The following is a 57,671-nucleotide window of genomic DNA, read 5'->3' as shown; positions in this document are numbered from 1 at the left end:
GAATAATTATGATAAATGTAGTATACTTAATAGGTAAAACATTTTAAACATAATAGAAATGGGGGGAATTATAATGGATTCATACATTAGAATGTTTAAGAATTATGTGAATTTTAATAACAGAACATCAAGAAAAGACTATTGGCTTGCAATCTTATTTAATTGGATTATTGCTTTTGTAATTGGTATTATTGGTAATGCAACTGATATGAGTATATTTACAGTATTAGGTTATTTATATTCTTTGGCAACTTTAGTTCCAGGAATAGCATTATCTATAAGAAGAATGCATGATATTGGAAAAGCAGGAACTTGGATATTAGTATCTCTTATACCTATTGCAGGACAAATATGGTTTTTAGTATTAGCATGTACTGCTTCTAAACCAGTTGGAGAACAATATGGACCACAAGTTTAATTTTTTATAACTAGTCATAAATGGCTAGTTATTTTTTTGTAATAATTTTGCAGCATAAGCATATTATTTATAGAAGTTATTATAATAATTCCTATGGGAGGAAAATATGGAACCATATATTTCTATGTGGAAAAAGTATGTTAAATTTGAAGGAAGGACATCAAGAAAAGATTATTGGATTGCTACTATAATCAATGGGGTAATTTTAAGTGTATTACAATCATTATCCCAAGGTACTGAACTTTTTGTTTTTGCATTAATTGAGTTTATTTATGTATTAGCAATTCTTTTGCCTACTATTTCTATAGCTGTTAGAAGGATGCATGATATTAATAAAAGTGGATGCTGGATTTTAATTTCTCTAATTCCTCTTGTTGGATGGATATGGTTTCTTGTATTAACATTAAAATCTGGTACAGAAGAAGAAAATGAATATGGTATTTAAAACTAAACATATAAAAATACAGCCTTCTGGCTGTATTTTTACTATTTTCGCTTATTTGCAATTTCAATATTTATTTTTCTTTTATTTATTTTTGAACCAATACATTTTTCCATTACTTTATTAGCAATATCATTATCCACTGACACAAAAGAAAAATTTTCTAATATATCTATTTTGTTAACCTTTCTTCCAGGTACATTTGCCTTTTCTGTAATGAATTTTACTAATGTTTTTACTGTTAATTTATCTCTTTTTCCTATAGAAAAGAATAATCTTGTGTCATTTTTCTTAGATTCATAATCTGAAGCTTTTGGAGTTTCTATAACATTTGATTTATAATCAAAACTCATTTCTTTATCAAATTGCATTTTAATAAGTGCTGAAACAACATCTACTGGATTAAAAGTGTTACATAAGTTAGTAGCTGTTTCTATGTAATTTTCGTAATTATTATCATTTATTGTTTCTTCTATAGAATTTATTTTATTTTTTAATTTAGAGGATAAAATATCCTTAACAGTAGGAACTTGAGCTTTTTGAATTTTTGATTTTGTTACATGTTTAATTTGTTTAAGCATAGAATTTTCTCTTGGAGTAATAAAAGAGTAAGCAGTTCCTTCTTTATTTGCTCTTCCTGTTCTTCCAATTCTATGAACATAGGATTCTACATCTTGAGTTAAATCATAATTAAATACATGTGTAACATCTTGAGCATCAATACCTCTTGCAGCAACATCAGTAGCTACAAGGTAATTTAGAGAACCTTCTTTAAATTTTTTTAATGTTTTAGTTCTATGAATTTGAGTCATATCACCATGCATACCTTCTACTACATAGTTTCTATCTTGCATAGCATCTACTAATTCATCAACACCTTTTTTTGTTTTACAGAATATTATTGCTGAATTAGGAGTATCATAATCAAGTACTCTACATAAGGCTTCAAATTTATTTCTTTGATTTACTTCAAAATATTTTTGAGTTATTTTAGATACTGTCATAGAAGCTTTTTTTATATTTACAGTTTTAGCATCTTTTTTCATATAATGTTTTGCAAGCTTTTCTATTTGAGGTGGCATAGTTGCAGAGAAAAGCAGCGTTTGTCTTTCTTTTGGAAGCTCTTTCATTACCTCTTTTATGTCATCTATAAAACCCATATTAAGCATTTCATCTGCTTCATCTAAAACAAATGATTGAATATTTGAGAGAGGTAGAATATTTCTTCTTATAAGATCTAAAACTCTTCCAGGGGTACCTACAACTATATCAGTTCCTTTTTTTAATGCTCTTATTTGTCTTTGGATTGGGTCTCCACCATATACAGCTAAAACTTTTGCTTTATCGTATTTTGATAATTTGTTAAGTTCTTCATATATTTGTATAGCTAATTCTCTTGTAGGAGTAAGTATAATAGATGATATATTTTCATTTTTTTGCATATTATTTAATATTGAGCAACCAAATGCTGCTGTTTTACCAGTTCCTGTTTGTGCCTGACCAATTAAATCATATCCTTTAATAGCTATTGGAATAGATTCAGCTTGAATTTGTGATGGTGTTTCATAACCTAAATCCTTAATAGCTTTCAAGATAGATTCTTTTAAATTTAAATCTTCAAATGTTTTTTTATCCATAAATGTTCCCTTCGCGTAAGCTTTTATTTTAAAAATATTGTACTAATAAAAAGTTAACAAAAAATTCATAAAATATTTTGTCAACTTTTTAATTATATACTATTATATCTGCTAATGCAAAATAAATATTTATTCCCAAGCCTTGGCATCAGAAGGCATACGCCAATCTCCACGTGGGGATAAAGATATACTTCCTACCTTTGGACCATCTGGAAGGGCGCTTCTTTTAAATTGTTGGGTAAAAAATCTATACATAAATTTATTAAGCCATTTTTTTATTGTATCTTCATCATAATCATTTTTGAAAGCTTCTTTAGCTAAAAATAAAATTCTTTCTTTAGATGATCCATGTTTAATAAAGTGGTATAAAAAGAAATCATGAAGTTCGTAGGGACCTACTATATCTTCTGTTTTTTGAGATATTTTGCCTGCACTATCTTTTGGAAGTAATTCTGGACTTACTGGTGTGTCTAATATGTCTAAAAGTGTTTCAGAAGTCTTTTTATTACATTCATTTTGAGCTACATATTTAACTAAATATCTAACAAGTGTTTTTGGAATAGAAGGATTTACAGAATACATAGACATATGATCACCATTATATGTACACCAACCTAAGGCAAGTTCTGATAAATCACCTGTACCTATTAAAAGTCCTCCTTCTTTATTTGCAATATCCATAAGTATTTGAGTTCTTTCTCTTGCTTGAACATTTTCATATGTAACATCATGAATATCTTTGTTATGATTAATATCTTTAAAATGAAGTAATGCTGCATTTACAATATTAATTTCTCTAAAACTGCAACCTAACTCTTTACATAAAGTAACTGCATTGTTGTATGTTCTATCAGTTGTTCCAAAGCCTGGCATTGTTATTGTAATTATGTTTTCCATTGGATAATCTAATAATTTAAAGGTTTTGTATATAACAAGTAATGCTAAGGTTGAATCAAGACCTCCAGAAATACCAACAACTGCCTTTTTGAGACCTGTATGTTCAAGACGTTTTGCAAGAGAAGCACTTTGTATATTAAAAATTTCTTTACATCTAATTTCACGTTCTTTATCATTTGATGGAACAAAAGGATGCTTATCTATAAATCTATCAAAAGATTTAATGTTTATATCATCAAATGTAAAGTTAATAATATTAGGTTCTTGTAATTCTGTGTATCTTGTTGCATCTCTAAAACTTATGTTTTTCATTCTTTCAGAATTTAATCTAAATACATCTATAGTTGAAGAAATAATTTCATTATCTCTACAAAATCTTTTATTCTCTTTAAGAAGTGTTCCATTTTCTGATATAAGAAGATGACCACTAAACAAGCAATCAGTAGTTGATTCATGAACACCAGCTGATGAATATATATAAGAACACATACATCTTGCACTTTGATTTTGAATAAGAGATTTTCTATATTCCATTTTACTAACTAGTTCGTTAGATGCAGAAAGATTTAAAATAATATTTGCTCCCATTAGTGAAAGTTTTGAACTTGGAGGAATAGTAACCCAAAGATCTTCACATATTTCTACTCCAAATTTAAAGTTATCACAAGAAAATATAAGATTTATACCAAAAGGAATATCTTTTTGAAATGGCATATCAATCTTTTTATTAATTAAATTATAACCTTCAGTAAACCATCTTTTTTCATAGAATTCATTATAATTAGGAATAAATGATTTTGGAACAATTCCAAGTATTTTGCCTTTAAAAGAAATACAAGCACAATTATATAGAGAATTATTATAAAGGATAGGTGCACCAAAGGCTAAAAGCATATCAATGTTTTTTGTTTTATTAAGAAAATCAAAAATTGCTTTATTAGATTTATCTAATAAAGTACTATTTAAAAAGAGATCACCACATGTATATGATGTAATTGAAAGCTCTGGAAATACAAGAACTTTTACATTTTCGTTTTTTGCTATATCTACACATTTAAGCATGTTAATAATATTTAAATCTGGATTAGCTACAGTTGTTTTAGGACAAGCAGAACCTACTTTTATAAAATCCATTAATTCTTCACTCCTTATATAATTATTTTTAATAATAATAAAATTATTATACATCAAATATTATATAAATCGAACTTTTTAAAAACGATATAAAATAACTCATAAAATAGTAATAAATAACTTGTAAAACTCTTTTGAAAAGTATATAATAAAAACAACAAGAATATATGCTTGTGTAATAAATTAACATTTTTAAGCATAATATGATATAATGTTCTTGAAACTTTTGAAAGGGGGATTTTTATGGCGGCTATAATTTTTTGGGTTGCTATTGCAGTAATAGCTATTATTGTTGATTTGTTTACAAGTACATTCCTTTTTTGCTGGATAGCTATGGGATCAGCTGGAGCTATAATAGCTAATATTTTAGGATTTAATATTATTACTCAAATAATTATTTTTTCTATTTTGACTGTAATTTGCGTAGTTATTGGTTACAAAGTTGTAAGAAAGAAAATAAAAAAAGGAGTAAAGAGGTTACCTCTTATGGAGGAAAATTTTATTGGGAAAACTTATACAGCACGGGAAGATATAATAGGCAGTACAAGATTAAAAATTGAAGGTTCATATTGGACTGGACAAAATGAGGGAGAAAAAATATTAAAAGGGGAAAAATTTACTATCTGCAAAATAAGTGGCAATAAGCTAATAATTAAAAAGTGTTAGGAGGTTTTTTTATGACAGTTATAATAATTTTAGGAATAGTTTTATTAGTATTTTTTATAGTGCTTATATCATCAATAAAAATTGTAAATACAGGTTATTTGTATATTGTAGAAAGATTTGGTCAATATTACAAAACATTAGAACCAGGATGGCATTTAATTATACCTTTTGTTGATTATGTTAGAAAAAAAGTTTCAACAAAGCAACAAATTTTAGATGTACCACCTCAAAATGTTATAACAAAAGATAATGTAAAAATTTCAGTAGACAATGTAATTTTTTATAAAATGTTAAATGCAAAGGATGCAGTTTATAATATTGAGGATTATAAAGCTGGTATTGTATATTCAGCAACAACAAATATGAGAAATATTTTAGGAAATATGACACTTGATGAAGTATTATCTGGAAGAGATACAATAAATCAAGATCTTTTAAGTATAATAGATGAAGTTACAGATGCATATGGAATAAAAATACTTTCAGTTGAAATAAAGAATATTGTACCACCTGCTGAAATTCAACAAGCTATGGAAAAGCAAATGAAGGCTGAAAGAGATAAAAGAGCAATGGTTCTTCAAGCAGAAGGTTTAAGACAATCACAAATAGAAAAGGCAAATGGTGAAAAACAAGCTAAAATATTGGAAGCAGAGGCTCAAAAGGAAGCACAAATAAGAAGAGCAGAAGGTCTTCGTGAATCACAACTTTTAGAGGCAGAAGGTAAAGCAAAGGCCATTGAAGCTATAGCAGATGCTGAAGCTGATGCAATACGTAAAGTAAATAAGGCAATAATTGAATCTGGAACTGATGAAAAAGTTATTGCTTTAAAACAGGTTGAAGCCCTTAAAGAAATGGCAAAAAATCCAGCTAACAAACTTATATTACCAAATGAAACTTTGTCATCTCTTGGAAGTATAGCTGCTATTGCAGATATGCTTAAGAAAACAGAAAAATAAATAATAAATTTATGCTTTAGACATTTTCCATGAGAAAGTGTCTTTTTTTATTTATTAATGAATTAATAAATAAAAATATTAATAAATAGTTAAAACTTTGATAATAAAAAGTAAAAAATGAACAAAAAAATGGAAATAAAATCATATAAAGTTATAATATAAATGTAATAGCCTATATTTTAATAATATAAGCTATTTTTATTAATAAATTGACAATATAAAAATAAAATGTCAATTTTTATAAATTAAAATGGAGGGGTTTTGATGAAGAGAAAGAAGCTAGCAATTATAGCAACAACAGCATTAACAGCAATTGCTATTTGCGCTGGTAGTACATTTGCATGGTTTACAGCAAGAGATGATGTAATGAACAAATTTACTACTGGGAAAGCAATTGATCCAGACAATCCTGATAACATTAATTATGGTGTTAAGATTGAAGAAAATTGGAAGCCTGAAGATGGTAAGGATATTGTGCCTGGAGTAGAGGTCAATAAAGATGTTAAAGCAAGAAACAAAGCATCTTACAAATCTTTCATTAGACTTAAATTTGAACCTAAATTTACTTCATGTAAAGAAGGGGTTGATTTAAGTTCTTTAGATCCAGAAAAATTGGATTTAAAAATGACTAATTTAACTACAAAAGATGAACTTAAAGAAGAAGAATGGGTACTTGGTGATGATGGATATTATTATTTCTTAAAAGTAGTAGATCCTGAAGAAGATACAAAATACCTATTAGATTCTGTAACACTTAAAAAAACAGTAAATGCACAGTATGGAAGTGCATCTTTTGATGTAGATGTACATGCTGAATCTGTACAAGCATCAAATGGGGCTGCATCATATGAATGGAAGGATGCTGGAGAAATCATTACAAATAAATTATCTGATATTGCAAAAAGTGCAGGATTAGAATAAAGGAGATGAGTATAGTGATAAAAAGAATAAAGAAGAAATTAGCCTTATCTCTTGGTATCTTATTGTCATCCTTTTTACTATTTGGGGGAGCAAGTAGCAAGATTGCAAATGCAGAAACTTTTAGAAACGATATAGTAATAGAAGGAAATGCATCTGGACTTGTAACAATACCAGATACAGATGATTTTTTAGTTAAGGATAATTTCTTGCCAGGAGATACTGCAGAAGGAACCATTAAGCTTACTAATAATTATGATTATCCATATGAAGTATTTTTAAAGGCAGATGATATAGAAAAAAAATCTGATGAAGATTTTGCAAAAAAACTTCACTTAAAAATTGATGAAGATTCTAAGGATGTATATGAAGGAGAACTTCAAGGAGAAGATAAAATGGCAAAGGAAATAAGCCTTGGAGTTATTAATCCTGGAGAAACCAGAGTACTTAATGCGAAGGTTACATTAGATGGAATAACAACAACTAATGAATATAAAAATAAATATGCAAGTATACAATGGATATTTACAGCTGAAAGAGCAGTAGAAGAAAAAGCACCAGCACAAGTTAAAAAGACATCTGATTTTAACAAATTTATAGCTTTAGGTGTTTTTGTAGCTGGAATAGCTTCATCATTTGTTGCCATTTCACTTGTTAAAAGGAGGGGTAATTGTGGAAGAGACTAAAGGAATAAGAAAAAGCAAAGGATTTAAAACTTTAAGTTCATTTGTAACATCTTTATTCTTGTTTACAACAGTTTTAAATTCAGTATCAGTTACAAATGCAGATACAGTTGGAGAATCTCAAACAAAAGCTGTTGTTTCTTCAAATAATTATAAAGAACTATCTGTTAATTGGACAAGAACAAAGGATGTTAGAGCTGGAAGTTCGTTTAACGTTCATAACTCAATAAATAAATTTGATAAGTATTGGACTAAATCTGGGTCAACATATACTATGAAATCATATGATGATATAGATTCAAATGGTACAGCAGGTATAGATGCTGCTCAAGGAGAAGAAGGAATCTTTTTAATGCAACAGTTATTTACAAAGGATAATAAAACTGTAGTATTTGATTACGATGCATTAACAAAAACAATAAGAGCAACAGATGATAATGCTTGGGATGGAAAAGGAAACAATCCTTATTCAAAATATAGACATAATGTTGTAAATGAATATTTAGCTACAGCGGCTGGTGATTATTATCATCTTAAAGATATTCAAAATTCTGAAAATCCAACTACAGATATTAAGAGAGCTGATGATTTAAATATTGATAGTTATCCAGAGTTTGCTACATGGCAATATATGGAATATGGAAAATCTAATAGCGGAACAGATCAAATGAGATTATTCCAAGGTAATTTTACTATTGAGGAAGGAGATATAAATAAGTATAATTATTACTTAACTGCAGGAAACAATAAGGATAATATTCTTGCAATAGATGATACAGTTATGGTTCTTGTAGATGGAGTGCCAACAGATATTAATTATACAACTGCTGATTATTCTAAAACTACTGTTAAATTAAAAAATGGTGATAAAACTTATGATATTAACTTTAATCAAACTAAAAATTGCAGAAGAGAAAATAATCTTCCTGTAACATGTGAAATAAGTGCTTCTGATGAAAATAATAGACATGCAGCTTTAAGTGTATTTACTGATACTCTTCATGTTCATTTAGGTGAAGAAATTCAAAATAGTATAGCTGGAGAAAAAGTTTTAGGTGATGTAACTAATATTATTAGTGATCAAGGTGGTACAAGCCATAAAATAGAAGTTATAGCTTCTGACTACAATTTAAGTGGTGGTATGACAAAACTTAATATTATAAGAGTACCTAAACCAACAACTGAACTTGTAAAAGAAGCATATGTTTCAGACAAATTAGTAGCTTCAAGCGCTAATGGTACATCTAGTGCAGTTAAAAATAATGATACTATTTCTTACAAATTTACTTATAAAAATACTGGAGATACACCAATATATAATATATTATTTGAAGATAATTTATTAAATGCAACAATAGGGGCTAAAGATGGTAATTGTACAGTTATTATAGATGGAAAAACTTATGCAAAAGAAGATGTTAAAGTAGAAAAATATGATGCTAGTGGCAATCTTATAAAAACTTCTGATGCATCTCTTTTAACAGATGAAAATGAAGCTTTAAATAAAGGGGAATATGTTGTTGTTTCATCTGATAAAATGGTTCACAAACCAACAAAAGGTGAAATTGATAATGGTAAGGTTGAAAATACTGTAACAACTACTGCAAATTATAGGGGATATTATAAAGAAGAAAAATTAACTAATAAAGCTGATGCAAAAGTAACTGTAAAAGTTCAAGAAGATTCTCCTAAAATTGAAGTTGTTAAAGAAGCCTATGGTGATAGTAATTATTCTAAACTAATAGCTTCATCTACTCAAGTAACAAATTCAGGCTCAATTGCAAAAGGACAAACTGCTTATTATAAGTTTAAAATAACTAATACTGGAGATTCTGAATTGAAAGATATTAAATTAAATGATAGTAATTTGGGAATATTAATTAATTCAGAAAATTATGAAAATGTAGATGGTGAAGAACTTGGAAAAGCTAATCTTGTTATAAAGAAATATGATAAGGATGGTAAAGAAGTATCAGGTGTATCTGGACTTGATTGCTTTAAAGCTTTAGGTGTAAATGAGTCAATTGTAATTTATGATAATTCAAATATAATAAAAACAAATATAAATAGTACATTTAAAAATACTGTTAATGTACAAGGTACATCTAAAGATACAGATAAAGTAGTTAAAGATAATGCTAATGTTTCAGTAAAACCAAAGAATCCAGAAATTGATGTTACAAAAACTGCATTTACAGATACTTCTACTGAAAATTCTGTTCAATATGTTTCTATAGGCCAAAAGGTATATTATAAATTTGCAGCAAAAAATATAGGTGATGTAGATTTAGAAAATATATATTTTGAGGATAACAATTTTAATGGAAAAGATTCAGTAAAAGTTTCTGAAGATGGTGTATATGTAAATGGTGCTAAGTCAAATAATTCTACTGTTAAGGTAAGTAAGTTTGATATAAATGGAATTGAAACAAAAGGTGGCCTTGAATTATTAAAATCATTAAAGGTTGGAGAAAAAGTTATAGTTACTGATATATCAAACATATATAGAGAAACTATAAATGATGATTTAAATAAATTATTAAAAAATACAGTAACTGGATATGGAACATATAAAGGCGCTGGTGATAATAAAAAAGTTAATGATTCAGATACAGTTGTAGTTAAGCCAACAATACAAAATATAAATGTTTCAAAATATGCAAAAATAAAAAATGATGACAATTCTGAAACTGTAGTTGCTTCATCAGAAAATGAAAATATGAATACTACAGTAATTGCTGGTACTAACGTTTATTATACATTGGGATTTGAAAATGTAGGACCATTTAAGATGAATAACATAACATTTAATGATACAACATTAAATGTAAAAATTAATAGTAATGGTATAACAGTTAATGGTAAGGCTGTGGATGCATCAAATGTTAAAGTTGTTAAGTATCAAGTTAAGAATGAAGCTGGAACTAAAACTGAAGGCAATTTAAGTCTTTTAAATGAAGATTTAATGCCAGGTTGGAAAATTGAAGTTTCTTGTGATAATTGCTTAAAGGACGTTAAAAATGAAGCTGGACAAATGCTAAATAATGTAGAAGGAACTGGCGATTATAAGACAAATACAGATGGAAAAACAGAAACTTTAAATGATACTGCAGATGTAAAAGTAGATATAGAAGATCCAACTATTAAGCCAGATGCTAGTTATAATAAAATTAAAGTTCAAAAACAAGCATTAGTAGATGGAAATATTGTAACTGATTCAGAAAATAAAGATATTAATGAAAAAGTTAATGTGGGAAAGAAGATTAATTATATTTTAACAGTAACAAACAATGGTAGATATACATTAAAAAATGTTACTATAACAGATAAAGATTTAGATGTTGTTATTACTCAAAATAATGTTATTAAATATGGATCTATTGTTAATGATTCAAAGAGCTTTAAAATTACAAAATATGCTTCTGATGGTTCTTTGAAAGTTGCAGGAACAATTGATACTTTGAAAGATATATTATCAGAACTTCAACCAAATGAAAAAATAGTTGTATCAGATGATTTATTATTATCATATACTTCAAATACTCCAGAAATAAAGGCAAATGAAGTTGTTACTCAAGGGGAAGGATATGAAAAAAATCCAACTGACAAGGCAAAAATAGAAACTCCTATAGTTGATAGTAATGTGTCAATTTCTAAGGATGTATATAAAATAACAAGAGATGGAAATGTTATATACGATAAAAATAAAGATTCAATTGATCCATTAAAGGTTAGAGTATATCCAGGAGATAAGGTACAATTTACTTACACAATTAAAAACAATACTGAAGTTAAAGTTGAAAATTTATTCATTAAAGATTTACTTCAAAATCCAGATATGAAAGACTTTAAGGATGTAACTGATTGGACATTTACAAAAGATGGCGCTGAGTTTAATCATACTAATTTTGCACTTGATGCTGGTGAGTCAATAGATATATTAAGCAATGAATGGATTGTGCCAGATAATTGCAAAAAGAATGTAATTAATACTGTTAAATTATATCAAAAAGAATCAGATGGAACTGAAAAATTCATAAATAAAGATGATGCAAAATTACGTGTATATCCTAGAGTATATATTAATATGGATTGCCCATCAGATACTTCTAAAGAATTCTATGTTACTGTAAAAGGTGATAATGGATTTGAAACTTCAATGTATATAAAAGACAAAGATAAAGTTGAAATTTCTGATGTTTTAGATTTTGATGTTAATTATACTGTAACTGAAACTATTCCTATGAATTTCACTTATAAAGGTATTGATATTGAAAAGGGTACTGATATAAATGGAAACAAGAAAGATAGTAAAAACTTGACATTTAATTTAATGACAGTAACACATCCTGAAAATATTACTCTTCATAATGAAAAGAGAGATTCAGATGAGTTCCAAGCAGATTCAGAAGTTACAAATACACTAAAGTATGTAGAGAAATAGTGGAGGTAGAGAAATATGAAAAATAAGAAAAAGATAGCAGTGATTTTAGCACTTTTAGCCTTAGTAACTCTTACCTGTGGTACACTTGCATTCTTTACTGCAAAAGATGATGTTAAAAACCAATTTACAATAGGTAATATTAATATAAGTGTTCAAGAACCTGAATGGAAAGATAAAGATAAATGGACAGGTGAGCAAGTTGATAAAATTGCAAATGTAAAAAATACAGATACTTTTCCAACACTTATAAGAGTTGCTGTTGAACCAAGATGGGAAGATGCTAATGGTAATTTTTATGGAGGAGATATTAGTCTTTTAAAATTTGAATATGTTAATGTGACTACTGATCCTACACAAGCAGATTCTTGGTATGATGGAAAAGACGGATATTATTACTATACATCTGTTGTTAATCCAGGTGAAAGCACAAAAAACATAATTGAAAGTGTTAAATTTAATGTTCCTGAAAATCAAAAAGATAAGTATAATAAGGAAACACTAAAAGCAGTTGTAAGAGCTGATGCAGTATTTTCTAAGGCAGGAACTTATGAACAATCTTGGAGTGGCTTATCAGATGATGTTAAAAAAATGCTTAATAATTTAAGTAAGTAATTAATTTTAGAAGGAAAATTGTATATGAAAAAAGTATTAAATATATTTTATTATATAGTTATACTATTTCTTATATTGATTGTAGGGTGTACCTTTATTAATAAGGGGCACCCTCCTTCAGTATTTGGATATAGTTTTTTAAATGTTTCAAGTGAAAGTATGGAACCTTATATAGAAAAAGGCTCCCTTGTTATAGTTAAAAACACCAATTTTGATAAACTAAATACAGGAGATGTAATAACATATTTTTTAGATAATAAAAATGTAACTGTTACACACAGAATTGTAAAAATTAATAATATAGACAATAAAAAAGTAATTACCACAAAAGGTGATGCAAATAATGTTGAAGATAACAGGCAAGTAACTGAAGATATGATTGTAGGAAAAGTTATTTTTCACATTAAGGTTGTAGGAAAAATATTTATATTTATTAAAAAGTATTTTGTATTTTTTCTAGCAGCTATAATAATATTATATGTTTTTTATTTAATATTCTTAAAAAAATTAAGAATTAATAAATAAGTGTTTTTTGCGCTTTGCTTAAAGCCAATTTCCTAAGGAAATAATTAACCAAAGCTAAAAGTTACAAAGGATAAAAAAGTTTAATGAAGAAACCAATTGAGATCATATTTAATGAAGTAAATAATTACAAATGTTAACAAATTAAAAACAATTGTTAAAGAGCTGTAAAAACTGTATTTATCCTATTGAAAAAGATTACTTAGTAAGATAAAATCAAAAATGTCGAAGGGTAATAATTACTTTTTGGGGTAAAAGTAATTTAATAATTTTAAGAATAAAATATTTTATTCTTTTCGCACGTGGGTATAATTTTGATTATGGTATAAATTTTAAGTAAATCCAAGAATTTCTTGGGTTTATTTTTTTATAAAAAATAAAAGAAAAATACGTAAGAAAAATAAAAAAAATATACATAATATTCGATACAGTACGAATGTTAAAATAAAATATTTATTGTATCATTGACACGTACTTCTTATAATGGTAAGCTAAATTTAGTAATAAATTTAATAAAAATAAAATAAGTTAGACTTTGTAAAACCAACATTTATGAAAAATTGGAGGTATTTAAATGATTAATGTCAGATGCATTTTCGTTGAAAAAAAAGATGGATTCAACGTTGAGGCAAAAAGCTTACTAGAAGACTTTAAAAGCAATTTGAGAATGGAAAATTTAGAGGGAGTAAGAGTAATAAATAAATATACTCTAGGGGATGTATCAGAAGAATACTATCAAAAAGCACTTCATACAATATTTTCCGAACTTACAGTAGATAAAGTTTATGAGGAGGAATTGCCACTAGATAGTGATAGTGTAGCATTTGGTGTTGAATTTTTACCAGGCCAATACGATCAAAGAGCTGATTCGGCAGAACAATGTTTTCAGCTTCTTACATCAGGTGAAAGAGTAGAAGTAAAATCTTCAAAAGTTATAGTATTAAAAGGAAAACTTTCAAAAGAAGATATAGATAAAATAAAACATTATTATATAAATTCAGTAGATTCTAGAGAGGCAGATATTAACTCTAGAAGTTTAAAAGTAGAATCTAAAGAACCTTCAGATGTTCAAATCTTAGATGGGTTTATATCTAGCAGTGAAGAAGAATTAAAGAAATTCCATAAAGAGCAAGGACTTGCTATGAGCATGGATGATTTACTTATGATTCAAGATTACTTTAAAAATGATGAAAAGAGAAATCCAAGCATAACAGAAATTAAAGTAATTGATACATATTGGTCAGATCACTGCAGACATACCACATTCTCTACAGCAATTCAAGAAGTAGAAATTCAAGATAATAAATATACAGTTCCAATAAAAAAATCTTATGAAGCATATATTAAATCAAGAGATTATGTATATGGCAAGGATACAACTAGAAATATTACATTAATGGATATTGCAGTAATAGTAGTTAAAGAAATGAGTAAAAAAGGCTTGTTAGATGATTTAGATGTATCTGATGAAATTAATGCATGTTCTGTAAATATTGATGTTGAAACTAATGACGGAATAGAAAAATATTTATTAATGTTCAAAAATGAAACACATAATCACCCAACAGAAATAGAACCATTTGGTGGAGCTGCTACATGTCTTGGTGGGGCTATAAGAGATCCATTATCAGGAAGAACTTTTGTATATCAAGCAATGAGAGTTACAGGAGCAGCAGATCCAACAGTGCCAGTTGAAGAAACATTAAAAGGAAAACTTCCACAAAGAAAAATAACAATAGGAGCTGCTCATGGTTATTCATCATATGGTAACCAAATAGGATTAGCTACTGGTCAAGTTAGCGAAGTTTATCATCCAGATTATGTTGCAAAAAGAATGGAAATTGGAGCAGTTATTGCAGCAGCGCCTAAAGAAAATGTTATTAGAATGGAACCAAAGGTTGGTGATATTGTAATACTTCTTGGAGGAAGAACAGGAAGAGATGGTGTAGGTGGTGCTACAGGTTCTTCAAAGGAACATACTACTGAATCTATAGAAACATGTGGTGCAGAAGTTCAAAAGGGAAATCCACCAACAGAAAGAAAAATTCAAAGATTATTTAGAAATCCTAAAGTTGCAAAAATGATTAAGAGATGTAATGATTTTGGTGCAGGTGGAGTTTCAGTTGCTATTGGTGAGTTATGTGATGGACTTGATATAAACTTAGATAAAGTACCTAAAAAATATGAAGGTTTAGATGGTACAGAACTTGCAGTATCTGAATCACAAGAAAGAATGGCTGTTGTAATTGATGGAAAATTAAAAGATGAATTTATTAAGTATTGTGCAGAAGAAAATTTAGAAGCTGTACATGTTGCAGATGTTACAGATAACGAAAGACTTAGACTATTCTGGAGAGGAAATGCAATAGTTGATCTTAAGAGAAGTTTCCTTGATACAAATGGAGCAACTCAAAAAACTGATGTTTTAGTAGAAGCACCAAAGGATTATCCATTTGAAGTTTCAGAAGATACTGATGTGGAAAAGACATGGCTTGATAATTTAAAGAATTTAAATATTGCTTCACAAAAAGGTTTAGTTGAAAGATTTGATTCAACTATAGGTGGTAGAACAGTGCTTATGCCATTTGGAGGTAAATATAATAAGACGCCAGCTGAAGGTATGGCAGGAAAAATACCAATGTTTGATGGTAAGGAATGCAAAAATGCATCTTTAATGACATTTGGATTTAACCCACTTCTTGGTACATGGAGTCCTTATCATATGGCATTTTATTCAGTAATAGAATCAGTAACAAAGCTTACTGCTATGGGTGGTGACTACAGAAAAGCAAGACTTACTTTCCAAGAATATTTTGAAAGATTAGGAGACAAGGCAGATAGATGGGGTAAGCCATTTGCAGCACTTCTTGGTGCATATAGAGCACAGGAAGAATTATCTATTCCAGCAATAGGTGGTAAAGATTCAATGAGCGGAACATTTGATGATATTGATGTGCCACCAAGTCTTGTAAGTTTTGCTGTGGGATATGAAAAAGCCGATAATGTTATATCACCTGAATTAAAAAATGATAATTCAAAACTTGTTTTTGTTAAATCTGAAAAACTTGAAGATGGAATAATAAACATGGACAAGTTTAGAAAATCAATGACAAAAGTTTATGAACTTATTTCATCAAAAAAAGTAATTTCTGCTTACTCATTAAAATTTGGAGGAGTTTCTGAAGCAATTACTAAAATGTCTTTAGGTAATAAGATAGGGGCTGAAATTGAAAACTTAACTAAAGATGATTTATTTGGATTAAATTATGGATCTTTAGTTCTTGAAATGGATAATGATATAGATTTAGATAATGCATTTGGTGATGTAGAATATAAGATTATTGGTAAAACTACAAAAGAACCTAAAATAGTATGCAAAGATTATAATGTAAACTTTAATATAGATGATTTAGATAAAACACTAGAAGAAAAATTAGATAATGTGTTTAAGATAAAAACTCCTGAAACTGGTAAAAAAGTAAAGGCTGTTTCTTATGATAAGAAAGTTGTGTCAGGACCAAAGGTTAAAATAGCAAAACCAAAAGTTGTTATTCCAGTATTCCCAGGAACTAACTGCGAAGATGACTGTACTAGAGCTTTTGAAAAGGCAGGAGCAGAAGTTAAACAAGTTTTACTTAGAAATTTAAATAAAGAAACTTTAAGAGAATCAATAGATAGATTAGAAAAGGAAATTAAATCATCTCAAATTATAATGCTTCCAGGAGGATTCTCTGCTGGTGATGAACCAGAAGGATCTGGTAAATTTATTGCTACAGCTTTTAGAAACGAAAAAATAAAAGAAGCTGTAATGGAACTCTTAAATAATAGAGATGGACTTATGCTTGGTATTTGTAACGGCTTCCAAGCCTTAATAAAACTTGGACTTGTTCCTTATGGAGAAATTTGCGATATAAAAGAAGATATGGCTACATTAACTTACAATAATATAAATAGACATATGTCTTCAATTATTAGAACAAGAATAGCTTCAACTAAATCTCCATGGTTTAATGAAGTTAAGGTGGGTGATATTCACAATGTAGCTATTTCACATGGTGAAGGTAGATTTGTTGCTCCTGAATCACTTCTTAAGAAATTAGAAGAAAATGGTCAAATAGCAACACAATATGTTGATTTTGATGGAAATGTATCTTTAGATATGCCATATAATCCTAATGGTTCTGTTTTAGGAATTGAAGGTATTACTAGTCCAGATGGTAGAATACTTGGTAAAATGGGACATTCAGAGAGAATTGGTAAAAATCTTTATAAAAATGTTCCAGGAAACTTTGATCAAAAGATATTTGAATCTGGAGTTAAATACTTTAAGTAATATTTTAAAATGCTTTAATAAATGTCTGAATGCATAAAATTTTATGTTTTATGCCATTCTCCATTTTTATATAATATATATAAATTATATTTGGAGGTTAAAAATGAAAGTTGCAATTATTTTCGGTAGTAAATCAGATACTGATGTTATGAAAGGCGCTGCTAATGCTCTTAAAGAATATGGAGTAAGCTATAAGGCTTTTGTACTTTCAGCTCATAGAGTACCTGAAAAACTTACAGAAACAATAAAAGAATGTGAAGCTGATGGATGTGAAGTTATAATAGCTGGGGCAGGTCTTGCTGCACATCTTCCAGGTGTTATTGCCTCTCAAACAGTACTTCCTGTAATAGGAATACCAGTTAAAGCAGCTCTTGAAGGAATGGATGCCCTTCTTTCAATAGTTCAAATGCCAAAATCAATTCCAGTTGCAACAGTTGGAATTAATAACAGCTACAATGCTGGAATGCTTGCAGTACAAATGTTATCATTAAAATATCCTGAAATTAAAGAAAAATTAATTGAAGGAAGAAAAAATATGAAAAAGAAATTTATTGAAGACAATGGGGAAGGAGTAGAACTATAATGGAAAAATTAGAAATGTTATATGAAGGAAAGGCTAAACAAATATATAAAACTGATAAGGAAGACGAAATAATAGTATACTATAAAGATGATGCAACTGCATTTAATGGAGTTAAGAAGGCTCAAATTGATAATAAAGGTGTATTAAATAATGCTATTACAACAATGATCTTTGAAATGCTTAATAAACATGGAATAAAGACTCACTTTATAAAAAAATTAAATGAAAGAGAACAACTTTGCAAAAAGGTTTCTATAGTTCCACTTGAAGTTATTGTTAGAAATACTGCTGCAGGTAGTATGGCAAAGAGACTTGGTCTTGAAGAAGGATATAAATTAAAAACAACTGTTTTTGAATTTTCATATAAAGATGATGAATTAGGAGATCCATTAATAAATAGATATCATGCTGTAGCTATTGGCGCCGCAACTTTCGAAGAAATTGATACTATATTAGATATGACTGCAAAAATAAATGATTTATTAAAGGAATTCTTTGCAAAATTAAACATAAATTTAATTGACTTTAAAATAGAATTCGGTAAACTTCCAAATGGAGAAATAGTATTAGCTGATGAAATTTCACCAGATACTTGCAGATTCTGGGATGCTACAACAGGTGAAAAACTTGATAAAGATAGATTTAGAAGAGACATGGGAAATGTTGAAGAAGCTTATGTTGAAATTTTAAATAGAATTAAAGGGGAGTAATTATGGTAACTGACTTTGATTTAATTTTAGATCCAAGTTTAGACAAATTTAAGGACGAATGTGGTGTATTTGGAGTTTATTCACCAAAGCCAATGGATACTGCTGGAATAACTTATTATGGTCTTTACGCTCTTCAACATAGAGGTCAAGAAAGTGCAGGTATTGCAGTATCAGATGGTGAAAAGATAGAAATGCATAAAGGCCTTGGGTTAATTACAGATGCATTTAAGGATAAAAATGATTTACATAAACTTAAAGGAAATGTTGCAATAGGTCATGTAAGATATTCAACAACTGGTGCAAATACAGTAGAAAACTCACAACCACTTGTTTCTAATTCTAAAATTGGTACAATTGCTATGGCTCATAATGGTAATCTTGTAAACGCTGATGTTATAAGAGAGCTTTTAGAAGAAGGTGGTCATATATTCCATACATCAATTGATACAGAAGTAATAGCAACACTTCTTGCAAGAAGTGCAGCAAAAGGTATGGAAAGAGCCGTAGTTGATGCAATGCAGGCAGTTAAGGGAAGCTTCGCTCTTGTTATAATGACAAAGGATAAATTAATAGGTGCAAGAGATCCTCATGGAATAAGACCTCTTTGTATTGGTAAAATTGATGATGCATATATATTATCATCTGAAAGTTGCGCTCTTGATGCAGTGGGAGCAGATTTTGTTCGTGATGTAAAGCCAGGGGAAATAGTTGTAATAGATGAAAATGGAATTAAATCAATTACATATGCTGAAAGTACAGGATGTCAAACTTGTTCTTTTGAATATATTTATTTTGCTAGACCTGATTCTACAATAGATGGTCTTGATGTATATACAACAAGAGTTAAATTTGGTGAACAGCTTTATAAAGAACATAAAATTGAAGCTGATCTTGTATGTCCTGTGCCAGATTCAGGAATACCAGCAGCTATAGGTTATTCAAAAGCATCAGGAATTCCTTTTGAAACTGGATTTATAAAAAATAGATATGTAGGAAGAACATTTATATCACCTTCACAAGAAGTGAGAGAAAGAGCTGTAGCTGTTAAGCTTAATCCGTTAAAAGTAAATGTTCAAGGAAAAAGAGTTATCCTTATAGATGATTCAATAGTAAGAGGAACTACATCTAAGCATTTAGTTGATGCAATGAGAAGAGCAGGAGCTAAGGAAGTACATTTACTTATTTCAGCTCCACCAGTAAAATTCCCTTGTTACTTTGGTATTGATACTGCATATAGAAGTGAACTTATTGCGGCAAATCATACTATAAAGGAAACTGAAGAAATACTTGGGGCAGATACATTAGGATATTTAAGTATGGATGGAATGTATAAATGTTTATCTGAAAAGAAAGGTTTCTGTGTTGGATGTTTTAATGGAGTATATCCTGTAGCGCCACCAATTGAAGCTGGAAATGGAAAAGAAGAATAATCTTGAAAGGTAGGGTAATAAATGATAACTTACAAAGATTCAGGTGTTAACATAGAAGAAGGATACAAAAGTGTAAAGTTAATTAAGGACCTAGTAAAACAAACATATAGCAAATATGTTTTAAATGGTCTTGGCAGTTTTGCTGGAATGATAGAACTTCCAGAAGGATATAAAAAACCAGTTTTAATATCAGGAACTGATGGTGTTGGAACTAAGCTTGATATAGCATGTAAAAAGAAAAAATATGACACTGTAGGTATAGATTGTGTTGCAATGTGCGTAAATGATATATTATGTCATGGTGCAAAACCATTATTTTTCTTAGATTATATTGCATGTGGAAAACTAGATTCAAATGTTTCTGCTGACCTTGTGAAAGGTGTTACAGATGGATGTCTTCAATCTGACTGTGCACTAATTGGTGGTGAAACTGCTGAGATGCCAGGATTCTACAAAGAAGGAGACTATGATATAGCAGGATTTGCTGTAGGTATAGCTGATAAAGATAAAATAATAGATGGAAGCAAAATTAAAGAAGGAAATAAACTTATAGGTATTGCTTCTTCAGGAATTCACTCAAATGGATTTTCTCTTGTAAGAAAATTATTTACAGATTTAGATATGGAATTTAATGGAGAAGAAGTATGGAAAACTCTTATAGTTCCTACTAAGATTTATGTGAAACCAGTATTAAAGCTTTTAGAAAAATATGATATTAAAGGTATGTCTCATATTACTGGTGGTGGATTTATAGAAAATGTTCCAAGAATGTTTAATGGAAATAATTTTACAGCAGTAATAAATAAAGACAGTTATCCAGTATTACCTATATTCGACAAAATGGTTGAAATGGGCGTAGATAGAGATCATATGTATAATACATTTAATATGGGAATTGGATTTGTAATGGCTGTTGATGAAAAAGATGCAGATAATATTATAAAAGACCTTCAAGATATGGGAGAAAAGGCTTATGAAATAGGTCATGTTATCTCTGGAGGTGAAGGTATTTGCTTAAAATAGCAGTTTTAGTTTCTGGTGGAGGAACAGATCTTCAATCAATAATAGATGCTGTTGAAAATAAAACACTTAAAAATTGTAAAATAGAAATGGTTATTGGCAGCAAGGAAGGAATATATTCTCTTGAAAGAGCTAAAAAGCATAATATACCTAGTTATGTTGTTAGCAGAAAAGAATATGGAAAAGAGCAATCTGATAAAATTCTTGAATTAGTTGAAGGTAAAGTCGATTTAATAGTACTTGCAGGCTATTTATCTATACTTGATGGGAAAATTTTAGATGTATACAAAAATAAGATAATTAACATTCACCCATCACTAATTCCTTCATTTTGTGGTCCTAATATGTATGGACTTAAAGTTCATGAGGCTGTAATAAAAAAAGGAGTTAAATTTTCAGGATGTACAGTGCATTTTGTAAATAATGAAGTAGATGGTGGAGCAATAATACTTCAAGAAGTTGTACCTGTTTATTTTGAAGACGATGCAGAAACACTTCAAAAGAGAATACTTGAAAAAGAACATATAATTCTTCCAAAGGCTATAGGTCTTATTGTTGATAATAAAATATCTATTATTGATGGAAGAGTTAAGATTAATTAAAAATAAAAATTAAGGAATTAAGTATATCTTATTTCCTTAATTTTATTTAATCATAAAAATATATGTATGGAGGAGAATATAATGAATTTATTATTAATAGGTTCAGGTGGAAGAGAACATGCAATAGCTTGGAAACTTGCAAAAAGTAATAAAGTATCAAAAATATATGTGGCACCAGGAAATGGTGGAACAGCTTTTGAAAATAAATGTGAAAATGTGAACATAACTGATATAGACGAACTTGTAAAATTTGCAAAGGAGAAAAATATATATTTAACTGTAGTAGGGCCAGAAGATCCTCTTACAAAAGGAATTACGGATAAATTTAAAGAAGCAGGACTTAGAATTTTTGGACCTGATAAAAATGGTGCACAATTAGAGGGAAGTAAAAGTTTTTCTAAAGAATTTATGAAAAAATATGGAGTCAAAACTGCTGAGTATGAAGTGTTTACAGAAGCGCCTAAAGCTCTTAAGTATTTAGAAAAATGCTCATACCCAGTAGTAATAAAAGCAGATGGTTTAGCTGCTGGTAAAGGCGTTTCAATATGTAGTACAAAAGAAGAAGCAAAAGATGCTATAAACGATTTTATGGTAAATGATATATTTAAAGGTGCAGGTCAAAAAGTTGTAGTAGAAGAATTTTTAGATGGAGTAGAAGCTTCAATTTTATCTATATGTGATGGACATACAATAATTCCATTTGTATCTGCTAAAGATCATAAGCAAATTTATGATGGTGGTAAAGGACCTAATACAGGAGGTATGGGTGTTTTAGCACCTAATCCATATGTTACAGATGAAGTTTTAAAGGATTTTGAAGAAAATATTATGAAAAATACTTTAAAAGGAATTCAGGAAGAAGGATTTGATTTTAAGGGAATTATTTTCTTTGGTCTTATGATAACAAAAAAAGGAACATATTTACTTGAATATAATGTAAGAATGGGAGATCCAGAAACTCAATCAGTTTTAAGTTTAATGAATAGTGATTTGTTTGAAGTTATAGAAGCTGCACTTAATGAAAAGCTTTCTGAAACTACAATTAAGTGGAAAAATGAAGTATGTATAAATGTTGTACTTGCTTCAAAAGGATATCCTAAGAAATTCAATAAAGGATATGAAATAAAAATAGATGATTCTATAAAAGACAAAGTATTTGTAGCTGGTGCTGTAGAAGAAAATGGAGTTTTAAAAACAAGTGGTGGAAGAGTTTTATCAGTTGTTGGACATGGAAAAACTTTAGAAGAAGCAAGAAAAGATGCATATAACAATGTAAAACTTGTTTCATTTAAAGATAGTTATTATAGAACTGATATAGGTATATATAAATAATTATAATAACTACTAAGGCTACTTAAGGCATTTTGGGCTTTTAAGTAGCTTTTTATATACAAAAATGTATTATTACAAATTATATTGTAAAATGTGTAATAAAGATGTATTATAAAGATGTATTATAAAAATGATAATAAACACAAAAAAGAATTGGGGGGAGATACCATGTTAAGGTTTACTAAAAAATTTATTTGTTTAATGTCAGTAGCAACTGTAGTTTCATCTACAGTAATTGTTCCAGTATCTTCTGCAGATGCTTCAGTATTAGATTCACAAATATCTCAGTTAGATCTTTCACATTATAATTCTATGTTATTACCTAATGTTGATAGTAAAGTTGAAAAAGCTCAAGGACCAACGGACAATGGACTTGCACAAAGTGTAGGGGATGGATGTATTTTACATGCATGGAATTGGTATTTTTCTTCCATTAAAAATTCAATGAAAGAAATAGCTGATGCTGGTTTTACTGCTGTACAAACTTCACCATTTCAACCTAATAAGGATGGTAAATTTGGTGATACAGCTGGATGGTGGAAATATTATCAACCTTATAGTTTTTCTGCATCAGGAAATAATCTAGGTTCACCTGAAGAATTTAGGGCAATGTGTGAAGAAGCCCATAAATATGGTGTAAAGGTCATTGTAGATGTAGTTGCAAATCATTTGGCTAATAATACTGGTAAAATGTTTAATCAAAAAGCTGATAGAAATGGAAATATTCCAGCTGAAATAAGAGATAATGATGCATTTTGGCATAATAATGATTTAACAGAGTCTAGTGATGGAAATAGATATGTTATGACAAATGCACCAATAGGTATGCCAGATCTTAATACAGGTAATGAGGATCTTCAAAAGATTATATTTAAATATCTTAATGATGTTCAAAATCTTGGAGCTGATGGATTTAGATTTGATGCAGCTAAGCATATTGAACTTCCAGAAGATCAAGGTAATTTTAAAAGTAACTTTTGGCCTAACCTTGTTTCTGCAACAAAGGCCGTAAATAAGGATGTATTTTTATATGGTGAAATATTAAATACTCCAGGACCTATAAGTATAGATTATTATACAAAGAGAATAAGAGTTACAAATAATAAGTATGGTCAAACTTTAAGAAACTGCGTTACAGGAAGGAATGCATCTGGACTTTGCAACATGTCTAATAATGAATTTGGTAAAGATGCAAAAACATGGATAACATGGGTTGAATCTCATGATACCTTTGCTGGTGAATATGGTGAACATACATCAGGTTTTAGTACAGATGATATACATTTTTCTTGGTATGCACTAGCTGCAAGAGCTGATGCGGTTCCTTTATATTTTGCAAGACCTAAAGTATTTCAAGGCAGTAATCAAAGAGGAGCTGGTTTCGCAGGTTCTGCACTTGGTGAAGATGATGGTCAATGGAAAGATAAGGGAGTAGCTGAAGTAAATAAGTTCCATAATTATTTTGCAGGAACTGGTGAATATGCATCATCTATGGCAGGCAATAAGGTATTTGCTGTTGAACGTGGTAGTACTGGTACAAGCAATTTTGAAGGTATAGTTTTAGTTAACCTTGACAGAGGTGCAAAAGATATAAGTGAAAGCTGTCATATGAAAGATGGTACATATACAGATCAAATGACAGGAAGTAACTTTACAGTATCAGGTGGTAAAATATCTGGTAAAATAGGAGATAGTGGTGTAGCTGTAGTTTATAATGTAAAGTCATCTACAGCACCAGCAGTTTCTGCATCAGTTGCTAATGGTTCTTCTTTTACTACTGATTCATTAAAGGTAACTTTAAACAGTAAAAATTGCACTAAAGCGACTTATTCAATTAATGGTGGAAAAGCAGAAACCTTTAATGATGGTGATACAATTGAAATTGGTAAAGATGCTGATTATGGAGATAAAATAACATTAAAGTTAAGTGGTACAGGCAGTGAAGGTGATGCAGAAGAAACATATACTTATACAAAGAAGGATCCAAGTGCAGCTAATATTGCTTATTTAAAATTACCTTCAGGATGGGATAATGCATATGCATATGTATATGATAAATCTACAAAGGGATCTGAAAATGCAACATGGCCAGGTGTAAAAATGACTAAAGTTTCAGATGGACTATATAAATATGAATACACTAGTACAGATGATTCTTATGTTACTCCTTTAATAATATTTAATAATGGTGCATCTGGCAGCGCAAATATTAAGTATCCAGCTGATACAGTTCAAGGGGTAGATGCTGATGGCGTTAAGTGTGAAGGATCAATGATTTGTGATGGTACATCATGGAAAGAATATGAAGATATAACTAAAAAGAAATTAGAAGCAAGCCTTACTTCTGATAAGGATTCAGTTGAAGAAAAAGAAAAAGTTAAACTTACAGCAAAAGCAACAGGTGGTTCTAAAAAGTATACTTACACATTTAAAGTAGATGGAGAAGAAATTTATTCAGGAGAAAAATCGACATTTGAATGGACACCTGAAAAAGAAGGAACTTATAAGTTAACAGTTGAAGCAAATGATGGTACTGATACAAAAGAAAGTGAAGCTTTAAGTATAAAAGTTACTAAAGCTGCAACTGATCCAGAGGACCCAAAAGAAGAATTAGAAGTTAGTCTTACTTCTGATGAAAAAAATATAAAACTAAATTCTAGTGTTACTTTTAAAGCAAAAGCAACAGGTGGTTTAAAAAAATACACTTATACATTTAAGGCAGATGGAAAAGAAATTTATTCAGGAAAAAAATCAACATTTGAATGGACACCTGAAAAAGAAGGAACTTACAAAGTAACAGTTGAAGTAAATGATGGTGAAGATACAGTAGAAAGTAATGAATTATCTATAAGCGTTACTAAGGATTCACCTGAAGTTGAAGATTTAAAGGTATCATTAAGTGCTAATAAATCAGCTGAACAAAAGGTTAATACAAAAATAAAATTTACAGCTAAAGCAACAGGTGGTCAAGGTGATTATACTTATAAATTTAAAGTAAATGATGAAGAAATTGATAATTCTGATAATTCAATTTATACATGGAAACCTAAAACAGTAGGAAAATATACTATATCTGTTATTGTAAGTGATGGAGAAAATACTGCAGAAAGTAATATAGAAACATTTAATATTATTGATGAAGGAGAAATAGAAGAACCTACAGATGAATTAAATATTACTTCATTTAAGGTTAATAAAACAAGTAATCTTAAAGTATCTGATAAAATTACAATTTCAGCTAAAGCAGAAGGTGGTCAAGGTGACCTTAAGTATTATTTCTTTGCAAAGAAAGATGGAAAAAAGATGGCTATAAGTGGATATTCTGATAAGAATTCAGTTGATTTTGAATTACCTTCTGAAGGAACATATGATATTTATGTATATGTTAAAGATTCTGATGATATAGAAGTAAAAATTGACGAGCCTATAGAAATAAAAGTTTCTGGTGAAAATACTGATGAACCTGATAGTCCAAGTTCAGGAGATAATAATGGTTTAATTGCATTTTTATTAACTGGTATTTTAGGAACATCACTATTAGGATTAAGTAAAAAGAAGAAAGGTAATAATTAACAAGTTTAAAATTTTATTAAACTAAAAAATGTTAAGTAATAAATTAGGTGCTGAAAAAAATGATTTTTCATTTTTTTCAGCACTTTTTATATATAATAAATTATTGATATATTACCTTATAATCAATATAATGTAATTGTATACAAATACTTTTAAGTTATCTGGGGGGAAAAATTTGAAAATAAAAAATAAGAAAGTAATAAATATTTCGATTATATTATTATTTTTATTATGTTTTTTAAGTAAAGGACATGCCTTTTCTAAGATTTATGAAAATAATGAAAAATCAAAAGTAAGAATAATAGTAGAACTTGAAGATAAAGCTGCTATAGATATTTTAAGTAATTCAGATAAGGCAAAAGATATAGAAAGTGAAGTAAAGAACAATCAAAAAGATATTATATGCAAAGCAGAAAATATAACAAAAAACAAAATAATAAAGCAATTTGCATATCTTGTTAATGGATTTTCTATATACGGTAGTAGTAATGATATAGAAAAAATTAAAAATATATCTGGAGTTAAGGATGCATATATTTCTTATGAAATGCATGAGTCAGTTTGTGAAAAATCTAATTTAATAAGTGAAATAAATAATGAAGCTTTAAAATATGAATGTACAGGTAAGGGTGTTGTTATTTCAATAATTGATACTGGTATAGATATAAATAATGAAAATTTGCAAAATATATCTTCTGATAATTTAAAAATAACAAAGGAAAAAACTAACTCAATAATAAATGAAATTGGTAGAGGAAAATATGTAAGTGACAAGATTCCATTTGCATATAATTATGCAGATGGTGATTTAAATTTGTATAATTCTTCAGAAATTCATGGTATGCATGTTACTGGCATTGCTGCTGCAAATGGAGAAGATTTTTCTGGAGTTGCACCAAATGCTCAAATTTTAGCTATGAAAGTAAAAAGTAGTTATGGAGGAGGTTTTTATAGTGAAGATCTTTTACTTGCTATTGAAGATTCTGTTAAATTGAAAGCTGATATTATTAATATGAGCTATGGATCAGATGCTTCAGTAAAGGGTGATGATAATTTATATAAAAAAGCTGTAGAAAAAGCTTCAGAAAATGGCATACTTTGTGTTAATTCTGCTGGTAATTCTCAAGTTTCCACAACAAAAAGCACAAAAAAATATCCATCCAATTATTCTGGAATTAAAGATACATCAATTGTTGATAATTCCACAGATGTAACTTTTACAGTTGCATCTATGGATATGTTTTATACTATGTCTAATTTTTCATCATGGGGTCCAAGTACTAATTTAGAATTAAAACCTGAAATTACTGCACTAGGTGAAAATGTACGTTCTACTGCAAATGATAATGAATATGCTATATTAAGTGGTACTTCTATGGCAGCTCCATATGTTTCAGGGTCAGAAGCATTAATATATGAAGCAGTTAATAATAAATTCCCTAATATAGATATAACTAAAAAAACTGAATTTGTAAAAAATATGGCTATGAATACAGCGGATGTACTTTATGATGGTGATGAGCCATATTCACCAAGGTGGCAAGGAGCAGGTGCTATAAATATTAAAAATGCAATAAATAATAATGTTTTGGTAACAGATAATAGGGGCAAAGCCTCTCTTGCACTAAAAAATATAGGTAAGGAAACTTCATTTTCTATGATAGTTAAAAATTATGGAAATGATGCAACATCTTATAAAATAAATAATGATATAAAATTATATAGTGAAATTGTTTTAAGTAATAAAAAAATAGAAGAAGTTGAAATTGAAAATGCAAAAATTACCTTTGATACTGAATATATTAATGTTTCTGGAAATTCTGAAGTTATTGTTAAAGGGACTATTAAACTTCCAAATAGTTTTGATGAAAATAATTTTGTCGAAGGGTATATAAAACTTGCTAGTTTGGATACAAATGTACCATCTTTAAGCATTCCTCTTTTAGCCTTTTACGGAGATTATGGTAGTGAAACTATTTTAGATTCACCTATATATGATAATGATTCTATATTTAAAGAAACAGGTCTTGGAAGCAGAAGTGGTAGCAAGTTTGAATATTATGGCAAGTATTATGATGAAGATGAAAAAGAAGAATTAGTTGATCCAAATCTTGTAGCCTTTTCTCCTAATAATGATGGTTTACAGGATACTGTAAGTCTAAATAATTACTTTTTAAGAAATGCAAAATGTTATGAAATTGAAGTACTTGATAAGGACAAAAATTTTATAGGTAATAAAATGATATATTACAATGTTGTAAAAAACAGTTACAATGATTCATCAGGTAACAAAAGTAGGCAACTTCAGTATTATTATAACTGGGATGGAACAAAATATAATATGTCTACTGGTTCTTTTGATAAGGTAGAAGATGGCCAGTATTATATAAGAGCTAAAACTATAGGATATACAGATAATGCAAAAGAACAGGTTATTGATATGCCTGTAAAAGTAGATACTGTTTCCCCTATTGTTTCTAATGTATATATTGATAGAATCAAAGAAGATGAGGAGATATTATATAAGTTAAATTGGAGTGCTACAGACGAGTTTTCAAAAGTAAAATGTGAAGCTGAATATTTTTTAAATGATAATGATAATTCAAAAACTGAAATTGAAAATATTGAAAATAATGGACATAATTATAGTGGATATATCAATTTAAATAAAGGACAAATTAATAAAATAACATTAATAATAAAAGATTATGCAGGTAATGAAACAGAATTTAATTATACTTATAATGCAGAAGGAGATAAAGATATAGATATTTCTACAGATACACCTGATGACAAACCTGAAATGGTTGATGCATTATCCTTTTCTAAACTTAAACAAAATTTAGTGTTAAATGTAGGTGCTGGAAGATTTAAAATAAAAGGATATATGAGAAGTGATGTTTATAATATTTTAATAAATGAAGAGGAAGCTGTATTAGGTGATGGAACTTTTGAAAAAACTGTTATATTAGCTGATGGAGATAATATTGTAAATGTAAAGGCTTATTCAAAGGATAATGAAGAAATATTTAATAAAGATTACAATGTAACTTTAGATAGGGAGAATCCAGTAATTGAAAGTATATGGCCTGATGCTTCAAAAAAAGTTTATGCAACAGAAGATGACACTTTTAAATTAAATGTTAAGGGAAAAGACATATCTAAATTAGTTTGTAAAATAGAAAACGATCTTACAGGTGAAGAAGTATCTGAAAGTTTAGACGATAATGGAGAAGGAGAAATTGAAGTACCCTTAAAAAGTGGATTAAATAAATTAAATTTGGAACTTGTAGATGAGGCTAATAATTCTTCTGAAACTATGGAATTACTAGTTGTAAAGGTAAGTGATAAAAATAAACTTAATGTGGGTTTTGTAAATATTGAAAATTCTCAAAGTACAGCTGGAAATGTAGACAGTGAAGGATGTATAAATGTAATTGGCTATGTAACTAAAATTCCTAAAGTATTAAAAATAAATGATACAGATGTTTTAGTTAATGATGATTTTACCTTTTCTCATAAAGTAAAATTAATAGAAGGGCTTAATAAAGTAAAAATATATGCAGAAGATGAATATGGCAATGTTGTAGAAGAATATGCATATAGACTTTATTATGATAATGAAGCTCCTGTTATTGATCTTGATATAGATTTTACAAATATAGATGGAGATTTTTATACTAATAGAAAAAAATTTATATTAAAAGGTTCTGTACATGATAATAAAAGTGATTATAAAGTGTTTTTAAATGGTAACATGATTACTAATACACAAACAGGAATGGTTGGTTTTAATGATAATGATTTAATTAATGATTTTAGTTATGAATATACATTAAATGCTGGCGATAATTATTTTAGATTTAGGACTGTTGATAAATTTGGAAATGACAATACAACAATTGTTAAAGTTGTATATTTCCCTTTAGATGGAGAAGAGGATGAACCAGAAACTTCTGATAATTCAAATTTGATTATATATATAAATTGTATAATATTATTGTATGTTTACAAAAAAATAAAGAAATACATACATAATTATTAATTTTTTGTTTATAATTAAAATTAATACAAAATTTATGATATAATAATGAAAGGTTACTTTATAAAATAATGATTTAAAATAGATTATGTAGAAGGATATATTGGGAGGAATTTAAAAATGATTAGAGAACTAAGTAAAGATGTAAATGTGATAAGTGTTAATAAAGCTTATGATGGCAAGATTGTAGATTTTAATGTTAAAAGCAAAAAAATCCTTACAACATGTTTTAAATTTGGTGTTTCAGAAATATTATATATTCCATCAATTTTAATGAAAGGAATATTAAATAGAACAATAAAAGATAAATTTTCAGATATTACTAGTTCACATTTTGAAGATTATGTATCAGAAAAAGAATGTTTTAAGAAAGATTTTTTTGAGGTTGAAATAGTAGAATGTATTGGAAATTATGGTTATGGAACAGAAGTTTCGTATAATTGTAAGATTGTTTCAGCAGGTGGCTATTTGTCATTTATAAATGGTCAAACTGTAAGTATAATTGTTCCAGAATCATATCTTTTAAATAAATCTGAAGTCAATGGCTACGTTGAAATGAATGAAAAGTGTTATGTTAGTGAAGGTTATAATAGCATATTAAGAGCAAGATATGGAACAGAAAGTCCTTCAAATGAAGAATCAAAATCATTAAAAATAATTTCAAAAACATCTTCATGGACTGATTTTACAATGGAAGAAATAGAAGTCCCTAATGAAATAGAAGGTAAGTTTAGTGATGGTACTATTGTAGTAGGTGATATTGATGCTATTGTTACAATAAAGGGAAAAGATTTTGTTAAAGTAATAATGAGAACATCATATTTTGATAAAGATAATAATGATATAGTAATGCAATATGAATTTAATTATTAGACTTAATTAAGTTTTCAAAAAAGTGATTATTAATAAAAATGAGGACTGTCCAAGTATAAAAGGATGGTCCTATTTTTCATAATCTTTTTAACAGAAGGTAAAATTATTACAGGAGGCAAAAAATATGAGTAAAAGAAGCGATGAGGCAGTTAGATTATTTAAAGAGGGATATAATTGTTCCCAGTCTGTTGTAGGAGCATATGCTGATTTATTTAATATAGACAAAAAGTTTGCTATGCAAATGGTATCTGGATTTGGAGCTGGAATGGGCAGAATGAGAGAAGTGTGTGGTGCAATGTCTGCAATTGTATTTATTGCAAGTCTTAAAAATGGGAATTATGCTCCTAAAGATATAGAGGCAAAGACAAAAAATTATGAGATAGTAAGAAATTTGGCAAAAGAATTTAAAGAAGCAAATGGTGGTAGTATAATATGCAAGGAACTCTTAGGCATAGATGAGATGGAGGAAAGTGCAAGACCTGAAGATAGGACAAAGGAATATTATAAAAAAAGACCTTGTATAGAAATTGTTAGAGAAGCTGCCTTAATTATAGAAAAAAATCTAATGTAAAAAAACTGACTAACATTGTGAACAAAATATTAAATTATCCTTTGTAATTATTGCAATGGCGTTTGATATATGATATTATAAATAAGTGGCTGAAAGCTACTATATAATATTAAAGATTAAGTAGATAATAATGTTCTCCGGTTTTAGGATTCATTAATCGACATGGTCTTTAAACAGGAGGAATAGTAATATGGAAGATAAGACAATCGTATGTGTTGACTGTGGTAAGGAATTTGTATTTACAGTTGGCGAACAAGAATTCTACAAAGAAAAGGGTTTTGAAAACGAACCAAAGAGATGTCCTGAATGTAGAAGAGCTAAAAAACAACAAAACAACAGAAGATAGTTTCTGTTTTAGGTTGCAAGTTAAGCTTGCAACCTTTGTTTTTACTTAAATGGTAATTTTATACTAGACATAAAGTTATTTTGTGGTATAATAAAAAAGTCTTATTAATGGGGTATTGCCAAGCGGTAAGGCGTCAGACTCTGACTCTGATTATCGGGGGTTCGAATCCCTCTACCCTAGCCAAATGTATTTAAAATACTAGTTTTTAAAGAATATGATAATTAACACATGTTGATAATTATCACACTATTAATACATTTTTTATATAATTTAGAAGTATTGAGCGTTTTGCAAAATGATTAATTTTAATTATGAGCTTCGCTCTTTTTTTGTTTGTTTAAAAAGTAATAAGAGTTAATTAACATATTTAAAGAAAACTCATTTTGTGTATTGTTTGACAAAATAATCGAAAATATATACTATAAAAAGTGTTTGAGTGGTATTTTAGACATAAAATAAGGAGGGGTATAAATATGGATGAACTTAAGAAAAAAGTAGGGGCTATGCTTACACACTTAAAAGAAGAAAAGCCCTTAGTTCATTGCATATCAAATTATGTAACAATAAATGATTGTGCAAATATTCTTCTTGCAATTGGGGCAAAACCAATTATGGCAGATGCAATAGACGAAGTAGGAGAAATAGAGTGTCAGTGTTCTGCTCTTGTAATTAATATTGGGATGATTTCTTATGAAAAAATAGAATCAATTATAGAAGCTGGGAAAATTGCAAATAAAGTAGGGATTCCAATTATATTAGATCCTGTTGGTATAAATGTATCTAGATTTAGAAAAAATGCTGCAATTAAAATGCTAAAAAAATTAAATATTACAGCTATAAGAGGCAATGCATCAGAAATTAGATGTTTGTGTGGTTTAAAAACTCAAAGCAAAGGTGTTGATTCTTTTGAAACTATGAGTGAAGATGAATCAAAAGAAATAATTATTACTGTTTCTAAAAAGTACAAGTGTATTGTTGCTATGACAGGCATGGTAGATTATATAACAGATGGAAAAAGAATTGTAAGAATATCTAATGGAAATAAGATGATGTCTTATGTATCAGGAACTGGATGCATGACTTCAGCTCTTATTGGAGGTTTTTTAGGGGCTTGTGATGATTACTTTTTATCTGTAGTAGCAGGAATTATGATTATGGGAATAATAGGTGAAAAGGCATTAGATATGCTTAAAGAAAATGAAGGCAGTGGTACATATAAGGTAAAAATAATAGATGCCGCTTTTAATTTAAAAGCTTTTGAAATTATGGAAAGAGGTCAAGTTTATGAAGAATAATATTGATTTATCATTATATTTAGTGACAGATAGAAAATGCTTAAAAAATAAGGATTTAAATAGTGCTATTGAAGAAGCAATTTTAGGTGGAGTTACTTTAGTTCAGTTAAGAGAAAAAAGTTCTGATTCATTAGAACTTTTTAATATTGCAAAGGAAGTAAAGAAAATTACAGACAAGCATAATATTCCGCTTATTATAGATGATAGAATTGATATTGCTATGGCAGTAGATGCAACAGGAGTTCATTTAGGACAAGAAGACATTCCTTGCAATGTAGCAAGAAAAATTCTTGGAAGTGACAAAATCATAGGAGTGTCTGCTCATAATATTAAAGAAGCTTTAAAAGCTCAAAGTGATGGGGCTGATTATTTAGGTTGTGGTTCTGTTTTTAATACTTCTACAAAAAATAATGTTACTTCTTTAAAAATACAAGAATTAAGGGAAATAAAAGAAAAGGTTAATATTCCAGTGGTAGCCATTGGTGGTATTAATGAAAAGAATGTATTAGAACTTAGGGGCACTGGAATTGATGGTATAGCTATTGTATCTGCAATTTTAGGTAAGGATAATATAAAAAAGGCAGCAGAAGAGTTGAAATATACTATAGAATTTAAATAATTCTATAGTATATTTTTATATACATTAGAAGAATATACATAAAGCAATTGTAATGTAGCAATTTTTAGTATATTATATAAATGTAATAAAAAATTGTGAACTTTGTTAAAATGCTATGAATTGACAACGTTTTCAAGAATAAAATAGGGGGAAAAAATGAAGAAAAGTTTAAAAAAAATATCATGTTTAGTAAGTATTGCACTTTTATCATCTGTTACTGCTAATTTTGCAGTATCAGCAAAAACAGTTGAGGTTTCTAATGATTCAGATGTTAAAGTAGAAAAAGCTGGAGATAATGGTTTATGTGATTATTATCAAACAAATCCAAATGGACAAGTTGGTAAAGAAAAGACAATTACAAGTATAGATGATTTTACATCAGATATGCTTATAGCTCAAAGTGCAGCAAATGATGATGCAAGAGCTTACAGAGCAACAGAATATGGTGGTTCAATGCATGAAAAACCAGTTGATACTTATCAGCTATATGGTGCTTGGGATGATAATAATATATATTTAATGTGGATTATGACAAATGTTACTGATGTAGAAGCTCCAGATCAAAATTATCCAATATCAGATAATGGTAAGCCTTGGAATGGTGACCTTTGTCAAATGATTTTAATGAATGTAGATCCATCTAGAGGTGGTTCAGGTGTAACAAGTTCTACAGACCCAAAAACTGGTACTTCAATTAAAGGCTCAAATCTTTGGGGAGTTAGAGTTAATTTTGAAACAAAAGTTGATAAGGTAGCTATGATACATAGTAATAGTACTGGTGAACAAGGTATATTCTCATTAAATGATGATGATGAATTTGATTATGATACAGCTGTAAAAATAACTAATGGTAAAACTGCAACAGAAGGTACTCATTTTACTTGGGTAGATGGGCTTCCAAGTTGTGTGAAAAATGTTTGGGGTATGAAAGGTTGGGCTTCTCAAAGAAAAGTAGGAGACATGGTAGATGGAAGTGCTGAATGGGTAGATTATTTAACTACAAATCATGATAAAATGCAAGATACAACTTACTTAATGACAATACCATTAAGTGATCTTGGAATAACAAAAGCTGATATTACATCAAAAGGTGTAGGCTTTATGCATATAACAACATTTGGTTTATCAGGAATGGATTCGTGTCCTTATGATATTTCAATGAATGATGCAGCAGCAGATGCATGTCCACAAGATTCGTCAACTTCAGGAGAAAAGGAAGATATAGATACAATTACTGCACCACTAGCTTCACTTGGAAAATTAAGAGATGCAAGTAGCGGTTCAACAGTTAAACCAATACCATCTATAAGTACTGATGTAAAAGGTGAACAACCTACAGGTAAAAAGATTACATTTACTACTTCAGTTGCAAATGGTACAGCACCATTTACATATCAATATTATGTTGATGGTGAAAAGGTAGGAGAAGAAACAGATAGTGAAACATTTGAATGGACACCTGAAAAAGAAGGAGATTATACTATAAAAGTCCTTGTAAAAGATTCTGCTGGAAATAAGGGTGAAAAGGAAAAGAAAATGACAATAGTAGGTCCATCTTCTGGTGATACTTCTGATGATTCTGATAAGGATGATGATAAGCCTTCTGGTGCTGATACTACAGACGCAGACAACAATAAAGATAATGACCAAGATAGCAAAGGTGATGATTCTGATGTAAAGGAAGAACCATTAAAAGCTGGTAAAATAACTATAAGTGGTTCAAAAAATGTAGGTGATGAAATTACATTAACATCTTCAGCAACTGGAGGAGATGAAAATTATAAATATAAATATACAATAACTGATAAAAATGATGATGTTGTATCTAGCAGAGCATATGCTAAAGACCCTAAGTATGTATGGACACCAGATGAAGATGGTGAATATACTGTTCTTGTTAATATAAAAGATGGAAATGGAAATACTGATGAAATTACATCTAAAATAACAATTAATAAAAATAGTGATGATTCTGATAATGAACCAGGACAAGATACTGATGATAAAAATGATGATAATAAAAAAGATGAAGATAATAAGCCTAATGAAGATACTGATGGTTCTGAAGAGATGGAAGAATTACAAATAACAAGTATCAAAGCTGCTAAAATAACTGGAATTGAAGTTAATGAAAAAGTTAAAATTACAGTAAAAGCAACTGGTGGTTCAGGTTCATATAAGTATAAAATAGTTGAAGATGGAAAGGAAATTGGAAGTTTTACTTCTGCATCAAATTTATATTATACTCCAAAAAACGAAGGAACTCATACTATAAAAGTAATTGTATCTGATGATGAAAATGATAATATTGCATATAGTACTGATAAATTAACATTAAAAGTTACAGCAGCAAATCAAGATGATGATTTTAATCAAGATGATGACTCTAATTCAAGTAAAGATGATTCAACAAATAGTGGCGATTCAAGAAGCATAATGGCATTATTTGCTACAGCAGCAATTTCTTGCTTTACAATATTAAGAAAGAAAATAAAATAATTTAGGGGTGTAAAATGAATAAAACAATTAAAAAACTTATCGCTTTAAGTTCAGTGGCTTTATTTACATCAAGTTTTCCTTACAATAAAAGTTCATATACAGCATATGCAGGAGAGCTTTCTCAAAATGAAGATATAAATAAGGATGATGAAGGTGTTCTTAAAGTAAATCTTAATGAGGATGGAACAGCAGATTATTCAATAAATGGAGTATCAGGAACTGCAGTGTCAGAAGATGATTTAGAAAATCAATTATTTTCTTGGGACAATGCAACAGTATATTTCCTATTAACCGATAGATTTGAAAATGGTGATCCATCTAATGACCATTCTTATGGACGTTCATTAGATGCTAATGGAAATGTAATAAATGGCTATAAAGATGCACCGGGAACATTCCATGGTGGTGATTTAAAAGGAATTACTAAAAAAATAAATGATGGATACTTTACAGACCTTGGGATTAATGCTATTTGGTTCACAGCGCCATATGAACAAATTCATGGATATACATCAGCAAATTTAAAAGCTACTGATGATAATAAAGCAGGAGAAGATGGAAGTGGATTCTCATATTATGGATACCATGGATATTGGGCACTAGATTTCACATCTCTTGACAAGAATATGGGAACTAGAGATGATTCTGTTTCAGATGTATCAAAAGTTTCAACATCTGAGGATGACATGAAAGAATTTGTTACAGCTGCTCATAAAAAGGGAATTCGTGTAATTATGGATGTAGTTATGAACCACGTTGGTTATGCTACATTAAAAGATATGGATGAATTTGGATTTGGTGCAACTAAAGGTGATTGGAAAAGCTATTATTATGGACCAGAAGCAAATAGAAAAGGTGGAGCTTGGGAACAAGAATCTCTTTATGATTTAAACTCTGATAAATGGGGCAACTGGTGGGGTAAAGACTGGATAAGATTTGAAAAACAAATGTATAATTATACAGTTGGTGGTAGCGATGAAAAAACTTGCTGTTCTGGTGGTCTTCCAGATGTTATATCAGAGTCACAAAGTGAAGTGGAAATTCCAGTGTTTTTACAAGAAAAGTGGAAGAAGGAAGGCAGATATGATCAAGAAGTAGAAGAACTTGATGCTTTCTTTAAACAAAGTGGTCTTAAAAAGACACCTATTAATTACATTGTAAAATGGCTTTCAGATTGGGTTAAAGATTATGGAATTGATGGATTTAGATGTGATACAGCTAAACATATTGAAGTTGAACATTGGGGCACTTTAAAAACTGAAGCTGATAAGGCATTAAAAGAATGGAGAAAAAATAATCAAGGTGAACCAGGGGCTCAATGGACTGATGATTTTTGGATGACTGGAGAATGCTATGGTCTTGGAGTTAACCTTGGAGTTGATTATTATGATAATGGTTTTGATTCTATGATAAACTTTAGTTTTCCAAAGGATGGTGCTACTGGAAATACATTAGAAGCTCAATATAAAATTTATTCAACTATAAATGCAAGTGGTGGTACAAGAAATATTTTATCTTATATTTCTTCTCATGATGATTGTATGGGGGGCAGAAAAGATTTATATAAAGCAGGAGCTTCACTTCTTTTAGCACCTGGTGGTGTTCAAATTTATTATGGTGATGAAACAGGAAGACAAGAACATGCAGAACCATGGGGATGGAAAGATTTAAGATACCGTATTGATATGAACTGGGATAGTATGGATAAAAATGTTTTATCATTTTGGTCAAAGCTATCAAACTTTAGAAAAAATCACTTAGCAGTTGGTGGTGGAGTTCATACTAAAATTAGTAATGATTCAGATGGATTTTATGCATTTAAAAGAGAATATAATAAAAATGGAAATAAAGATACTGTAGTATGTGTAACTCAGGCTAAAGGAGGTCAAACTATAACTTTAGATGTTTCAGCTGCATTTAGTGAAGGTGTTAAATTAAGAGATGCTTATTCAGGTGAAGTGACAGAAGTTTCAGATGATGGAACAGTAACATTTAAAGCGTCAGATACTGGAATTTTATTATTAGAAAAAGCTAATTTTAAACCTATAATAGTAAATAATAATAATTCAGGAAATAGTGGCAATCAAAAAGATGATGACAAAAAGGATGATAATCAAAAAGATGATGACACTAGTAAAGATGATGATAATGAAGAAACATTAAAATGTGGTTCTATAAAAGTATCAAAAGAAGAGGCAACTGTAGGAGATAAAATTAAGATAACAGTTTCTTCTGCTACTGGTGGTGACTCAGATTATTCTTATAAATTCTTAGTAGATGGAAAAGTTATTCAAGATTTCTCATCTAAAACTACTGCTACATGGACTCCTGAAGAAGAAGGGGAATGTACAATTAAAGTTATTGTACAAGATGGAAATGGTAAAACTGCTACATCTTCATTAGATTATATTGTTAATTCTGTAAATGATTCTGACAATGATAGTGATAAACCTAATGATGACAAAAACCAAGATACAGATGATGATAATCAAGGTAAGGATGATAATCAAGATACAGATGATGATTCAAACAAAGATGATGAAGAACTTCAATTTGATAATCTTCAATATAATGAATCTAATACAGAAGTATATGAAAAGAGAACATTTAAGGCTTCAGCTTTAGGTGGTGATGGAGATTATATGTATAAATTTACTATAAAAAAAGGTAGTAAAGTTGTATATGATGGAAAATATCAATCAAAAAATACATTAAGTTGGATTCCAGATACTGAAGGATCTTATAGTATTACAGTTAGTATTAAGGATGGTTCAGGTTCAAGTGTAAATAGTGATAAATATAAATTTACAGTAGTAAATAGTATTAAGGATAATGATGATCAAAAGGATGACAATCAAGGAGATACATTTGATGAAAATAATATTTTAGCCGCTATTTTACTATTAACAATGACTGGTTCATTATTAGGATATAGTTATAAAAGAAAAAAGCATAATAACAATTAGTACCTTTTTATATTTACTATATAAAATTTAATATTACAATTATTTACATAAGGCAGAGAAAATGGTATAATAATTATATAAAGTAAATAGGGGAGTTTTGTATGAAAAGTGAGGATGATTTTAAGTTAATTACTGGTCTTGTTGTTACAGGTGTTATTTTGGCTTGTAGTATATATATTATTTATTATAATATTAATGTATGCAAGAAACCTTATGTAATAAGTATTATATTTGCATTAATTCCATTAGCAATTGCATTATTTAAGTTTTTAAAATTATACAAGGATACTACGGGAAATTATAAGTTCTTAAATATTTGGCTTGTTGTATTTTCACTATTTTTCTTTGGAAGTAGTATTGTATCATTTAAGGCTCTTAATAAAGTAACTAATGTTACAGATTACAATGCTTATGAAAAAGTTATTAGATATGAAAAATATCCAAGTAATAAAAAAATAGCACATTTTCCAAGTACTATACCAGCTGATGTAGATAATAAAGAATTTAAAGAATGGGGAACAGTAGGATCTGACGATGCAGGTATGATATTATCTTATTCAGTAAGCAATAATGAAATTAACACAGAAGAATTTAAAGAAAAAATTCAAAGTGCAAAATATAAAGCTTCATCAAAAATTGGACTTGAGGAAGTTTCACAAAAGTTATATATTCCGCAGATTGTATATGATACCCTTGGATTAAATGATGAAGGAAATATAAATAATGATTTCTCAACATATATTTTAGATGCATCAGATCAAGAAAGCATAAATTCTAAATCAGATTATTCTTATGGAATTATTGTTGATAATAAAAATAGTAAAATTACTTATTATAGTGTTACTGCTAAAAAGTAATATTTATAAAAACCTTTGGCAATTTGCTAGAGGTTTTTATAAATTTATGTTAATTATTTATGAAGAGTATAGTAAAAACATTGTAAATAATATAAAATTAAAGTAATATAGCGTATATTTATGGGGTTATGGGGTGAAATGTTATGAGATTGGTTCCAATAGAATGTGTAAGAGAAAATTCTTTCCTTGGCAAAACTATATATGATGAAGAAGGAAGAGTGCTTCTTCAAAAAGGTACTAAGCTTACTAGGACTATTATTGAAAAAATAATGGCAATTAAGATATTTTCATTGTACATAGATGATTTTTATACAGAAGAAGAAATTGAAGAAATAATTAGACCTGAAATTAGAAATAAATCTACAAGTGTTATTAAAGAAACTTTTTCTAGTATCGAAAGGATATATACTAAAAAAGATTTAGGACCGGCTTCTTATTGGAAAAGAAAAAATAAAGTATATTTTTCAGCAATATTTAAAGTAGCACAAGAGTTACTTGATGAAATACTTAAAAATAATAAAGTATTATCTAGCTTAGTTGATATAAAAAGTATGGATAATTATACATATGAACATACTATTAATGTAGCTGTTATATCAATAGTTATGGGAATATCTCTAAAATTTAATAGAGAGCAACTTAGAAATATTGCATTAGGAGCCCTTACACATGATATAGGAAAAGCATTTATCCCTAAAGAAATAACTAAAAAGTATTTTAAACTTAGTGATGAGGAAAAAATAGTATATAAGCAGCACTGCAGAAAAGGCTATGAGTATTTAAAAAATAATTTTATACTTCCAGAGGAAAGTATGCTTCCAGCCCTTGAACATCACGAACATTATGATGGCTCTGGGTATCCAAGAGGCATTAAAGGTCAGTTTATAAATATTAATTCAAAAATTATAGCAATTGCTAATTGTTATGATGAGTTAACTTCTGATACGGAAAATTCAAAGGGAATTTGTGCAAATGATGCTATAGAATACATAATGGCTCAAAGTGGTAAGATGTTTGATTACGAACTTGTAAATGTTTTTTCTCATGTTATTATTCCTTATCCAAGAGGAACCCTTGTAAGGCTTAGCAGTAATGAAATTGGAATTGTAAAATATACGCCACCTAATTATCCTCTTAGACCTAAAGTTCAAATAGTAAAATCACAAGATAAAAGAAGAGAAGGTTCTACAATTGATTTGATAAAAAACCTGTCTTTAGTTATAATACAAATAGAGTATGGTTTATACAGTGTTTAATTTGCATTAAGGAGGATTTTTTTTGAATATAGTTAATACAATTTTAGTTTGCTTTTTAGGTCTTGCTATTATTTTACCTATTATTTTAATACCAATTGCAATATTATATAACTTTAATATTACAAGACTTTTAAAAAAGGTTCAAAAGGATACTAACGAAAGAACAGTGCAAACGTTTATGGTTTGGTTTATGTTTGGCCCTTTATTTAACTATGGTAAAATGTGGAACGCATTAATTTCAACATTTAAAATGATAGATAAAAGTGATAACGTTTCTAAGGAAACTAAAGATAAATTATTCGAGGTATATAAGAGGAAAGGATGTAATCCAAGAAAAGTTAAAAAGTAATATATTGTATTTGGAAAGGAGTAAATATAAATAGGCTAATGAATATATCTGGAGTACAGACACAATTAAGTAGTGATGATTTAATAAGTATTATTAATGAATTTGTAAAAGTTGAGGGGCTAGAAATTGAAAATATTATTTTAGATAATTCCATTGATGTATATGGAAAATATACATCAAAATTTAGTATATCTTTTGAAGTCTCTATAGAGATATTAAGTATAAAAAATGGAATAATAAAAGGTAAATTTTCTAAATGTAAAATATCTGGCTTTGGATTTTTTAGACCCGTAAGAAGTTTAGCTCTTAAATATATTAATAAAAAGTTGCAAGAAATTGGTATAAATACAGATGTATATAAGGATTCTATTGAGATAGATACAAATGCAATAATTAATACGATTCCATTTATTAATTTAAATATTGATGAAATATATATTAAAGGAAATAAAATTAATATTGAAGTATCAAATATTGAAATATCACTTGCTGGTGATCTAGTTAAGGAAAAAACTTCTGAAGTAGAAAAAGAAGAAGATGATGATGAACTTATTCTTCCAGTAAAAAAAGTAGAGGATAAGTATACTAAAGGTAGAAAAAAACTAGAAAAAAAATTTGATGGAAAATTAAATGTTTTACATGAGTATGTTTTGATTGTACCTGATATTGTAGCACTTATATATAGGCTTTTAAAAGACGAAAGAGTTAAAATCAAAACAAAGCTTGAAATATCAGCGGCAGTGGCTTATATTATATTTCCTATAGACATTATTCCTGAATTTATACCGTTTATTGGAAAAATAGACGATGTAGCTGTATTATTTTTTGCACTTAATAGAATTATAAATGAAGTTCCAATTAATATAATTGCTGAAAATTGGGCAGGAAAAAATGATTTAGTTGTAGTTTTAAAGAAAGCAGTAGAATTTTTGAATAGTTATACAAATTCAAGTAATGTTGATAAATTATACGATGCAGTAGTTGAACTTACAAAATTATAAGGAGAAGGTTAATGGCTGGCAAGATATATGCAATTAAAGAAGGAAATGATCCTTTAACAAAGAAAAAAGTACAAAATATAATGGTAAATTCTTGGGATGAATGTTTAAAGTATGTTAAGGGCATTAAAGGGGCAAAATATAAGAGCTTCAAAACTAAAAAAGAAGCTGAGGAATATTTTGGTAAAAAAACTTCATTAAAAAAATCAGATAATTCATATCCAAAAGATTGCCTTCATATATATGTAGATGGAAGTTACAATGTAAATTCTAACAAATATTCTTACGGATTAGTAGCTGTATTACAGGATACTATAGTTTATATTGAAGGTAATTCATTTGAATGTGATGGAAAAAATTCTAATAGGCAAATATCAGGTGAGTTAAAGGCAGCTATAAGAGCTGTTCAATATTCTTTAGATAATAATTATGAAAAAGTGGTTATCTTTCATGATTATATGGGGATTTGTAATCATGCAACAGGTGAATGGGAACGAAAAGAAGAGTCATCTAAAGATTATTATAAAAAAATGCAATCATTTATGAAACAAGGAATTGAAATTATATTTGTAAAAGTAGATAGTCATACAGGAGATTTTTATAATGAACTTGCAGATGAAGTATGTAAAATGAACCTTAATATAGATTCAGATAAGGTAGTGGCAAAATTTTTGAAAAATAACATTATTAAGGTGAATGATAAAAGTATAAAGGATCTATTGCTAAAGGTTGCACCAGGTTTTGAAGGTTCTATTCAGGTTTTAGACAATAGATGTCAAAAGGCGACAGATGATACAATATACTCAAAAATAATAAAACTATATAATGAAGATAAAAATAGTTCATTAAACTTAATTAATAATTTGTCACATAATCAGAAAAATAATTTAATTAAATTTTTATTAAATAAATTAGATTCTAATAAATAATTTAATAAAAATAGTTAAAAATATGATTATAGAAATTATTAAGAGGTGATGCTTAATGAAAAAGTGTATTTGTACATTGTTTACTGGTGTGATTATGGGTATGATAATTGGTGTTACTATTTATCCTGAGATGGATAGAAATACAAAAAGAATGATAAAAAAGGCAAAAAGAAAAGTAATTAATAAAGCAAATGATTCTTATGATGCTATTACAAATATTATGTAATAAAAAAATATTAATATTATTTAAAAAGTATTTAATCTAATTACGTCTATGTAATTAGATTAAATATTTTTTTTGTTTTTAAGACACCTTTTGTTTATTGTGTAAAAAAATGAAAGAAAAGTTATTTCTTTTTTAAAAAATATCTCAAAAAATTATATGTTTTACTATTTTATTACTAACATTCAATTTTATTTTACATTTTGCTATTTATTATTACAACTTTATGGTATAATTTATTTTGATATATATTAAAAAAATAAGAAATATAAGGAAGTAAAAAGGAAGATATCTATGGAAATTTTGACTTTAGGGGAGAAAATTAAAAGAAAAAGAAAAAAACTTAATATGACATTAAAAGATTTAGCAAAAGAAAGAATAACACCAGGACAAATAAGTTTAGTTGAATCAGGAAGATCAAATCCATCTATGGATCTTTTAGAGTATTTAGCTGAAAATTTAAATACAACTGTTGAATATTTGATGGAATCAGAAGAAAGCCAAGCAGAAAAAATAACTATGTATTATGAACAATTAGCGGAAAGTTTTATATTAAGTCATGATTTTGAAACTGCAGAAGATTATTTAGAAAAAGCTAGTGAATATGCAAATAAATATGAACTGGAATTTAGTAAAGGGAAGCTTTTATATCTTAAGGGTATAATTTTAGAAGAAAATAAAGATTTAGAGGTTGCTCAACAAAATTATTTGTCAGCAAATGTTATATTCGTAAAAAATAATAAATATGAAAATGTAATAGATACGTTTTTAAGATTAACTAAGATATCCATTAAAGCCAAAGCATATCATTCAGCCAACAGTTATTTAAAACAAGCAGAAATTGTATATTTAGATAATAATATAGGAAATGATGTTGTATTAGGGGAAATATATTACTATATGTCTAAGGTATATTTTTCTTTAGAAAATTTTAAGCAATCCCTTAAATATGCTTTCCTTGCGGAAGAAAAATTTGAAGGTGTGTATGATAAGGACAAATATAGTAAATCACTTCTTCTAATTGCTCAAAATTATAGTGAAAATAATGATTTAGAAAATGCTCTAATATATTCTAATAAAGCCTTGGAAGTTCAAAAGAAAGTTGTTAAAAATAATAACATAAGTGATGTGGAAAATAATTTAGGAGAATTATTTTGTGATTTAAATAAAATAGAAAATTCATTTAAACATTATAATAGAGCAAAAGAAATAAAAATAATAAATAAAAGTAATAATCTTAATGTTACATTAATTAATATGTGCAAAAATTACATAAAAGAAAAAGATATTGTAAAATGTGAAGAACTTTTAAATAAAATATACGATAGATTAACAGAAAATGATATTGTGGACAGGCTTAATTGTGATTTGATAAAATATAGAATTCTTTGTATAAAGGAGAGAACAATAGAGGCAGAAAATTTACTTATAGATATATACAATTATGCTAAAAAATCTGAAGTTAATGATTTTGTATCTGAACTTTGTATAATGATTTCTAAGTTTTATTTAGATAATAAAAAAGATAATTTAGCAAAAAAATATTTAGACGAGGCAGTAAACATATATAAAAAAATGGGGCTTATAGAAGAATAAATTTAGAAAGGAGGCTTTTTTATGGAAATATTATCAACTGGGGAAAAGATAAAGCGTGCAAGAGTATATAAAGGAATTACTTTAAAAGAATTATGTGGAGATAAAATTTCTATATCAAAAATGAGCTGTATAGAAAATGGAAAAGTTAAAGCTGATGATGAAATATTAAAATATATTGCTAAAAAAATAGAATCTCCATATAGTTATTTAGTAAAGGATGTATATGAACAAATAAGTGAAAATTTACAGATAGTTAAAGAGAATTATTTAAAAAATAATGATTCAACTGAAGAAAATATAAAAATGAATTTATCATATGCAATTGATTATAAATATTATGATTTGGCTTTTGAATTTATGCACATATTAATAGATGGTTATTTGAAAAAGAAAAAGGGTGAAAATATACAATTATACATATCAAAATATTATGATTTGTTTCAAAGAAATAATTCCACAGAAAAAACTATTGTATATTTTTTAGATATGGCTGATTATCTTCTTTTAAGTGAGGAATATGGTGAAGCTATAATATATTATGATAAATTGAAAAACTTAGTTGACCTTAATGTAAATAATAATAAGCATTTAGTTTTTTATAAAGAAAGCTTATGTTACAGTAAAATGGGAGAAACAGAGAAAGCTTATGAAATAATATCTGAAATTATTGATACTGTTGACATAGTAAAAGATAAAGAATTATTAACTAATATTTATGAGTTATATTCTATTTTATCAATAAGAAATAATGGACAAAATGTAGAAAAATATATTAATAAAGCCTTTGAGTTACAAAAGGACAACAGAGAATCATTAGCATTATTAAAAAGCCAATATGGAGAGGCTTATTTTGAAGTAGGTAATAATGAAGCTGCTATAAAGCAAATTGAAGAAGCAGTTAATCTTTATTCTTCATCACCTAAAGATGAATGTGTATATTTTTTAAATAAGTGTATACAAATTCTTTATAATAATAATCAATACGAAAAAGCATATGAAATTTCAGATGAAGCATTAAATATGGCAATTATGATAAATGATATTAAGCTTATTGAGAGAATTTATTATTATAAAGGAAGTATTCTTCAAAAGCAAAAGAAATATAAAGAAGCGGAAAAATATATGAACCTTTCCCTTGATTCTCTATTTAAATGTGGTTCTAAAGAAGAAAGGTATTTAAGATATTTAGAAATGGGAAATCTTTATTATAATCTTAATGATATTAAAGAAGCTGTTAAATACTTCACTTTATCTAATAGAATAAAAAGTCACATATAATTTTCAAATTATATGTGATTTTTTTGAAAATGTACTTTGACTTTCTTTGACTTTAGTAATATAATATATTTAAAGATAAGAGAAGGAGGCTTTAAAATATGAATGTTGATAAAATGACTTTAAGAGTGCAAAAAGCTTTAAATGAAGCAAATCAAACAGCAGTAAAGTATAATCATCAAAGCGTTGATGTTATTCACTTATTTTCAGCTTTAGTTGAGCAAGAAGATGGACTTATTCCTAATATTTTTACTAGAATGGGTGTTGATGTGAAATCATTAAAGCTTAGCATAAATGAAGCTTTAGATAAAATGCCAAAGGTTTTAGGTGAAGGAGCTAATTCTTCTGGTATGTATATAACAAGAGGCATGGAAGAAATACTTGTAAAAGCAGAAGAAATAGCAAAGAAATTTGAAGATTCATATGTTAGTGTTGAGCATTTAATGATTGCAATTTTACAAAAAGAAAAATCAGGAACAGTTTATACAATATTAAATAAATATAACATAAATAAAAATAATTTTGAAAAGGTGCTAGCTGAAGTTAGAGGAAGTCAAAAGGTTGATTCTAATGATCCTGAAGGAACATATGATGCTTTGGGAAAATACGGAACAAACTTAGTAGAACTTGCTAAAAAACATAAACTTGATCCTGTTATAGGAAGGGACGAAGAAATAAGAAGAACCATAAGAATTCTTTCAAGAAGAACTAAAAACAATCCAGTACTTATTGGTGAACCTGGAGTAGGTAAAACTGCTATAATCGAAGGCTTAGCAGAAAGAATAGTAAGAGGAGACGTTCCAGAAGGACTAAAAGACAAAATAATATTTTCACTTGATATGGGATCATTAATTGCAGGTGCAAAATACAGAGGTGAATTTGAAGAAAGGTTAAAAGCTGTATTGAAAGAAGTATCTCATAGTGATGGCAAAATCATATTATTTATTGATGAAATACACACTATTGTAGGTGCTGGCAAAACCGATGGTGCTATGGATGCTGGAAATCTTATTAAACCATTACTTGCAAGAGGTGAACTTCACTGTATAGGTGCAACTACTTTTGATGAATATAGACAGTATATAGAAAAAGATAAAGCTCTTGAAAGAAGATTTCAACCTGTTATTGTAGATGAACCTACAGTAGAAGATACTATTTCTATTCTTAGAGGACTAAAAGAGAAGTTTGAAATTCATCATGGAATAAGAATACATGATTCTGCTATTGTTGCAGCAGCTAAGTTATCTCACAGATATATTCAAGATAGATTTTTACCTGATAAAGCAATAGATTTAATTGATGAAGCAAGTGCAATGATAAGATCAGAGATAGATTCTCTTCCTACAGAACTTGATGTTTTGAGAAGAAAAATATTCCAACTTGAAATTGAAAAAGAAGCTTTAGAAAAGGAAAAAGATGAGGCTTCAATAAAGAGATTAAATGATTTAAAGAAAGAACTTGCAGAACTAAAAGAAGAAAATGACAGTATGACTGCAAAATATGAAAAAGAAAAAGAACATATAGTATCACTTAAAGAATTAAAGAAAAAACTTGATGAAGCAAAAGGTGATCTTGAAAAATATGAAAGAGAATATAACTATAACAAGGTTTCAGAAATTAGATATTCTGTAATTCCCAAAATAGAAGAAGAAATTAAAACAAAAGAAGCAGAAGTTAAGGAAAATTATGAAGGAGCTTTATTAAAAGAAGAAGTTACAGAAGAAGAAATTTCAGAAGTCTTATCAAAGTGGACTGGTATTCCTGTAGATAAACTTTTAGAAGGTGAAAGGGAAAAATTATTAAGACTTGATAAGGAACTTGAAACAAGAGTTATTGGACAGGAAGAGGCAGTAGTTGCTGTATCTAATTCTATACTTAGAGCAAGGGCAGGTCTTAAGGATGAAAACAAACCTATAGGTTCTTTTATATTCCTTGGTCCAACTGGTGTTGGTAAAACTGAACTTGCAAAAACTTTAGCTAGAACATTATTTGATAGTGAAGATGCTATGATTAGAATTGATATGTCTGAATATATGGAGAAACATGCTGTGTCTAGACTTGTTGGAGCACCTCCAGGATATGTTGGATATGAACAAGGTGGTCAGCTTACTGAAGCTGTAAGAAGAAAACCTTATAGTGTAATATTATTTGATGAAATAGAAAAGGCTCATGAAGATGTGTTTAATATGTTTCTTCAAATATTAGATGATGGAAGACTTACAGATAATAAGGGTAAAACTGTAGATTTTAAAAATACAATTATTATAATGACTTCTAATATTGGTTCTCAGTATCTTTTAGATGGAGCAGATGATGGAAAAGTTTCTCCTGAAAGTAGAGAGCTTGTTATGAATGAATTAAAAGCAAGATTTAAACCTGAATTTTTAAATAGGGTTGATGATACAATAATGTTTAAACCTTTATCTAAATCTGGAATTAAGAAGATAATAGATATATTCTTAAGTGAACTTAAAGCTAGGTTAAAAGATAAAGACATGAATATTGAAGTAACAGAAAAGGCAAAAGATTTATTAGCTGAGGAAGGATACGATCCTGTTTATGGTGCTAGACCACTTAAGAGATATATTCAAAATACACTTGAAAATTCTCTTGCAAGGAAGATTATAAGTGGTGATGTTTCAAGTGGTCAAACAGCTGTAGTAGATGTTGTAGATGGTAATTTGACAATTTCTAATAAATAGTTTAAAGTTATATTGTAAATTCTTTAATAACATATAATTATATGATTGATTTTGAAAATAACAGTTATATAGTTTTAAATGTTAAAGAAGGTGCATGAGAAGAAGGTAGAAGGTACTTTTAAAAGTACCTTCTATTTTTTTAGCAAAAAAATAGAAGTATGCATTTTGCATACTTCCATAAATTTTAGATTTTAGCAAAGTTCTGCTATTTCTAATAATAATTTTTCTGTATCGTTCCATCCAAGACATGGGTCAGTAATTGACTTACCATAGCAGTGTTCATGAACTGGTTGATTTCCTTCTTCAATGTAGCTTTCAATCATAACACCTTTAACAAGATTCTTAAGTTCATTATTGTATGCTCTGCTGTGAAGAACTTCCTTTACTATACGAGGTTGTTCGTAGAACTTCTTGCCAGAATTAGAGTGATTTGCATCAACTATAACAGCTGGATTTGAAAAATCGTGCTTTTTGTAAAGATCTAAAACTCTTAGTAAATCTTCATAGTGATAATTTGGAATATTTGCACCATGTTTATTTACAGAACCTCTCATTATAACGTGAGCATATGGATTTCCAGAAGTTTTTACTTCGTGATCTTTATATATGAAATCATGTTGACCTTGAGCAGCTTGTACAGAATTAAACATTACAGATAAATCACCGCTTGTTGGATTTTTCATACCAACTGGTACATCTACACCACTAGCTGTAAGTCTATGTTGTTGGTTTTCAACACTTCTTGCACCAACTGCAACATAAGTTAATAAATCAGAACAATAAATATGATTACATGGATAAAGCATTTCATCTGCTGGAGTAAGATAAGATTCTTTTATTGATCTTATAAAAGTTTTTCTTATTTCAATTAATCCTTGAACCATATTTGGAGCTTTTTCAGGATCTGGTTGATGAAGCATACCTTTGTAGCCTTCGCCTGTAGTTCTTGGTTTATTTGTATATATTCTTGGAATAATAAATAATTTATCCTTAACTTTTTCATTAACTTTTGCAAGTCTGTTAATATAATCACATACTGCATTTTCATCGTCTGCTGAGCAAGGACCAACAATAACTACAAATTTGTTTTCTTGTCCTGACATAATTCTTTTTAATTCTTCATCTCTTTCTGCTTTGATTTTTTTTAAATTTTCAGCAAGAGGAGTCATATCCATGATTTCCTCAGGAGATGGTATCTTTCTAACATTTGTAAAACTCATTATAATACCTCCTAATTTTCCGCATACTATAACTATATAATTATTGGCAAATTTGGTCAAGCAATAACAAGAAAAAATATTTCTTTTTTTATAAATTGGAATAAAAAGTATGGTATAAATGTTAAAACAAAGGACAAGATATATTAAAAGGAGTTGATGAAAATGGAACATATAAAACCTATTAATAATTATGTAGTTTTGACGCCAGAAGGAAAATTAATTGGATTTAAGGATAAGGATAAATGTATAAACTATGTTACTTTGTATGAATTTTCAAATATGATTGAATTTAAAAATAATAAAAATGATGGATATTTTGATTTTTATGTAGAACAAGATCAAAAAGATTTTGGAACAATGGAAGGTATAAGCAAGGGAGACTGTTTAATTTATAGTATACATGATATACTTAAGGCAGTTGAAGATTCAAGTATATTTCAAAGTGAAAAGGAAGATATAATAAACGGACTTTTAAAAAATGACATAAATTTAAATGTGTATGATATTGGGATTGATGATATTATAATGTCTCTTGATGCATTATGGAAATATTAATGATTTAGTATGTTTTTATTGCCTTTTAACATAGAAAATTGTTTCTCTGATATGGAATATGTATAATTATTTTCTTCTGGAAGTAGGGAAAACTCTCCTAATACTTTGTTAGAATTTTTATGTAGTCCATTTCTAGTAGATTGATTTTTTATGTGCATAATAAAAATCCTCCTTAAAAATACTTATTTTTACTACAATATTTATTATTAGCTAGAAAGGAAGAATATATACTTAAAATGGAGAAAAAATGAAAGAAAAAGATTTAACAAAAGGAAAAGTAATAAAAGTTATTTTGTATTTGGCACTGCCTATTATGGGAAGTTCTTTTTTACAGTTTACATATAATCTAATTGACATGCTATGGGTTGGTATGTTAGGAAGTAGTGCTGTGGCAAGTGTTGGTTCTTCAAGTTTATATATAAATATAGGATATGCTATAAATTCGCTAGTTGTTATTGGAACAGGGGTAAAAGTAGCTCATGCAATTGGAAAGAAAAATAATAAAGAAATAAGTGAATATATAAATTCTGGTATACTTATTAATTTATCTATAGGAATAGTATTTGGAATTGTTTTAATAGCATTTGGAAAACATTTTATTGATTTTTTAAATTTAAATGATGTAGAAACGTCTAATAATGCTTATAAATATTTAGTTCTAAATGCTCCAATGTTATTTTTTAATTTTTATAATTTGCTATATACAAGGATAATGGGAAGCTTTGGTAACAATAAAACAGCCTTTAAAATTAATTCTGTAGGAGTAATAATAAATATTTTATTAGATCCAATACTTATTTATATTTTCAAATTTGGAGTGGTAGGGGCTGCTATAGCCACTTTAATTGCAAATATAATAACGTTTATTTTATTTAGGATAAATGCAGGTGAAACATTTAAGTATAATTTAAAAATAAAAGTAAATTACATAAAAATAAAAGAAATTATAAAATTAGGTTTACCCATGGCATTTCAAAGAGTTTTATTTACCTTAATAAATATTCTACTTGCTAAAATAATAGCAACTTTTGGAGCTAATGCCATTGCAGCTCAAAAAATTGGTGTTCAGATAGAATCAGTAGCATATATGGTTATAGGTGGTTTTAATGGTGCTGTAGCAGCTTTTACAGGACAAAATTTTGGGGCAAAAAAGTATGAAAGAATAAAGGCTGGGTATAAATCATCACTAATGGTAGGAGCAGCATATGCACTAGCAGTTGCAGGATTATTTTTAGCATTTAATAAGCAAATGGTAAGTTTATTTGTAAAAGAAGAAGAAACTATAAAAATTGCAGCTGCATATTTAAAAGTAGTTGCCTTTACACAAATATTTAGTGCTACAGAAATGATATCTAATGGACTTTTTACTGGAATAGGAAAGCCTAATATTCCAGCAACTATAAGTATAGTATTTACTACCTTAAGAATTCCCCTTGCACTTTTTTTAACTAAATTTTTTGGTGTAGATGGAGTTTGGATAAGTATTGCAATTTCAAGTGCTTTAAAAGGAATTTTTGCCTATGGTATATATACATTTACATACAATAAAAAATATTAAATATATAGTACAATAATTATATAAAAATAATATGGAGATGAAGTTATGAAATTATTAAATATAGAAAAACTTGTAGAAAGTAAATTTTTAAATATGTATAAGCTCAAACTTATAAATAGAAAAGGTAATCCTAAAGATTATTATGTGGCAAGTAGAAGAAAGAAAGAAGAATTGTCATGTGTTACAAGAAATCATTCTAGATGTGATGGGGTTATGGTTCTCCCTATTTATAATGGCAATGAAGTTATAATAGTAAAGCAATACAGACCTGCTATTTCTGATTATCTTTATGAACTTCCAGCAGGGATTGTTGATGAAGGTGAAACTATAGAAAAAGCAGCCAAAAGAGAGATATTTGAGGAAACAGGACTTAATTCTAAAAATTTGGAGATTATTTTAAAACCTTCATATACATCAGTAGGTTTATGTGATGAAACAACTGCCATAGTTAAGATGGATGTTTATGGAACTATATCCACTGAACATAATGAAGATGATGAGGAAATTGATGTTATAAAATTAAAAATTGATGAAGTAGAACAATTTGTAAAAAATCATAATTTTTCTATAAAATCAGCACTTTTGCTTTTATATGCACTTAAAAAGTAAAAGTATTATATTTTGAATTTTTATAAAAAATATGTTTGTGTTTTTGTACAAAAAACACTTGTAATCAATATAAGAACATGATATTATACTAAATAGATACAAAAAATATAAAAATTTGCTATATATATTTAAATTTTTTTTGGGGTGATGAAATGAAATTTCAAAGTACACGTGGACTAGAAAAAGGCATATCTTCAGCAGAAGCTATAGTTAGAGGTATTGCAAAAGATGGAGGTCTTTTTGTTCCAGAGTCTTTTCCAAATTTATATTCAAAATTAAAAGAGGAAAAAAATTTATCATATGTTGACTTAGCATATAAAATTATAAGTAAATACTTTACAGATATTAAGGCTGCTGATTTAAAAGAGGCAATAAAAGATGCTTATGAAGGAAGATTTGATGTTACTGTAAACAATGGATTTATGGAATTATATCATGGTCCTACATGTGCATTTAAAGATGCAGCATTATTATTTCTTCCACAAGTTATGAAAAGAGCTAAGAAAGCTATAGGAGTTAAGGAAGAAGTTGTTATTCTTACAGCTACATCAGGTGATACTGGTAAGGCTGCTCTTGAAGGTTTTAAAGATGTTGATGGTTTTAAGGTTGTTGTATATTATCCTAATAATGGTGTAAGCCCAATTCAACAAAGACAAATGTCTACTCAAGAGGGAAATAATGTTAAGGTATTTGCTATAAATGGTAACTTTGACAATGCTCAAACAGGAGTTAAAGAAATATTTGGTGATGAGGAATTTAAGAAATCTTTACTTAGTAAAGGATACATATTGTCATCAGCTAATTCAATAAATATAGGAAGATTAGTTCCACAAATAGTGTACTATTTTTATGGATATTTTAAATTAGTTGAACAAGGAAAAATAAACCAAGGCGATGAAATAAATGTTGTTGTTCCAACAGGAAACTTTGGTAATATTTTAGCATCATATTATGCAAAACAAATGGGACTTCCAATTAATAAGTTTATATGTGCATCAAATGATAACAAGGTATTAACTGATTTCTTTAGAACTGGTACTTATGATAAAAAGAGAGAACTTATATTAACAGAATCACCATCTATGGATATTCTTGTTTCATCAAATCTTGAAAGACTTTTATATGAAGCATGTAATAGAGATGGAAAAATAGTAAAAGATCTTATGAAATCTTTAAATAGTAATGGTGAATATAAAGTATCAGATGATATGAAAAACTTCACAAACGAATTTTATGGAAATTTTGCAAATCAAGGTGAAGTATATAATGCAATAAAGGAAAAGTATAAGAGAGAAGGATATTTAATGGATACACATACAGCTGTTGCTGAAGTTGTGTATGAAAAATATGTAGCTGAAACTGGTGATAACAGACCTGTACTTATAGCATCAACTGCTAGTCCATATAAATTCCCAAGAAGTATTTGTAAAGCTCTTGATATTGATGTAGAAAAACTTAATGATTTTGAAGTTATTAAAGAATTAAATAAGATGACAGGCATAGAAATACCAGAAAATCTTAAAGATTTAGATAAGAAACAAGTTAAACACAAAGAAGTATGGGATAAGGATGAAATGAGAAAAGCTTTATTATCTTATCTAAAGTAATTTAAATAAATAAAGAGGTTAAGATTATGATAAAAGTTAAAGTGCCTGCAACATCTGCAAATATGGGACCAGGTTTTGATGCTCTTGGAGTTGCAGTAAATTTGTATAATGAGTTTGCGGTAGAAGTAAAAGAAAGTGGTCTTTCTTTTGAAGGATTCCCAGAAGAATTTTGTAATGAAGATAATATTGTATATAAATCAATGGTAATGTGCTTTAATAAAGCAAAATTTAAAATTCCAGGTTTGAAAATATGTGCTTTGAAGCAGGAAGTTCCAGTATCAAGGGGACTTGGAAGCAGTTCAACATGTATTGTAGGTGGACTTGTGCTAGCAAATGAAATAATGAATAAGAAATTTACAAAAGAAGAAATATTTCAAATGTCAGTAGAAATAGAAGGCCATCCAGATAATGTTGCACCAGCAGTACTTGGAGGAATGGTAGTTTCCATAAATGAAGAAGGAATATATTATTATGAACATATAAACATAAAAAATGATTACAAGTTCGTTGCAATAGTTCCTAATTTTAGATTATCTACTAGCGATGCTAGAGAAGTACTTCCAAAAAGCCTTACTATTAAGGATGGAGTATATAATGTATCTAGAGTAGGGCTTCTAATTGCTGCACTTTCAAATGGTAATGATAGTCTTTTGAAATATGCTTGTAAAGATGCTTTTCATGAAAATTATAGAAGTAAATTAATAAAAGGATTTTATGAAGTTAAGGAAGAAGCTTATAAGTTAGGAGCATTAGCTTCATATTTAAGCGGTGCTGGTCCAACTATAATGGCTATAGTAAGTGAAGATAACACAAATTTTACTGCAAATATGAAAAGTTATTTAAAGGAGCAATTACTTGATTGGGCAGTTTTTGAACTTTCTATTGATAAACTGGGGGCAGCTACTATAGAAGGGGAAATGTAATGGAGCAAAATTTTTATATTGTTGATAAAAATGTTTTACCAGATGTATATGAAAAAGTTGTAAATGCGAAAAAATTAATAAAAGAAGGTAAGGTTAAAGAAGTGACAGAAGCTGTTAAGATTGTTGGGATAAGCAGAAGTGTATATTATAAATATAAAGATTCTGTATTTGAGTTTTCTGAAAAGTCTGAAGGACGAAAAGCTACTTTTAATCTTATGATTCAAGATAAAACTGGAGTTTTATCTCAAATATTAAATTGCATATCAGAAAAAGGCGGCAGCATACTTACTATTAATCAAGGAATTCCTATTAATGGATATGCTAATTTAAGTCTTACAATAGATATGACAATGTTAAAAGGTGATATAAAAACGCTTTTAAATGATTTAACCAAGATAAGTTGGGTGGAAAAGGTTGAATTTATAGCAATGGAGTAGAAAAGATTGTTGCATGAATAGTGCAACAATCTTTTTTGCCATATATAATTTTGTTATAATAAATAAAAAATATATAATTAAGGAGATTATTAATAGTTATTAAAAATATATTCAAATATAATCAAATGTAATATAATATATTTAGGGGTGATTATATTTGAGTAAAAATTATAAACCAAAAGAATTTGCAGAACTTTTAAATGTATCAGTATTAACTTTGCAAAGATGGGATAATACTGGAAAATTAAAAGCACATAGAACTCCTACGAATAGAAGATATTACACTTATGAGCAATATCAAAAATATATGGGAATAACAAATTCAAGCAAGAAAACAGTTATTTATACAAGAGTTTCAACTTCTAATCAAAAAGATGATTTAAAAAATCAAGTAGAATTTCTTAGACAATACGCTAATGCAAAAGGAATTATAGTTGATACTGTTATAGAAGAT

The 57,671-nt window shown here is 28.3% G+C and carries 45 protein-coding genes and 1 tRNA gene; 42 read left to right on the top strand and 4 right to left on the bottom strand.

What is annotated here, in order from left to right; translation table 11 throughout:
- Positions 1–73: 73 nt before the first annotated feature.
- Both ACTNAO_RS02565 and ACTNAO_RS02560 read left to right on the top strand, forming a co-directional pair.
- Positions 74–418 carry a DUF805 domain-containing protein gene (locus ACTNAO_RS02565; protein WP_441026055.1) on the top strand — a complete coding sequence of 115 codons (345 nt, stop codon included), beginning with the start codon at positions 74–76 and terminating at the stop codon, positions 416–418.
- Between the two features lie 106 nt (positions 419–524).
- Positions 525–863 carry a DUF805 domain-containing protein gene (locus ACTNAO_RS02560; RefSeq protein WP_441026053.1) on the top strand — a complete coding sequence of 113 codons (339 nt, stop codon included), beginning with the start codon at positions 525–527 and terminating at the stop codon, positions 861–863.
- A gap of 41 nt (positions 864–904) precedes the next feature.
- Here the strand turns inward: ACTNAO_RS02560 and ACTNAO_RS02555 are convergent, their stop codons facing one another.
- Together ACTNAO_RS02555 and ACTNAO_RS02550 are read right to left on the bottom strand one after the other, a co-directional pair.
- Positions 905–2,497, bottom strand: a complete 1,593-nt coding sequence (locus ACTNAO_RS02555) for a DEAD/DEAH box helicase (RefSeq protein ID WP_441026051.1) — start codon at positions 2,495–2,497, stop codon at positions 905–907.
- A 129-nt stretch (positions 2,498–2,626) separates the two neighbouring features.
- Positions 2,627–4,528, bottom strand: coding sequence for an NAD(+) synthase (locus ACTNAO_RS02550; protein ID WP_441026049.1), 1,902 nt, complete (start codon positions 4,526–4,528; stop codon positions 2,627–2,629).
- A 243-nt stretch (positions 4,529–4,771) separates the two neighbouring features.
- Between ACTNAO_RS02550 and ACTNAO_RS02545 the strand changes: the two genes are divergently transcribed.
- From ACTNAO_RS02545 to clpB, 33 genes are all read left to right on the top strand, one after another.
- Positions 4,772–5,194, top strand: a complete 423-nt coding sequence (locus tag ACTNAO_RS02545) for an NfeD family protein (RefSeq protein WP_441026047.1) — start codon at positions 4,772–4,774, stop codon at positions 5,192–5,194.
- A gap of 11 nt (positions 5,195–5,205) precedes the next feature.
- A complete protein-coding gene (locus ACTNAO_RS02540; protein WP_441026045.1) occupies positions 5,206–6,150 on the top strand; it encodes an SPFH domain-containing protein in 945 nt (314 codons plus the stop codon).
- A 264-nt stretch (positions 6,151–6,414) separates the two neighbouring features.
- Positions 6,415–7,071: a BsaA family SipW-dependent biofilm matrix protein gene (locus tag ACTNAO_RS02535; RefSeq protein ID WP_441026043.1), complete on the top strand. Its 657-nt coding sequence runs from the start codon at positions 6,415–6,417 to the stop codon at positions 7,069–7,071.
- A 14-nt stretch (positions 7,072–7,085) separates the two neighbouring features.
- Positions 7,086–7,754, top strand: a complete 669-nt coding sequence (locus tag ACTNAO_RS02530) for a hypothetical protein (protein ID WP_441026041.1) — start codon at positions 7,086–7,088, stop codon at positions 7,752–7,754.
- Positions 7,741–12,195, top strand: a complete 4,455-nt coding sequence (locus ACTNAO_RS02525; RefSeq protein ID WP_441026039.1) for a hypothetical protein — start codon at positions 7,741–7,743, stop codon at positions 12,193–12,195. The genes ACTNAO_RS02530 and ACTNAO_RS02525 overlap by 14 nt, the downstream gene beginning before the upstream one ends.
- 15 nt (positions 12,196–12,210) lie before the next feature.
- Entirely contained in the window at positions 12,211–12,807 is a 597-nt protein-coding gene (locus ACTNAO_RS02520) for a TasA family protein (RefSeq protein WP_441026037.1), read from the top strand.
- A gap of 24 nt (positions 12,808–12,831) precedes the next feature.
- A complete protein-coding gene (locus tag ACTNAO_RS02515; RefSeq protein ID WP_441026035.1) occupies positions 12,832–13,332 on the top strand; it encodes a signal peptidase I in 501 nt (166 codons plus the stop codon).
- Positions 13,333–13,903: 571 nt separating this feature from the next.
- Positions 13,904–17,662 carry a phosphoribosylformylglycinamidine synthase gene (locus ACTNAO_RS02510; RefSeq protein ID WP_441026033.1) on the top strand — a complete coding sequence of 1,253 codons (3,759 nt, stop codon included), beginning with the start codon at positions 13,904–13,906 and terminating at the stop codon, positions 17,660–17,662.
- A 103-nt stretch (positions 17,663–17,765) separates the two neighbouring features.
- Positions 17,766–18,245 (top strand): 5-(carboxyamino)imidazole ribonucleotide mutase, encoded by a 480-nt coding sequence (gene purE, locus ACTNAO_RS02505; RefSeq protein ID WP_441026031.1) that lies wholly within the window; start codon positions 17,766–17,768, stop codon positions 18,243–18,245.
- Complete coding sequence (gene purC, locus ACTNAO_RS02500; RefSeq protein ID WP_441026029.1) at positions 18,245–18,955, top strand: phosphoribosylaminoimidazolesuccinocarboxamide synthase; 711 nt, start codon at positions 18,245–18,247, stop codon at positions 18,953–18,955. The genes purE and purC overlap by 1 nt, the downstream gene beginning before the upstream one ends.
- A gap of 2 nt (positions 18,956–18,957) precedes the next feature.
- Positions 18,958–20,385: an amidophosphoribosyltransferase gene (purF, locus tag ACTNAO_RS02495; RefSeq protein WP_441026027.1), complete on the top strand. Its 1,428-nt coding sequence runs from the start codon at positions 18,958–18,960 to the stop codon at positions 20,383–20,385.
- A gap of 21 nt (positions 20,386–20,406) precedes the next feature.
- Positions 20,407–21,408 (top strand): phosphoribosylformylglycinamidine cyclo-ligase, encoded by a 1,002-nt coding sequence (purM, locus tag ACTNAO_RS02490; RefSeq protein WP_441026025.1) that lies wholly within the window; start codon positions 20,407–20,409, stop codon positions 21,406–21,408.
- Positions 21,396–22,007: a phosphoribosylglycinamide formyltransferase gene (gene purN / locus ACTNAO_RS02485; RefSeq protein ID WP_441026023.1), complete on the top strand. Its 612-nt coding sequence runs from the start codon at positions 21,396–21,398 to the stop codon at positions 22,005–22,007. The genes purM and purN overlap by 13 nt, the downstream gene beginning before the upstream one ends.
- A gap of 81 nt (positions 22,008–22,088) precedes the next feature.
- On the top strand, positions 22,089–23,339 hold the full coding sequence (purD, locus tag ACTNAO_RS02480; RefSeq protein WP_441026021.1) for a phosphoribosylamine--glycine ligase: 1,251 nt from the start codon (positions 22,089–22,091) through the stop codon (positions 23,337–23,339).
- 168 nt (positions 23,340–23,507) lie between these two features.
- Positions 23,508–26,912: a triple tyrosine motif-containing protein gene (locus ACTNAO_RS02475; RefSeq protein WP_441026019.1), complete on the top strand. Its 3,405-nt coding sequence runs from the start codon at positions 23,508–23,510 to the stop codon at positions 26,910–26,912.
- Between the two features lie 175 nt (positions 26,913–27,087).
- Positions 27,088–30,957, top strand: coding sequence for a S8 family serine peptidase (locus ACTNAO_RS02470; RefSeq protein WP_441026017.1), 3,870 nt, complete (start codon positions 27,088–27,090; stop codon positions 30,955–30,957).
- A 117-nt stretch (positions 30,958–31,074) separates the two neighbouring features.
- A complete protein-coding gene (locus ACTNAO_RS02465; RefSeq protein ID WP_441026015.1) occupies positions 31,075–31,827 on the top strand; it encodes a hypothetical protein in 753 nt (250 codons plus the stop codon).
- Positions 31,828–31,951: 124 nt separating this feature from the next.
- Entirely contained in the window at positions 31,952–32,398 is a 447-nt protein-coding gene (locus ACTNAO_RS02460) for a C-GCAxxG-C-C family protein (protein ID WP_441026013.1), read from the top strand.
- Between the two features lie 190 nt (positions 32,399–32,588).
- A complete protein-coding gene (locus tag ACTNAO_RS02455) occupies positions 32,589–32,744 on the top strand; it encodes a zinc-ribbon domain-containing protein (protein WP_441026011.1) in 156 nt (51 codons plus the stop codon).
- Between the two features lie 108 nt (positions 32,745–32,852).
- Positions 32,853–32,927: transfer RNA gene (locus ACTNAO_RS02450), tRNA-Gln, on the top strand.
- 290 nt (positions 32,928–33,217) lie between these two features.
- Positions 33,218–34,039, top strand: a complete 822-nt coding sequence (gene thiM / locus ACTNAO_RS02445) for a hydroxyethylthiazole kinase (protein ID WP_441026009.1) — start codon at positions 33,218–33,220, stop codon at positions 34,037–34,039.
- Positions 34,029–34,658 carry a thiamine phosphate synthase gene (thiE, locus tag ACTNAO_RS02440; protein WP_441026008.1) on the top strand — a complete coding sequence of 210 codons (630 nt, stop codon included), beginning with the start codon at positions 34,029–34,031 and terminating at the stop codon, positions 34,656–34,658. The genes thiM and thiE overlap by 11 nt, the downstream gene beginning before the upstream one ends.
- 156 nt (positions 34,659–34,814) lie before the next feature.
- A complete protein-coding gene (locus ACTNAO_RS02435) occupies positions 34,815–37,157 on the top strand; it encodes a triple tyrosine motif-containing protein (protein ID WP_441026007.1) in 2,343 nt (780 codons plus the stop codon).
- 14 nt (positions 37,158–37,171) lie between these two features.
- On the top strand, positions 37,172–40,123 hold the full coding sequence (locus tag ACTNAO_RS02430) for an alpha-amylase family glycosyl hydrolase (protein ID WP_441026005.1): 2,952 nt from the start codon (positions 37,172–37,174) through the stop codon (positions 40,121–40,123).
- 101 nt (positions 40,124–40,224) lie between these two features.
- A complete protein-coding gene (locus ACTNAO_RS02425; RefSeq protein WP_441026004.1) occupies positions 40,225–40,980 on the top strand; it encodes a hypothetical protein in 756 nt (251 codons plus the stop codon).
- A 143-nt stretch (positions 40,981–41,123) separates the two neighbouring features.
- The gene (locus tag ACTNAO_RS02420; RefSeq protein ID WP_441026002.1) at positions 41,124–42,236 is read left to right on the top strand and encodes an HD-GYP domain-containing protein; all 1,113 of its coding nucleotides are present in this window, start codon (positions 41,124–41,126) and stop codon (positions 42,234–42,236) included.
- Positions 42,237–42,258: 22 nt separating this feature from the next.
- Positions 42,259–42,585 (top strand): hypothetical protein, encoded by a 327-nt coding sequence (locus ACTNAO_RS02415; protein WP_441026001.1) that lies wholly within the window; start codon positions 42,259–42,261, stop codon positions 42,583–42,585.
- Between the two features lie 38 nt (positions 42,586–42,623).
- A complete protein-coding gene (locus tag ACTNAO_RS02410; protein ID WP_441025999.1) occupies positions 42,624–43,586 on the top strand; it encodes a YkvA family protein in 963 nt (320 codons plus the stop codon).
- Between the two features lie 11 nt (positions 43,587–43,597).
- Positions 43,598–44,512 (top strand): ribonuclease H family protein, encoded by a 915-nt coding sequence (locus ACTNAO_RS02405; protein WP_441025997.1) that lies wholly within the window; start codon positions 43,598–43,600, stop codon positions 44,510–44,512.
- Positions 44,513–44,567: 55 nt separating this feature from the next.
- Positions 44,568–44,738: a hypothetical protein gene (locus ACTNAO_RS02400; protein WP_441025995.1), complete on the top strand. Its 171-nt coding sequence runs from the start codon at positions 44,568–44,570 to the stop codon at positions 44,736–44,738.
- A gap of 291 nt (positions 44,739–45,029) precedes the next feature.
- A complete protein-coding gene (locus ACTNAO_RS02395; RefSeq protein WP_441025993.1) occupies positions 45,030–46,331 on the top strand; it encodes a helix-turn-helix domain-containing protein in 1,302 nt (433 codons plus the stop codon).
- A gap of 21 nt (positions 46,332–46,352) precedes the next feature.
- Positions 46,353–47,609, top strand: coding sequence for a helix-turn-helix domain-containing protein (locus tag ACTNAO_RS02390; protein WP_441025991.1), 1,257 nt, complete (start codon positions 46,353–46,355; stop codon positions 47,607–47,609).
- A gap of 98 nt (positions 47,610–47,707) precedes the next feature.
- A complete protein-coding gene (clpB, locus tag ACTNAO_RS02385) occupies positions 47,708–50,308 on the top strand; it encodes an ATP-dependent chaperone ClpB (RefSeq protein ID WP_441025989.1) in 2,601 nt (866 codons plus the stop codon).
- A 191-nt stretch (positions 50,309–50,499) separates the two neighbouring features.
- On the opposite strand, the gene ACTNAO_RS02380 is transcribed toward clpB, so the two are convergent.
- Positions 50,500–51,528: a 3-deoxy-7-phosphoheptulonate synthase gene (locus ACTNAO_RS02380; RefSeq protein WP_441025987.1), complete on the bottom strand. Its 1,029-nt coding sequence runs from the start codon at positions 51,526–51,528 to the stop codon at positions 50,500–50,502.
- Between the two features lie 162 nt (positions 51,529–51,690).
- On the opposite strand from ACTNAO_RS02380, the gene ACTNAO_RS02375 reads away from it, so the two are divergent.
- A complete protein-coding gene (locus ACTNAO_RS02375; protein WP_441025985.1) occupies positions 51,691–52,083 on the top strand; it encodes a hypothetical protein in 393 nt (130 codons plus the stop codon).
- Here ACTNAO_RS02375 and ACTNAO_RS02370 read toward each other — a convergent pair.
- Positions 52,080–52,241, bottom strand: coding sequence for a hypothetical protein (locus ACTNAO_RS02370; RefSeq protein WP_441025983.1), 162 nt, complete (start codon positions 52,239–52,241; stop codon positions 52,080–52,082). The genes ACTNAO_RS02375 and ACTNAO_RS02370 overlap by 4 nt on opposite strands.
- An 89-nt stretch (positions 52,242–52,330) precedes the next feature.
- On the opposite strand from ACTNAO_RS02370, the gene ACTNAO_RS02365 reads away from it, so the two are divergent.
- The 6 genes from ACTNAO_RS02365 to ACTNAO_RS02340 all read left to right on the top strand — a co-directional run.
- A complete protein-coding gene (locus ACTNAO_RS02365; RefSeq protein ID WP_441025981.1) occupies positions 52,331–53,641 on the top strand; it encodes an MATE family efflux transporter in 1,311 nt (436 codons plus the stop codon).
- 45 nt (positions 53,642–53,686) lie between these two features.
- Complete coding sequence (locus ACTNAO_RS02360; protein WP_441025979.1) at positions 53,687–54,250, top strand: NUDIX hydrolase; 564 nt, start codon at positions 53,687–53,689, stop codon at positions 54,248–54,250.
- A gap of 152 nt (positions 54,251–54,402) precedes the next feature.
- Positions 54,403–55,857, top strand: coding sequence for a threonine synthase (thrC, locus tag ACTNAO_RS02355; protein ID WP_441025977.1), 1,455 nt, complete (start codon positions 54,403–54,405; stop codon positions 55,855–55,857).
- 26 nt (positions 55,858–55,883) lie between these two features.
- Entirely contained in the window at positions 55,884–56,780 is an 897-nt protein-coding gene (gene thrB, locus ACTNAO_RS02350; protein WP_441025975.1) for a homoserine kinase, read from the top strand.
- Positions 56,780–57,217 carry an ACT domain-containing protein gene (locus tag ACTNAO_RS02345; protein WP_441025973.1) on the top strand — a complete coding sequence of 146 codons (438 nt, stop codon included), beginning with the start codon at positions 56,780–56,782 and terminating at the stop codon, positions 57,215–57,217. The genes thrB and ACTNAO_RS02345 overlap by 1 nt, the downstream gene beginning before the upstream one ends.
- A 157-nt stretch (positions 57,218–57,374) precedes the next feature.
- A partial coding sequence (locus ACTNAO_RS02340; protein ID WP_441025959.1) for a MerR family DNA-binding transcriptional regulator occupies positions 57,375–57,671 on the top strand: 297 nt, incomplete at its 3' end.

It is taken from the genome of Clostridium sp. HCP1S3_C6, assembly GCF_052066735.1.
Lineage (GTDB): Bacteria > Bacillota > Clostridia > Clostridiales > Clostridiaceae > Clostridium.
This window is presented reverse-complemented; position numbering and strand designations above follow the sequence as displayed.

Excerpts from the sequence above, each read along its gene's own strand:
- ACTNAO_RS02535 (WP_441026043.1), top strand. The coding sequence starts at position 6,415 with ATGAAGAGAAAGAAGCTAGCAATTATAGCAACAACAGCATTAACAGCA.
- ACTNAO_RS02370 (WP_441025983.1), bottom strand. The coding sequence starts at position 52,241 with ATGCACATAAAAAATCAATCTACTAGAAATGGACTACATAAAAATTCT.
- ACTNAO_RS02430 (WP_441026005.1), top strand. The coding sequence starts at position 37,172 with ATGAATAAAACAATTAAAAAACTTATCGCTTTAAGTTCAGTGGCTTTA.
- ACTNAO_RS02400 (WP_441025995.1), top strand. The coding sequence starts at position 44,568 with ATGAAAAAGTGTATTTGTACATTGTTTACTGGTGTGATTATGGGTATG.
- ACTNAO_RS02475 (WP_441026019.1), top strand. The coding sequence starts at position 23,508 with ATGTTAAGGTTTACTAAAAAATTTATTTGTTTAATGTCAGTAGCAACT.
- ACTNAO_RS02555 (WP_441026051.1), bottom strand. The coding sequence starts at position 2,497 with ATGGATAAAAAAACATTTGAAGATTTAAATTTAAAAGAATCTATCTTG.
- purE (WP_441026031.1), top strand. The coding sequence starts at position 17,766 with ATGAAAGTTGCAATTATTTTCGGTAGTAAATCAGATACTGATGTTATG.
- ACTNAO_RS02540 (WP_441026045.1), top strand. The coding sequence starts at position 5,206 with ATGACAGTTATAATAATTTTAGGAATAGTTTTATTAGTATTTTTTATA.
- purC (WP_441026029.1), top strand. The coding sequence starts at position 18,245 with ATGGAAAAATTAGAAATGTTATATGAAGGAAAGGCTAAACAAATATAT.
- purM (WP_441026025.1), top strand. The coding sequence starts at position 20,407 with ATGATAACTTACAAAGATTCAGGTGTTAACATAGAAGAAGGATACAAA.
- thiM (WP_441026009.1), top strand. The coding sequence starts at position 33,218 with ATGGATGAACTTAAGAAAAAAGTAGGGGCTATGCTTACACACTTAAAA.
- ACTNAO_RS02465 (WP_441026015.1), top strand. The coding sequence starts at position 31,075 with ATGATTAGAGAACTAAGTAAAGATGTAAATGTGATAAGTGTTAATAAA.
- ACTNAO_RS02515 (WP_441026035.1), top strand. The coding sequence starts at position 12,832 with ATGAAAAAAGTATTAAATATATTTTATTATATAGTTATACTATTTCTT.
- ACTNAO_RS02410 (WP_441025999.1), top strand. The coding sequence starts at position 42,624 with ATGAATATATCTGGAGTACAGACACAATTAAGTAGTGATGATTTAATA.
- ACTNAO_RS02550 (WP_441026049.1), bottom strand. The coding sequence starts at position 4,528 with ATGGATTTTATAAAAGTAGGTTCTGCTTGTCCTAAAACAACTGTAGCT.
- ACTNAO_RS02455 (WP_441026011.1), top strand. The coding sequence starts at position 32,589 with ATGGAAGATAAGACAATCGTATGTGTTGACTGTGGTAAGGAATTTGTA.
- ACTNAO_RS02545 (WP_441026047.1), top strand. The coding sequence starts at position 4,772 with ATGGCGGCTATAATTTTTTGGGTTGCTATTGCAGTAATAGCTATTATT.
- ACTNAO_RS02460 (WP_441026013.1), top strand. The coding sequence starts at position 31,952 with ATGAGTAAAAGAAGCGATGAGGCAGTTAGATTATTTAAAGAGGGATAT.
- thrC (WP_441025977.1), top strand. The coding sequence starts at position 54,403 with ATGAAATTTCAAAGTACACGTGGACTAGAAAAAGGCATATCTTCAGCA.
- ACTNAO_RS02565 (WP_441026055.1), top strand. The coding sequence starts at position 74 with ATGGATTCATACATTAGAATGTTTAAGAATTATGTGAATTTTAATAAC.
- purD (WP_441026021.1), top strand. The coding sequence starts at position 22,089 with ATGAATTTATTATTAATAGGTTCAGGTGGAAGAGAACATGCAATAGCT.
- ACTNAO_RS02375 (WP_441025985.1), top strand. The coding sequence starts at position 51,691 with ATGGAACATATAAAACCTATTAATAATTATGTAGTTTTGACGCCAGAA.
- ACTNAO_RS02420 (WP_441026002.1), top strand. The coding sequence starts at position 41,124 with ATGAGATTGGTTCCAATAGAATGTGTAAGAGAAAATTCTTTCCTTGGC.
- ACTNAO_RS02405 (WP_441025997.1), top strand. The coding sequence starts at position 43,598 with ATGGCTGGCAAGATATATGCAATTAAAGAAGGAAATGATCCTTTAACA.
- ACTNAO_RS02520 (WP_441026037.1), top strand. The coding sequence starts at position 12,211 with ATGAAAAATAAGAAAAAGATAGCAGTGATTTTAGCACTTTTAGCCTTA.
- ACTNAO_RS02435 (WP_441026007.1), top strand. The coding sequence starts at position 34,815 with ATGAAGAAAAGTTTAAAAAAAATATCATGTTTAGTAAGTATTGCACTT.
- purF (WP_441026027.1), top strand. The coding sequence starts at position 18,958 with ATGGTAACTGACTTTGATTTAATTTTAGATCCAAGTTTAGACAAATTT.
- ACTNAO_RS02425 (WP_441026004.1), top strand. The coding sequence starts at position 40,225 with ATGAAAAGTGAGGATGATTTTAAGTTAATTACTGGTCTTGTTGTTACA.
- ACTNAO_RS02345 (WP_441025973.1), top strand. The coding sequence starts at position 56,780 with ATGGAGCAAAATTTTTATATTGTTGATAAAAATGTTTTACCAGATGTA.
- ACTNAO_RS02390 (WP_441025991.1), top strand. The coding sequence starts at position 46,353 with ATGGAAATATTATCAACTGGGGAAAAGATAAAGCGTGCAAGAGTATAT.
- clpB (WP_441025989.1), top strand. The coding sequence starts at position 47,708 with ATGAATGTTGATAAAATGACTTTAAGAGTGCAAAAAGCTTTAAATGAA.
- ACTNAO_RS02510 (WP_441026033.1), top strand. The coding sequence starts at position 13,904 with ATGATTAATGTCAGATGCATTTTCGTTGAAAAAAAAGATGGATTCAAC.
- ACTNAO_RS02380 (WP_441025987.1), bottom strand. The coding sequence starts at position 51,528 with ATGAGTTTTACAAATGTTAGAAAGATACCATCTCCTGAGGAAATCATG.
- ACTNAO_RS02365 (WP_441025981.1), top strand. The coding sequence starts at position 52,331 with ATGAAAGAAAAAGATTTAACAAAAGGAAAAGTAATAAAAGTTATTTTG.
- ACTNAO_RS02395 (WP_441025993.1), top strand. The coding sequence starts at position 45,030 with ATGGAAATTTTGACTTTAGGGGAGAAAATTAAAAGAAAAAGAAAAAAA.
- ACTNAO_RS02360 (WP_441025979.1), top strand. The coding sequence starts at position 53,687 with ATGAAATTATTAAATATAGAAAAACTTGTAGAAAGTAAATTTTTAAAT.
- ACTNAO_RS02560 (WP_441026053.1), top strand. The coding sequence starts at position 525 with ATGGAACCATATATTTCTATGTGGAAAAAGTATGTTAAATTTGAAGGA.
- thiE (WP_441026008.1), top strand. The coding sequence starts at position 34,029 with ATGAAGAATAATATTGATTTATCATTATATTTAGTGACAGATAGAAAA.
- thrB (WP_441025975.1), top strand. The coding sequence starts at position 55,884 with ATGATAAAAGTTAAAGTGCCTGCAACATCTGCAAATATGGGACCAGGT.